Below are 52,442 nucleotides of genomic sequence, written 5' to 3'. Positions count from 1 at the left end.
TCGACATGACTCCATTGTGCTTGCCATGGTTAGCACGTGCAAGCCCTGGACAGCACAGGTGAGCGACCTCACCTCCCACCTGGACTCGCATTCCCCTAGGGCAATGCGGGTTCAGGTCTGCATTCCCCTAGGGCAATGCGGGTTCAGGTCGGGCGCGAAGGGGGATCCCCCGCGTCAGCGGGGGACGATCTCGGTCTGCGCCGCGGCGATGTCGGGCGCGACGAGCAGCTCGGCCTCGGCGTCGGTGTTGCGCTTGAGCACGGCGAGGGCGATGGGGCCGTCGTCGTGGTGGCGCGCGCGGGAGGTGATGCGGCCGACGACCTTGTCCCCCGACGAGATCTCCGCGCCGATCTCGGGGAGCGTGTGGCCGGACCCGTCGAGGTGGAGGAAGGCCAGACGACGGGGCGGCCGACCGAGGTTGTGCACCCGGGCGATCGTCTCCTGGCCGCGGTAGCAGCCCTTGTGCAGGTGCACCGCGGTGCGCAACCAGTCGACCTCGTGGGCGATGGTCCGGTGGTCGGTCTCCGCACCGAGGCGCGGGCGCCAGGCGGCGACGCGCAGGGCCTCGGCGGCCCAGGTCCCTGCGAGCTCGCGGTCGCCGACCGCGGTGGACAGCTCGCCGGCGGGCACGATCACCTCGCGCCAGCGGCGGTCCCGCCCCGGGTGCTCCTCCGCCGGCGGGCCGTAGGTCGCGGTGTCCCCGACGACCCGGGGCCACGGGTCCACCCACGTGGGGGGCTCCCCTTCGTCGCCCTCGCGGTCGACGGTCTCGCCGAGCACGGCGTACTGGCCGGACACGTCGGCGACCTCGACCCGGAGCATGAATCGCATCCCGTCGAGCCACGCCGCGAGCGCCGGCGCGGTGCCGGGCTCGACGGTGACCCACGTCGTCTCGCCGTCGTCGACGAGGTGCAGTGCGTGCTCGACGTGGCCCTTGGGGGTCAGGACGAGCGACTCGGCAGAGGTGCGCGGCGGCAGCCCGGTCAGCTGCTGCGAGGTGAGGGAGTGCAGCCACGAGAGGCGGTCGGGGCCGGTCACCGTGATGACCCCGCGGTGGGAGAGGTCGACGACGCCGAGCCCCTCGGCGAGGAGACGTTGCTCGCGCATCGGGTCGCCGTAGTGGGCCGCGACGCCGGCGTCGATGCCGTCGCCGGGGACGGCGCCGGGTGCCTGGAGCAGAGGTGAGGTGGTCATGCCCCTCCTTCGGGGGTTCGTGCGCACTCGGCGCACCGGCCGTGGATGGCCATGTGGGTCGGGTCGGCCACGAAGCCGACCTCGGTACGGAGCTGCTCGACCATGGACGCAGCGAGTCCCGGGGAGACCTCGACGACCCGCGCGCACGACCGGCAGACGAGGTGGAGGTGCCCGTGGTGCCCGGCGAGGTGGTAGGTCGGGGCCCGGTGGTCCAAGTGGGTGTGGTCGACGAGGCCGACGCCCTCGAGCGCGTCGAGGGTGCGGTAGATGGTCGAAGGGGGCAGGGCCGGGCCCCCGTCCTCGGCCACCACCTGCGCGATCACCTCGGGCGTGAGGTGCGAGCGCACGGTGAGCACGTCGAGGACCCGCCGACGCTGGTCGGTCATCCGCAGGCCCGCGCGGCGCAGCACCTCGCCCGGATCGTCCATGGGACCAATCTACGGCCCGGCCGCACCGCCGACGTCGGGCCCGTACGATGACGCCATGCTCGAAGAGTTCGACGACGGCCAGGACGAGACCGCCGACGAGACCAGGGGGGAGCACCGCAGGCGTCACCGCCGTCTGGGACCCGGCAGGCGCATCGCCGTGTCGGTGCTGGCCCTCCTGCTGCTCGTCGTCGTCGGCGTCGGCGGGTACGGCTGGTTCCTCTCGAGCAAGGTCGACCGCAACCTCAAGCACGAGGCGCTCCTCGGCAGCGCGGCGGGGCAGACCAAGACGAGCAAGGGCAAGAAGCTGGTCGCCGACCAGGGCACCAACTACCTGCTCATCGGGTCCGACGCGCGCCCCGGCGAGACCGCGAGCCGCGCCGACGTGATCCAGCTGGTCCACGTGGACCAGGACCGCGGCAAGGTCTGGATCATCCACTTCCCCCGCGACCTCTACGTGCCGATCCCCGGGCGCGGCGAGGACAAGATCAACGCGGCCTACGCCTACGGCCAGTCCCCGCTGCTCGTCAGCACGATCCAGGACCTCGTCGGCGTGAAGGTCGACCACGTCGCCAAGACCGACTTCGAGGGGTTCAAGAACCTCACCGACGCCCTCGGGGGCGTGACGGTGAACAACTCGCAGCCCAGTCCGCAGTTCCCCCAGGGCTCGGTGGACCTGGACGGCGAGCGCGCCCTGCTCTACGTGCGTGAGCGCAAGACCCTCGCCGAGGGGGACATCTCCCGCGGCCAGCGCCAGCAGGCCTGGCTCAAGGGGATCATGGCCAAGACGCTCACCCCGGGCGTGCTGCTCAACCCGAGCAAGCTCAACGCGGTGATCGACGCCGGCACGTCCAACACGATCGTCGACAACTCGCTCACCGGCGACAAGATCCGCAGCGAGGCCGTCAAGATGCGCTCGGTGCGCGGGAGCGACATCCACTTCCTCACCGCGCCCTTCAGCGGCTACGGCACGGCCCCCAACGGCGGGTCGATCGACGTCCTCGACGAGCAGGGCATGAGCGAGCTCAGCGATGCGCTGCGCACCGACCGCATGGAGAGCTACCAGCCCTAGCCAGCGGGACGCCAGGACCCTGCATTGCCCTAGGGGAATGCAGGGTCCTGGCGCATTGCCCTAGGGGAATGCAGGGTCCTGGCGCATTGCCCTCGGGGAATGCAGGGTCCTGGCGCATTGCCCTCGGGGAATGCAGGGTCCTGGCGCATTGCCCGAGGGGAATGCAGCGTCCTGGCGCATGGCCCTAGGGGAATGCAGGGTCCTGGCGCATTGCCCTAGGGGAATGCAGCGTCCTGGCGCATTGCCCTAGGGGAATGCAGGGTCACGGCGGTCACTCGATGCGCTTGAGCTCCGCCGAGAGGTGGCTCGTCAGGGGCTGGCCCATGGCGGCCATGTCCATGACCCACATGAGGTTGGACTGCACGAGGCCGTACATGCGCTTGGCCGCGGAGTACTCCTTGGCGTGGGGGCTGCGGATGACCCCGTCGGTCTGCAGGTGGATGCGGCCGGGCTCCACGGTCCCGTAGTACATCTCGACGATGCCCGTGGGGTGCACGAGGAGCAGCTCCGCCTCCCCTTCGCCCCCGGGACGCCAGAAGCCGAGCTCGGTGCCGGAGGGGCGCAGCTTGTTGCCCTCCTCGTCGAGGATCCACGACTGGCTCTCCCACCTCAGGAAGGGCCGCCCGTCGTGGGTGACGACGACCTCCTGGCCGAAGTGGGCCGACTCGATCGTCGGGTAGCCGAGGACACCGGCGCCCTCCCAGCGGCCGACGAGCCAGGCGAGGGGGGCGATGTCCGGGTGGATCGTGGGGTCGAGGGTGAACACGCGCCCATCGTAGAGGGGTCAGCCGAGGGGCAGGCGGGCCACGAGGTGGACCAGGGGCGCGACGACGAGGACCGAGCTGACGCCGGCCGCGGCCGCACCGGGCAGGGTGTCGATGGCCGGCTGCTGCGCGAGCACCCGCCGCAGGGCGACCGCCGTGCCGCTGGCCGTCACACCGAGCAGCGCCGGCCAGGCGGCGACCTCGCCCGCGAGCACGAGGTGGGCGAGCACGCCGACGACCGCGCCGACGAGCATCGCGACCGGGAGCATCCAGGCGCTCGTGCGGCGGCGCTCGAGCGCCAGGTCCGCCAGCGCGGCGACCGCCACGCTGATGCCGACGACGACGGGCGGACCCGAGTCACCGGCGAAGGTCGTGCTGAGCATCAGGCCCGAGCCACCGATGATGAGCACGCCCAGCCCCGTCCCCGTGAGCGCGCGCGCGAGGTCCACCCGGGCAGAAGCCTGCACGAGCGGGTGCAGGCACATGGCGATGATGCCGGTGGCCAGCGCGGCGGGCACGTGCTCGAGGAAGGGCTCGGCGTCCCGCAGGCCGAGCGCGACACCGAGCGCGAGGGCGGTGACGGCCAGGACGACCGCGGCACCCCCGGGGCTGCGCGACCCGACCAGCCGCGGCCAGCCGACCGCTACGACCAGACCGGCGACGACGAGGACCCCGACCCACAGGAGGTGCTCCCCCGACGCGGCAGCCGCTGACAGGACGAGCCCGGTGACGACGGTGGCGGCCGCCACGACGGGACGGGGACGGGCGACCGGTGCTCCTGCGTCCGCGGGGCGGGTCCCGGCGCGCAGCGTCTGCCGGCGCGCGGCGCGGGTCTGTGGCTCGGCGGGCACGGGGGTGGTCACGTGGCGAGGGTATCGGCCCCCGCCGCATATTCTGAGGCCGATGGCCCGACTCCTGCTCCTCACGGACGACCTGGCGCCGAGCGCCGAGGTGCTGCCGGCGCTGGGCCTGCTCGGGCACCAGGTGCGCACGCTGCCGGCGCAGGCCTCCGCGGTCATCGACGCCCCGAGCGTCGACGTCGTCCTCGTCGACGCGCGCACCGAGCTCGCCCAGGCGCGCTCCCTGTGCCGGGTGCTGCAGGCAAGCGGGACGACGATGCCGGTCATCGCGATCCTCACCGAGGGCGGGCTCACCGCGGTCAACGCCGAGTGGGCGGTCGACGACATCCTCCTCGACCGCGCCGGCCCGGCCGAGGTCGAGGCCCGGTTGCGCCTGGCGATGACGCGCACCGAGGACGAGGACGAGGCGGACGAGCGGATCGTCGCCGGCGACCTGGTCATCGACGAGGCGAGCTACTCCGCCCGGCTCGGGTCGCGCCTGCTCGATCTCACGTACAAGGAGTTCGAGCTGCTCAAGCACCTCGCCCAGCACCCGGGCCGGGTCTTCACCCGCGCCCAGCTGCTGCAGGAGGTCTGGGGCTACGACTACTACGGCGGCACGCGCACGGTCGACGTGCACGTGCGCCGGCTGCGGGCCAAGCTCGGCGCCGAGCACGAGCAACTCATCGGTACCGTGCGCAATGTCGGCTACCGCTTCGTCCCCACCCGGGAGCCGGACGACGACGCAGAGGCAGAGGTGATCTCGTGAAGGTGACGGTGACTCCCTTCGTCCGGCTCGAGCCGGACCACGTGGAGCAGGTCCGGGCCCTCGCCCGGTCCGCGACGACCGCCGACGGCACGGCCCCGCTGAGCGAGGCCTTCCTCCTCGGCCTGCTGCGGGAGGGCGAGCACCTCCTCGCGACCGACGGGGAACGGGTGCTCGGGTACGCGGCGATCGCCGCGGACGGGTCCGTCGAGGCCTTCGTGGCCCCGAAGGAGCGGGCGAAGGGGGTCGGGACCGCCCTCCTGACCGCCGCCCTCGAGCGTCGCCCGGACGCGCGCCCGTGGGCGCACGGCAACCTGCCCGGCGCCGCTGCTCTCGCCGCCTCGCTCGGCCTGGCCGTCGTGCGCGAGCTGCTCGTCCTCGCCCGGCCCGTGCAGCCCGGCGACGAGCAGGACCCGCCACTGCCCGACGGCGTCCGGCACCGCGCCTTCGTGCCCGGGGCCGACGACGAGGAGCTGCTCGCCGTCAACGCCGCCGCCTTCGCCGACCACCCCGAGCAGGGGGCGCTCGACACCGCCGGCCTGCAGGAGCGCATGGCCCAGCCGTGGTTCGACGCCGACGGGCTCGTCCTGCTCGAGGAGGCGGGCGAGATCATCGGCTTCCACTGGACCAAGGTCGACCCGCCCGACGGCGACGTCGGCGAGGTCTACGTCGTCGGCATCCGCCCCGACCACCACGGCCGCGGGCTCGCCGGACCGCTCACCCGCCTGGGCCTGGCGCACCTCGCGCGACGGGGCGTGCGCGAGGTCGAGCTGTACGTCGAGGGCGACAACGCACCCGCCCTGGCGACCTACGAACGGGCCGGTTTCACCCGCAGCGCCCTGCACGTCATGTATTCACGTGAGGTTCACACCGCAGTGGCAGGATGACGGCCATGCCGGACTCCTCCCCCCAACCCCGCCCCGCGGTCGCCCCGCGGCCGACGACCGGCGACGTCTCGATCACCTCGTCCTCCCCCGGCGCCACCCCGGAGCTGCGGCCCCGGGGCTCCAACGGCCGGTTCGTCCGGGTGGTCAACGATGAGGACCCGGACACCGTCGACGCCCTCGACCTGCCCGTCGACCGGTACCTCGACCGGGAGATCAGCTGGCTGCAGTTCAACGAGCGGGTGCTCCAGCTCGCGGCGGACGAGCAGGTCCCGCTGCTCGAGCGCGCCCGCTTCCTCGCGATCTTCACGAGCAACCTCGACGAGTTCTTCATGGTCCGCGTGGCCGGGCTCAAGCGCCGCATCGCCACCGGCATCGCGGTGCGCAGCCCCTCCGGCCTCGAGCCGCGCGAGGTGCTCGAGCAGATCTCGCGGATCGCGCACGACCTGACACGCATGCAGACCCGCATCTTCGACGAGAGCGTGCGCCCGGCCCTCGTGGAGGAGGGCATCAGCATCGTGCGCTGGAGCGAGGTCGAGTCGTCCGAGCAGGAGCGCCTGGGCGAGCTCTTCAGCGACGAGATCTACCCCGTGCTCACGCCGCTCGCGGTCGACCCGGCGCACCCCTTCCCGTACATCTCGGGGCTCTCGCTCAACCTCGCCGTGATCCTCATCAACCCCAAGACGGGCAAGGAGCACTTCGCGCGCATCAAGATGCCGCCCTCGCTCCCCCGCTTCCTCAAGGTGCGCCGCGCCCGGGCGTCGGTGACCGCTGACCTCTTCGAGGCCCGCTTCGTCCCGCTCGAGGACGTCATCGCCGCCCACCTCGACCAGCTCTTCCCGGGCATGGAGGTCCACGAGCACTACTCCTTCCGGGTCACCCGCAACGAGGACCTCGAGGTCGAGGAGGACGACGCCGAGAACCTGCTCGCCGCCCTCGAGAGGGAGCTGACCCGACGCCGCTTCGGTCCGCCGGTGCGCCTGGAGGTCGAGGAGGACCTCGACGACCACGTCATGGAGCTGCTCTCCCGCGAGCTCGGGGTCACCGAGGACGAGGTCTACCGCCTCCCCGCCCCGCTCGACCTGCGCGGTCTCAACGAGATCGCCGACATCGACCGGACCGACCTGCACTACCCCCCCTTCGTCGCCCGGACCAACGCCGACCTCGCCCCCGCCGAGTCCTCCAAGGCCGCCAACCTCATCGGCCGCATCGCCAAGCAGGACGTGCTGCTGCAGCACCCCTACGACTCCTTCTCGACGTCGGTGCAGGCCTTTATCGAGCAGGCCGCCGCCGACCCGCAGGTCCTCGCGATCAAGCAGACGCTCTACCGCACGAGCGGTGACAGCCCCGTCGTCGACGCGCTGATCGACGCCGCCGAGGCCGGCAAGCAGGTGCTCGCCGTCGTCGAGATCAAGGCGCGCTTCGACGAGCAGAACAACATCGAGTGGGCGCGCAAGCTCGAGCACGCCGGCGTGCACGTCGTGTACGGCATCGTCGGGCTGAAGACCCACTGCAAGCTGGCGCTCGTCGTCCGGCAGGAGTCCGACGGCCTCAAGAGGTACTGCCACGTCGGCACCGGCAACTACAACCCCAAGACCGCGCGGCTCTACGAGGACTTCGGCCTGCTCACCTCCGACCCGGAGGTCGGCCAGGACCTCACCCGGTTGTTCAACCAGCTGTCCGGGCTCGCGCCGCGCAGCAAGTTCAAGCGGCTGCTCGTCGCGCCGCGCAGCATCCGCGACGGGCTGCTCGAGCGGGTCGAGCGGGAGATCGAGCGCCAGGCCCGCACCGGTGACGGCTACGTCGCCTTCAAGGTCAACTCGCTCGTCGACGAGAAGACGATCGACGCGCTCTACCGGGCGAGCGGTGCCGGCGTGCGCGTCGACATCTGGGTCCGCGGGATCTGCGCGATCCGACCCGGCGTCGTCGGCCTCAGCGAGAACATCACCGTGCACTCCGTGCTCGGCCGGTTCCTCGAGCACTCCCGGATCTTCCTCTTCGGCACGGGCGCGGATCGCGAGGCGTGGATCGGCTCGGCCGACCTCATGCACCGCAACCTCGACCGCCGCGTCGAGGCGCTCGTGCGGATCAAGGAGGCGCGCCACGTCGAGCAGGTCTTCGACCTCGTCGAGCGCGGCATGTCCGGCGACTACGCGCACTGGTCCCTCGACGGCGACGGTCGCTGGCGGCGCGTGCACCTCGCCACCGACGGCACCCCGCTGCCCGACATCCAGGCCGCCCTGATCGCCCAGCACGCCCGGCGTCGCCGCAAGGCGCGGCGCTGAGGATGGCCACCGTCCTGGCCGCGGGGACCCTGCCGTGGCGGCGTCGTCGTGGGCGGCTGGAGCTGGCCCTCGTCCACCGACCGCGCTACGACGACTGGTCGTGGGCCAAGGGCAAGCTCGACCCGGGCGAGACCTTCCCCGTCGCCGCGGCGCGGGAGACGCTCGAGGAGACCGGCCTGCGCGTCCGGCTCGGCCACCCGCTGCCGACGACGACGTACACGGTCGTCTCCGGGAGCGCACCCGCGGTCAAGGAGGTGCGCTACTGGGCCGCCGAGGTCACCGGGGGCGACGGCGGGCTCGTCCACGAGGTCGACGAGGTCGCCTGGCTCGAGGCCACCGGGGCCCGGGACCGGCTGACCTATGGCCGCGACCGTGCGCAGGTCGAGGCCATCATCGCCGCGGACGCCGCGGGCAACCTCTCGACGTGGCCGCTCGCGCTGCTCCGGCATGCCAAGGCCCGCCCCCGGTCCTCCTGGGACGACAGCGACTGGCTGCGCCCGCTCGACGACCACGGGCGCGAGCAGGCCGCAGACCTCGTGCCGCTGCTCGCCGGGTTCGGCATCGAGCGGCTCGTGAGCAGCCCCTCGACCCGGGCGAGCGAGACCCTCGCCCCCTACGCCACCGCGACGGGCGGCAGGCTGCGGCTCAAGCCCGGCCTCTCCGAGGAGGGGCACGCGCAGGACCCGAGCCGCGCGGCGCACCACCTGGACCGCCTCCTCGAGCGCGGGGTGCCGGCGGCGCTGTGCAGCCACGGGCCGGTGCTCCCGGACCTCGTGGGCCTGCTGCGCGAGCGGGTCGACCCCACCTTCGCCCCGGGACTCGTCGCCCGCTCCGTCATCGACGACGTCCTCGCGCGGGGACTGGCCAAGGGCGAGGCGCTCGTCGCGCACGTCGTCGGCACCGGGCCGCAGGCCCGGATCATCGCCGCGGAGCGGCACCACCCGCTCGACCGCGGCTGAGCCCCCTTCGTCCCGCTCGGGAACACGAGGGCGCCCGTCGCGGTTACCCTTGGGCAGTGCACCGGGTCGCGGTAGCCCCGGGTCCCAAAATTCGCCGCCACGAGCGGCCGTGCGCCGTGAGGCGCTTCCCGGCCCGGTGCACTCCTCGTCTGTCTGGATGAACGGCCGATGACGCGCACGTGGCCGGTCGGTCCTACGCTAGGGGCGACCTTTTTCCACCCCCCATGAACCGGAGTCTGACGCCCGTGGGCTTCTTCCGACCGTCCTCCCGCGACGACGCCTTCTTCCAGCTCCTCGCCGACAGTGCCCACCAGGCCGTCGCCGCCGCAGAGGTCCTCACCGAGCTGCTGGCCTCCGACGCCGCCGGGCGCGAGGTGATCCTCCCTCGGCTCAAGGACATCGAGCACGAGGCGGACGAGGCGACCCACGCCATCATCCACAAGGTCAACTCGAGCTTCGTCACCCCCTTCGACCACGGTGACATCGTCGAGCTCGCAGCCTCCCTCGACGACTGCACCGACGCCCTGGAGCAGGTCGGTCAGATGGTCGTGCTCTACCGCATGGACGGCCTCATGCCCGACGTCACGCGGCAGCTCGAGGTCATCACGCGGATGGCCGCGCTCACGGCCGAGACCATGCCGCGGCTGGCCACGATGAAGGAACTGCCCGAGTACTGGGTGGAGATCAACCGCCTGGAGAACGAGGGCGATGTCATCCACCGCACGCTGCTGCGCGACCTCTTCGGCGGCGCGGTCACCGATCCCATCGAGGTGATCAAGCACAAGGACATCATCGAGCGGCTCGAGCAGGCGGCCGACGCCTTCGAGACCGTCGCCCACCGGGTCGAGACCATCGCCATCAAGGAGTCCTGACCCTCGTGGAGTGGCTCCCCGTCGCGCTCGTCACCCTCCTGGCGATGGGCTTCAACTACACCAACGGCTTCCACGACGCCGCCAACGCGATCGCGACGTCGGTCTCGACGCGGGCCCTCACGCCGCGGGCCGCGCTCGCCATGGCGGCCGTGGCCAACCTCTTCGGCGCCTTCTTCGGCGCCAAGGTCGCCGAGACGGTCGGCAACGGCATCATCGACGCCCCCGACGGGCACCTCGGTCTCGTCCTGTGCGGTGCGGCGCTGCTCGGCGCCATCGGCTGGAACCTGCTCACCTGGTGGTTCGGACTCCCCTCGTCCTCGTCGCATGCCCTCATCGGCGGCCTCGGCGGCGCGGCGCTGGCAGCCGGTGCCACGGTGAAGTGGGCCGGCATCCTCGAGAAGGTCATCATCCCGATGCTCATCTCACCCGTCGTCGGCGTCATCCTCGGCTTCTGCGTCATGAAGGTGATCCTGCGGATCTTCCACGACGCGCACCCCGGGCGCACCAAGCGCGGCTTCCGCATGGCCCAGACCGCCTCGGCGGCCGCGATGGCCTTCGGCCACGGCATGCAGGACGCGGCCAAGACGGCCGGAGTCGTCGTCCTCGCCCTCACCGTCGCCGGCTACCAGCCGGGCGGCGACCACAGCATCCCCCTGTGGGTCCTCGTCATGTCGGCCGTCGTCATCTCCCTCGGCACCTACGCCGGCGGGTGGCGCATCATGCGCACGCTCGGGCGCGGCATCATCCACCTCGACCCGCCGCAGGGCTTCGCCGCCGAGGTCACCGCGGCGTCGATCCTCTACGTCGCGACGATGCTCCGGGCACCGATCTCGACGACCCACGCGATCACCTCGGCCATCATGGGCGTCGGGGCGACGAAGTCCCTCAAGGCCGTCCGGTGGGGGGTCGCCAAGAACATCGTCGGCGCCTGGATCTTCACCTTCCCGGGCGCGGGAGCCCTGGCCGCCGTGTGCATGTGGGTGCTCAGCCGCGCGTTCGGCGTCTGAGCCCGCCACCCGGGCGAGGAGACGACGAACGGCCGGCGGATCCCCCCTGTCGGGTCCGCCGGCCGTCGCCGTTCCCCCTCGTGACGAAGGGGAGGTCGCTCACCCGAAGCGGCCGGAGATGTAGTCCTCGGTCGCCTTCTGGCCCGGGTTGTTGAAGATCTTCTGCGTGTCGTCGAACTCGACGAGCTGCCCCGGCTTGCCGGTGCCCTCGATGTTGAAGAAGCCGGTCCGGTCGGACACGCGCGCGGCCTGCTGCATGTTGTGCGTCACGATGACGATCGTGTAGTTCTCCTTGAGCTCGGTGATCAGGTCCTCGATCGCGAGCGTGGAGATGGGGTCGAGCGCCGAGCAGGGCTCGTCCATGAGGACGACCTCGGGCCGGACCGCGATGGTGCGGGCGATGCACAGTCGCTGCTGCTGACCGCCGGACAGGCCGGAGCCGGGCTTGTCGAGGCGGTCCTTGACCTCGTTCCACAGGTTGGCGCCGCGCAGGCTGGACTCCACGAGCGCATCGGCGTCCGACCGCTTGATGAGCTTGTTGTTGAGCTTGACGCCCGCGAGGACGTTCTCCTTGATCGACATCGTCGGGAAGGGGTTGGGCTTCTGGAAGACCATGCCGACCTTGCGGCGGACCATGACCGGGTCGACGCCCTTGGCATAGAGGTTCTCCCCGTCGACGATGACCTCGCCGTCGACGTGGGCACCCGGGATGACCTCGTGCATCCGGTTGAGCGAGCGGAGGAAGGTCGACTTGCCACAGCCCGAGGGACCGATGAGGGCGGTCACCGAGCGGGGCTCGATGGTGACGGACACGTCCTTCACGGCGAGGAAGTCGCCGTAGTAGATGTCGAGGTTCTTGACGTCGATGCGCTTGGACACGGTGGGATCCTTATCTGGTGGCCGTCAGCGACCGGTCTTGGGGGCGAAGAACTTGGAGATGAGGCGGGCCACGACGTTGAGCAGCATGACGATCGCCATGAGGACCAGGGCCGCGGTCCACGCGGCGGCCAGGCTGTCCTCCTTGTTGGTGCCGGGGTTCGCGTACGAGCTGTAGGCGAAGAGCGGCAGCGCGGACATCGACCCCTCGAAGGGATTGAAGTTCACGGCCTTGGCCGCGCCCATGGTGATGAGGAGCGGGGCGGTCTCGCCCATGACGCGGGCGATGGCCAGGGTGATGCCCGTGGCCAGGCCGGCGACGGCCGTCGGCAGGACGACCTTGACGATCGTCAGCCACTTCGAGACGCCCAGGGCGTAGCTCGCCTCGCGCAGCTCGTTGGGGACCAGGCGCAGCATCTCCTCGCTCGAGCGCACGACGGTCGGGATCATCAGCACGGAGAGCGCGACGGCACCGACGATGCCGGCCTGGTAGGCGACGTCCTGGAGCAGCCAGGTGAACAGGCCGATCGCGAACAGTCCGGCGACGATCGACGGGATGCCCGTCATGACGTCGACGAAGAAGGTCAGGCCCCGGGAGATGAGGCTCTTGTTGCCGTACTCGGTGAGGTAGATCGCGGCGAACAGCCCGATCGGCACCGAGATGAGGGTCGCGATGCCCGTGGTGATGAGCGTGCCGATGATCGCGTGGTACGCACCACCGATCTCGCCGGAACCGACGCCACGCATGGAGAAGGTGAAGAACTCGACGTCGAGACGGTCGAGGCCCTTGGACAGGATCGTCCAGATCACCGACAGCAGCGGGATCATCGCCAGCAGGAAGGTCGTCGTCACGACGCCGGTGACGAGCCGGTCGGTCGCGTGCCGCGGACCCTCGACGGCCCGGGCCGCGACGTAGATGACGACGCAGTAGACGAGCGCGCCGACGAGGACGACGCTCAGCGGGTTGAGCGCCCCGAGGACCGCCATGAGCGCGATGGCCGCGACGGCCGAGCCGCCGAGGATCGCCCAGCGCACGGGCTGCTCCAGGCGCCCCTCTGCGTGGACGTCGTCGTGGGTCGTCGTGGTCATCAGTTGGCTCCTGAGAACTCGGAACGGCGGGAGATGATCCACCGGGCGAACATGTTGACGAGGAAGGTGACGACGAAGAGGGCGAGACCCGAGACGAAGAGGGTGCTGCGCTCGACACCGAAGGACTCGGGGAAGTTCAGCGCGATGTCACCGGCGATGGTGCCCGGCGTGTTCGACGTGAGCAGCTCCCAGGAGTAACCGCCGCCGCTCGCCGAGAGGATGATCGCGACGGCCATCGTCTCGCCGAGCGCGCGGCCGAGGCCGAGCATGGCGCCGGAGATGACGCCGGACTTGCCGAAGGGGATGACCGTCTGGCGGATCATCTCCCAGCGGGTGGCACCCAGGGCCAACGAGGCCTCCTCGTGCAGGCGCGGGGTCTGGAGGAAGACCTCGCGGTTCACGGCCGTCATGATCGGCAGGATCATGATCGCCAGGACGATGCCGATCATGAGCATCGTGCGGCCGGTGGTGGTGACGGACTCACCGGAGAAGAGCGGGATGAACCCCAGCTGGTCGAAGAGGAACTCGAAGACCGGCACGGCGCTGCCGGCGATCTGCATGCCCCACAGGCCGAAGATGATCGAGGGCACGGCCGCGAGGAGGTCGACGACGTAGCCCAGGCCCGCGGCGAGCCGCCGCGGCGCGTAGTGGCTGATGAAGAGCGCGATGCCGACCGACAGCGGCAGCGCGATGAGCAGGGCGATGACCGATGAGAGCAGGGTGCCGAAGATCAGTGGCCCGACGTAGCTGATCAGGCCGTTGCCACCGCGGACCTCGCTCGGGTCGGCGACGATCGCGTCCTTGGCGCCGAAGAACAGGAAGGCCGTGACGCCGACGAGGACGGCGAGGATCACGATGCCGGCGGAGAAGGACAGCGCACTGAAGATGCTGTCCCCATAGCGCCGGCCTGACGTCAGGCTGGACGAGTTCTGGTCCACGGAGGTGCTGGTCACGAGCTCCTGCTGCTTCCTTCAGGGGGAGGGTGAGACGTGGGGGCGACAGACCGATCGGCCCTGTGACTGCTCAGCAGCCACAGGGCCGATCGGAGACGACCCTGGGGTCACGCTAGTCAGTCGGTCTTGATCTGGCCCAGCGCGTCGGTGGCGTTCTTGGACGCGGTCTCGCTCAGCGGGGCCGAACCGGCCGCCTCGGAGGCGGCCGCCTGGCCGTCCTCGGACACGGCGTACTCGAGGTAGGACTTGACGGTGCCCGCGACCTCGGGGTCCTCGTAGTCCGTGCAGGCGACGGCGTAGGAGACCAGGACGACCGGGTAGACGCCCTCGCCCGCGTTGCCGCGGTCGAGCTTGACGGCGTAGTTGGTCTTGCTCGCCTCGTCGACGCGCTTGGCGCTCTCGAGGATCTTGGCGGCGGCCTCGGGGCTGTACTCGATGTACTCCTCGCCGGCCTTGATCTTGGCGGCCTTGAGGTCACCGATCTGCGAGGCGTCGGCGTAGCCGATGTTGCCCTCGCCCGCGCCGATGGTGTCGACGACACCGGACGTGCCCTTGGCGGCCTCGCCACCCTTGATGGGCCAGACGTCCTCGGGCTCGTGCTTCCAGTTCTCCGGGGCGGCCTCGGCCAGGTACGAGGAGAAGTTCTTCGAGGTGCCGGACTCGTCCGAGCGGTTGACCGGGGTGATCTTGGTGTCGGGGAGCTCGACGCCCTCGTTCTCCTTCGCGATCGCCGGGTCGTCCCACGTCTTGATCTTGCCGGAGAAGATGTCGGCGATGACGTCGGCGCTGAGGTTGAGGCTGTCGACGCCCTTGAGGTTGTAGGCGACGGCGATCGGCGAGACGTAGACCGGGAACTGGATGGTCTCGCCGGTGCAGCCCTTGTCCTTGGCGGAGGCCATCTCCTCGTCGTCCATGGCCGAGTCGGTGCCGGCGAAGTCCACGGCGCCGTTGATGAACTTCTCACGGCCGGTGCCGGAGCCGTCGGGGGCGTACTCGACGGTGGCGTCGGGGGCCTCCTCGGTGAACTTGGCGATCCACTCGTTCTGGGCCTTCTCCATGGAGCTGGCGCCGGCGCCCTTGATCGAGCCGGCGGCGGAGGAGCCTTCGCCCTCGCTGGAGCCGGAGGAGTCGTTGCCGCCCTCGTTGCCCGCGCCACACGCGGCCATCGAGAACGAGAGTGCAAGAGCAGCGGTGGCGGTCAGGACCTTGCGGCTGCGGGTGGAGCGAATCACGTCTGTCGAACCTCTCTGGAGGGGTGGGACACGGACGCGCGACGAGGGCAGCCCGCCGCGACCGCCGTGGTCGTACGTCCCGAAGGTAGGTAGCCCCGGTGTCCGGTCGGCTCGCAAACGGTGAACAGTTGGTGAACCACATCTGCACAGTGCCCGCTGGAGTCGCGCGCCGGCCGATCTCGGGATAGGCAGCCGATCAGTGCAGCGCGTCGCGCCGCCACAACCGCGCGCACGCCTCGAGGTCCTCGGCGGTCGTCACCATCGACGCGGCCGCGACGAGGTCGCCGTCCTCGAGGTGGGCCCTGCCGGTCGCGACCACCCGGCAGAAGGCCGCGGCGCGCTCCAGCGCCACGGCGAGGTCGCCGTCGAACACGCCGGAGAGGATGCGGTCGGACAGCTCGCGCACCTCGCCCGCACGCGGCGGGTCGACCACACCGGCGATCGCGTGGCTCACCTCCGCGACCGCCAGCCCGGCCCCGTACTCGCGGGCAGCGACCTCGGGGGCGCGCTGGATCCAGGTGCGCAGGACGTAGACCCGCCACAGCGCGCCCGGCAGGCTGCGGGCGGGACGGCCGGCCCACAGCTGGGCGAGGGTGTCGATGCCCAGGTCGTCGACGAGGCGCACGAGCCGGTCGGTCGTGGCCGGGGAGGCATCGCCACGACCGGCGTCGACCACGGTGCGCGCGGCGGCGTGCGCGGCCTCGGCCGTCTCGGCGGGGTCGGGCAGGGTGCCGCCGTGCGCCTCCATGGCGTCCGGCCCGAAGTGGAGCGGACGCCGGGGCTTGCCCGGCTCGGACACGCTCAGCCCTTGTTGCGCATGAGCAGGGCGCGCACGAGGGTCACGGCCTCGGACTGCGAGAGCTCGGTGCGCGAGGTCTCCCACGACGCGTGCAGCAGACGCCGCATCTCCGAGTTGGCCCACAGGTGCTTGCCGCCGAGGTTGTCGGCGGCGTCCTTCAGCGCCGCGGGCACGTCCCCGTCCGGGGCGATCTCGGCGATGCCCCAGTCGTCGGCCGTCGACGCGTCGAGCGTGCGACCGCCGAGCCCGAAGGCGAGGGCGCGCTGCTGCCCGATGGCGCGGGGCAGCAGCCAGGCCAGCCCCGGGTCGGGTGCCCCGGTGCCGCCCTGCGGCGAGACCCGGAAGCTCGCGTCGTTGCTGCAGAAGGCGAGGTCGCCGGCGAGCACGAGGCCGAGGCCGGAGCCCATGGCCCGACCGTGGACGCCGACGAGGACGAGCTTGCTCGAGGAGTTGAGCATCGCGAAGAGCTCCTCGAGGGCCGCCGCCAGCTCGAAGACCGCGGTGGTCGGGTCGTCGGCCTGCTCGGCCTCGGTCGTGTCGGAGCCGACGCAGAAGTCGGGCCCGTTGGCGGTCAGGACGATGATGTCGACATAGGGGTCGCCGAGGGCGCGCTCGAGCCGGTCGCGCAGCTGCCGGGCCATCGCCAGGTCGAGGGCGTTGCCGGCCTCGGGCCGGTCGAGGACGATGCGTGCCAGACGCTCTGATGCCGTGTACGTGACTCCCACGCGATCCACCATAGTCACCGCACCGCCAGGTCGTGCTCGGGCTCGATGGGGCTCGCCGGCACGAGGTCGTGCTCCTCGAGCCCGCGCCGCAGCGACTCCGCCGCGTCGATGTTGAGCGGGCTGCTCGTCCACGCCGAGATCGGCAGGTTGAGGTAGCGCTCCTCCGTGACGGCGGGCAGGTCGCGGGTGGCCGGGTTGGACTCGAGGACCCGCACCTTGTCCTCGTAGCTCTGCCCGGCGTAGTCGACGAAGGCGATGTAGTCCGGGCGCGAGCTGACCAGCTCCTCCCACGACACCTCGGTCCACGTGTCCTTGACGCCCGCGGTGGCATTGCGCCCCCCGGCGGCCTCGATGATCGCCTGCGGTGCCCCGTAGGCGCCGGAGGTGAAGATCTGCTGGGTGCCGGAGTCGAAGAGGAAGACCGTCGGTGCCTCCGTCGCCTGCGGGGCCTCCTCGAGCGCGGCCAGCCGGCGGGAGATGTCGGCGGTGACCCCCTTCGCCTCGTCCTCGCGACCGGTGATCGCGCCGAGGTTGTCGAGGTCGGCCTCGAGCGCCTCCCACGGGGGCATCGTCCCGCGGCGGCCGTCCGTCCGGCGGCAGCTCTCCGACAAGACGTACCCGGCGACGCCCCGCTCACGCAGGAGGTCGGGGGTGAGCCGGCTGTCCTCGGAGTAGCCGTAGCTCCAGCCGGCGAGCATGACGTCGGGCCGTCTGGCGATGACGTTCTCCATGCTCGGGTAGTCCTTGGTCGCGACCGGCAGCCCGTCCACGACGTCGGCACCGTAGGCCGTCGACAGCGCCCGCCGCGAACCGTCGAGGCCGCTCACCCCGGCGACCTGGTCCTGCGCGCCGAGGGAGAGCACCATCGCGAGCAGGTTGCCGTCGCCCGCGACGTACATCCGCTGCGCCGGCGAGGGGAAGCTCGCCTCCGTGCCGCAGTTGTCGAGCGTCACCTCGGCCGGGCGCGGGACGTCACGGGTCTCGGAGCTCCCGCAGGCGGCGAGCAGGGTCCCGGCGAGGAGGACGCCCGCGGCGGCGCGGGCCGGACGAAGGGAGGTCATGCGAGCGCCTTCCGGTCGGCGGCCACGGGCAGGGCGCCCGGGCCGAGGGAGAGGTGGACCCGACCGGTCGCCGGGTCGGTGAGCTGGACGGCCTCGACCCCGAAGACCTCACGGACCAGCTGCGGGGTGAGCACCTCGGTCGGCTCCCCCACCGCGTGCAGCCGACCCTCGTGGAGCACGGCCACCCGGTCGAAGTGCGAGACCGCGAGGGACAGGTCGTGCACGGCCGCGAGGACCGTGCGCCCGAGCCCACGGACGGTGTCGAGCAGCTGGATCTGGTGGTGGATGTCGAGGTGGTTGGTCGGCTCGTCGAGGACCAGCAGGTCGGTGCCCTGGGCGAGCCCGCGGGCGAGCATCGCGCGGCGGCGCTCGCCGCCGGACAGGTGCTGGCAGGGCCGGTCGACCTCGTGCGCCAGCCCGACGGCGGTGAGGGCATCGAGGACGAGGTGGTGCTCCCCCTTCGCCCCGACCGACCACGGTGCACGGTGCGGGACGCGACCCAGGGCGACCATCTCACCGACGAGCAGGTCCTCGGGCGGGCCCTCCTCCTGGCCGACGTACGCGAGGCGGCCGGCGCGCCGGCGCGGGGTGAGGCCACGCAGGTCGGTGCCGTCGACGTGGACGGTCCCGGCGACCGCGGGGAGCAGCCCGACGAGGGTGCGGACGAGCGTGGACTTGCCGCTGCCGTTGCGGCCGACGAGGGCGAGCATCTCCCCCTTCGCGACGCTCAGGTCGACGTCCGTGACGACCGTGCGGCCGCCGACCGCGCAGGCGAGGCCGTGGCAGGTGAGGTGGCTCATGCGCCGCCCCCGGAGTGGGTGTAGTGACGACGGCCGAGGAGGAGCAGGAAGATCGGCGCCCCGACGAGGCCCGTGACGACGCTCAGCGGGATCTCCTGCGGGCGCACGACGACCCGGGCGGCGACGTCGACCCAGAGCATGAGGAGCGCGCCCCCCACCGCGGCGACCGGCAGGACGTTGCGGTGAAGCGCGCCGACGAGGAGGCGCGCCAGGTGCGGCACGACGAGACCGACGAACCCGATACCGCCGGAGACCGCGACGAGGACGCCGACGAGCACGGAGGTCAGGACGAAGAGCCCGGTCCGCAGGGCCCGCACCGGCACCCCGAGCGCGGCGGCGACGTCGCCCCCGGCGGCGAGCGCGTCGAGCCAGGCGTGCAGCGCCAGGAGCACGACCAGCCCGATGGCCACGACGAGCAGGGACGGCAGCACCTGGTCCCACACGGCCCCGGACAGGCTGCCGAGCAGCCAGAAGAGCACCGACTGCGTCGCCCGCGGGTCGGCGCTGAAGAAGACGAGGAAGCTCGAGACCGAGGAGAAGGCGGCAGACATCACCACGCCCGTCAGCACGAGGCGAAGGGGGGTGATCCCGCCCTGCCACAGCGAGACCCCGAGGACGAGGGCCGTCGCCACCAACGCGCCCGCGAGGGCGCCGAGCGAGAGCGCCCACACCCCGAACCCGCTGAGCACCCCGAGCACGATGACGAGGGTCGCGCCGACGCCCGCACCCGAGGAGACACCGAGGAGGTAGGGGTCGGCGAGCGGGTTGCGCACGAGGGTCTGCATGCACGCGCCGGCCACGGCCAGGCCCGCGCCCACGACCATGCCCAGGACGATGCGCGGGGCGCGCAGCTCCCAGACGATCGTGTCGTACGTGGGGTCGGGTCCGTGGACCCCCGTGAGCCGGGCCCGCAGGACGTCGACGACACCACCGACGCGCAGCGGCTCCGAGCCCAGGGCGAGCGAGACCACGGCGCTGACGAGGGTCAGGCCGGTGAGGGTGGCGAGCAGCGGCACGACAGGGACGCGGCGGCCGCCGGGGCGGTCATGGGACACGAGGGCTCCAGGTGCATCGGGGGCCCAGATCGCGAGGCCCGGTCGGATGACGAGCGAGCCAGCAGGTTTTCGGACTCGGGTTCGTCCCGACGGGGCTCCTTCCCGGACCACGTGGGTCCAGTGGACGTGCCTCGTCAGTCACCCTCACCGCTGCGCGACAGCTCCGGATTTGCACCGGATTCCCTCTGCACGGATGTGCGTCTGACTCGGGGCCGACCCTACGCCACGCACGGTGGGCCGTGACGACGCCTCTGACAGACTGCTGCCTCCGGCAGGGACGAAGGGGGACGACGTGCAGCGACGCAGGTGGACGGCCATGGCGGCGGGCGCCGCGACGCTGGCCCTGGCGGCGAGCGGCTGCTCGCTCCTCGAGGGCTCCTCCGACGACGGCGACCCCACGAGCAGCTCCAGCACGCCGTCGAGCACGCCGTCGAGCACGCGGGCGCAGTCCTCCTTCGAGCTCTTCGACCCACCGGCGCAGGGCCGTGACTGGGTCGTCCTCGTCGACGAGCCCGGCGACACCACGCAGGTCGCCGACGCGCTCGAGGCCGACGGCTTCGACCTCACCTCGACCAACTCCGCGGTCGGCATGATCACGCTGCGCAGCGAGGACGACGACGTCGCCGAGCGCGCCGAGGCGATCGAGGGGGTCGGTGCGGCCGTCACCGACCGACAGGCCGGGTGGACGCCCGAGCCGCCCGCCGAGCCGACGCCCGGCGACACCACACCCGCGCGGGACCTCCCTTCGCCCCCCGCGGCGCCGGAGGGCGGCGACCCGCTCGACGGGTTCCTCTGGGGCATGGAGACGATCGACGCGAGCGGTGCGCACCAGGTGACGCAGGGGCGGCGCGAGGTGCGCGTCGGCGTCATGGACACCGGCGTCGACGCCACGCACCCCGACCTCGCACCGGTGCTCGACACGCAGCTGTCCGAGAGCTTCGTCGCCGACATCGTCGACCTCGACGGGCGGTGCGAGAGCAAGGGCTGCGTCGATCCCGTCGGCACCGACGACAACGGCCACGGCACACACGTCGCGGGGACCATCGCCGCCGCGGCCAACGACCTCGGCGTCATCGGCGTCGCGCCCGGCGCCACCCTCGTCGACCTGCGCGCCGGTCAGGACTCGGGGATGTTCTTCCTCGGCCCCACGGTCAACGCGCTCACGCACGCGGCCGACCAGCGCCTGGACGTGGTCAACATGAGCTTCTACCTCGACCCGTGGCTGCTCGCCTGCCGGGGCGGCGCCCCCGGCGACACCCCGGAGCAGGCCGACGCCCAGGACGTGGCGATCGAGCTCATGCACCGTGCCCACGACCTCACCCACGAGGCCGGCGTGACGCTCATCAGCTCGGCCGGCAACGAGTCCAGCGACGTCGGCGCCGCCCGCCGCGACGACACGAGCCCCAACTACGGCGGCGAGACCCGCTCCCGGCGCGTCGACCCGCAGCGCTGCGAGCGCCTCCCCCTCGACGGAGAGCACGTCATCGGTGTCGCCTCGGTCGACGAGGACGGGCAGCGCTCGACCTTCTCCAACTGGACCTCCGTGCTCGACCGCGACCAGGTCGACGTGGCGGCACCCGGTGGCGAGGAGACCGACGGCATGGGCGGCGTGCTGTCCGCGATGCCGCGCGACCTCGCCCTCGCGGAGGGCGCGATCGACGACCGGGGGCGGGTGACCGAGGAGGGTGCGCGGCGCGTCGTGCGCGGCTGCCCGACCGGCATCGGCGACACCGATCCCGACCCCGACGGCCGCTGTGGTCTCTACACCTGGCTGCAGGGCACGTCGATGGCCTCCCCGCACGCCTCGGGCGTCGCCGCGCTGGTCATCAGCGCCCACGGCGACCGGATGGCCCCTGCCGACGTCGCGGCGAAGCTGGAGCAGAGCGCCACCGATGCGCCGTGCCCCCCGGACGAAGGGAGCGTCCGCTGCGTCGGCACGACCGAGCGCAACGGCATCTTCGGCGAGGGCGTCGTCAACGCGGCACGGGCGGTGCGCTGACCCCCTTCGCCCACAGCAGGACGGGGACGAGCAGGAGCGCGAGCAGGCCGCCGGCGAGGGCGAGGGCGGCGTAGCTCGTCGAGGCCATGACGACACCCGACATGACGCCGCTGCCGGCGCCGGAGAGGGCGATCGTCACGTCGATCGTGCCCTGGGTGCCCGGCCGATTGGCGGGGACGGTCGCGTCGACGACGAGCGCGGTGCCGGAGATCAGGCCGAAGTTCCAACCCAGCCCGAGGAGCACGAGCGCCAGGACGAGCAGCCCGAGCGAGTCGGTCGGCGCGACGGCGGCGACGAGGCCGGCGGCGAGCAGGGTCACGCCGGCCGCGACCGCCATCTGGGTGCGGCCGACGCGGTCGACGAGCGCCCCCGTGACGAGCGAAGGGAGGAACATCGCCGCGACGTGCAGGCTGATGACGAGCCCGACGGCGCCCATCCCGTGGTCGTGGGCGCGCATGTGCACCGGGGTCATCGTCATGATCGCGACCATGGCGACCTGGGTGAGGACCATGACCGCGGCCCCGACCCACGCCCCGACGCCCGGCCGCGGCACGACCACCGGCCCGGCCGCGTCGTCCACCGCGCTCGCCGCCTCGATGCGCCGGGCGAGGAGATAGGGGTCGGGGCGCAGGAGGAGCAGCAGGACCGCGCCGGCGGCGAGGTAGGCGACCGCCGACAGCAGGAAGGGCCCGGCGAGCACGGGGATCCCGATGCCGGCGGCGAGGCTGCCCATGGGTTCGATGAGGTTGGGCTCGGCGACGGCGCCGAAGGTCGTCGAGACCATGGCGACGCTGACAGCGCGCCCGCGACCCTCGGGAGGGGCGAGGTCGGTCCCGGCGTAGCGGGCCTGCAGGTTGGTCGCCGTGCCCGCGCCGTAGACGAAGAGGGTGACGAAGAGCAGGGGCACGCTGTCGATGACCGCGGCGAGGACGACCCCGGCGGCGCCGAGCCCTCCGGCGGCGAAGCCGAGACCGAGCCCGACCCGGCGGCCGAGCCGCTGGCTCGAGCGCCCGACGAGGAAGGCGGCGAGCGCGGACCCGAGGGTGAACAGGGCCGTCGGCAGGCCGGACAGTCCCTCCGACCCGAGCATGTCCTCGGCGAGCAGCGCCCCGACCGCGATGCCGGCGGCCAGGCCGGCGCCGCCGAGCACCTGGCTCGCGACGACGACGCGCAGCGTGCGGCGCTGGACCCGCTCCCGCTCGAGGTGGAGGTCGAGGTCGGTCACGACACGCACGCCCCGGTCGGGACCGCTGTGGTCGACCGCGTGCCCTGCGCGATGACCGATCGGGTCTCGTCGAGGGTGAGGACGTAGCCGGTGCGGTCATGCGTCCGGGACGTGGCGAAGACCGTCCCGACGACCTGCCCGGCAGGCGTGAGCAGGGGGCCGCCCGAGTTGCCGTGCTCGACCAGGACGTTGACGGAGTAGATGTCACGGACGACACCGGTGCTGCCGTCGATGCCGGCGCCGCGCGCCTCGAGGGAGGAGCGCACCCGGCCGGGCTCGAGGTCGTAGGGGCCGCCGAGCGGGAACCCGGCGACGACGACGTCGTCCCCGCGCGACGGCGCCGGGCCGGTCGGCAGCGCGGGGGCGTCCAGTCCCGGGACGGCGAGGACCGCGACATCGCGTCGGGGGTCGAAGGCCACGACGGTCGCGTCATGGGCCGGGCCGGTACCGCCGACCTGCACGGAGGGGTGGTCGACTCCGGCGACGACGTGCGCGTTGGTGACGATGCGGCCCGGCGCGGCGACCCAGCCGCTGCCCGTCTGCCCGCGGCCGCACTCGGCCTGCCCGGCGACCCTGACCACGGAGGCCGCCGCCGCCTCGATCCCCCGCCCCCGGACGACGTCCGCCGACGGCGGGTCGACCGGCATGATCGGCTCGGCGCCGACGCCGGTGAAGACCCGGGGGAGGCCGTCCGGCCCGAGCGAGCGGTAGGCGTTGCTCATGACCTTGTCGGCGCCGGCGGGCATGACCCGGTCGATGCCCTGGACGACCCGCGAGGAGGTGATCGCCTCCGGTGGCGCGGGCAGGGCAGCGACCACGGCGCCGGCCGCGAGCCAGACGAGGACCGCGCCCACGACGAGCGCACCGGCCGCGCCGAGCACCGAGTCGAGATGGCGGGCGAGGCGCAGCCGGACGAGCCCTCGCAGGCTCACGCCGAGCAGCCCGCCGAGCTGCTGCCCGAGGCCGGCCACGACGACGACCCCGACGACCATGGCCAGGGTGCGCAGCAGGGGGTCGTCGGCCACGGGGCCCAGCCGGTCGATGACACCGGGCAGCCCCCACAGGGCGAGCAGGCCCCCGGCGAGCAACCCGAGGACGGACAAGGCGCTGGTGACCAGCCCGACCCGGTACATCGCGACGGCGTGCAGGGCGAGCGCCAGGACGAGGACGAGGTCCAGGGCGACGCCTGCCGTCACGTCTCACGCTCCTGTCGTGGTGGGTGGGCCCCGTGGGATTCGAACCCACAACCTACGGATTAAAAGTCCGCAGCTCTGACCGTTGAGCTAGAGGCCCGAGGGATGGGGAGTTTAGTTGGAACTTCCCTGGGGAAAACCCTGGGAAGAATCAACACAGAAACCCCAGAGGGGAGGTTACAGGTCGAGCCGGGCCGTTCAGGCCGGGCTCGGGAGTCGAGGAGCTCGAAGGGGTGAGCGGGGTCGGGGCGCGTATTGGGGTTCATACCTTGCACGGTGCGGAGGTTCGAGGCGTCGCGCAATCAAGGCCTTGCCTCGTGACCCAACCGTTGCAACCGACTGAAGCCGCTACTCAGCCACATCGTCTGCTCCACTCGGCAACGCTCGTCCGTTGGCCCGTATGGTGACCACCACATGCCCAGGGCAAGGGAGAGAGATGGCGCCGGTCGGGTTCGCGGACAAGGTCGCGTTCGTGTGGAAGGTCGCGGACAAGCTTCGGGGGACGTTCAAGCAGCACGAGTACGGGTCGGTGATGCTGCCCCTGCTGGTCTTGCGCCGCATGGATGCGGTGCTGGCCCCGACGAAAGAGGCCGTGCTCGACCAGGCCGTCCGCCTGGGCGCTCTCGAAAGCGACCGCAAGTCCGCCGCGAAGAGCGTGGACGAGGGCATGGACTACGTGCTCAAGCACGTAGCGGGACAACGCTTCTACAGCCTCTCGCCGCTGACCTTCACCTCCATGCTCCAGAACGACAAGGAGCTCGCCGAGCAGCTGGCCAGCTACATCCGCCGCCTGTCCGCGGATGCCTACGGCGTGATCGAGGCCTACAACTTCGACGCAAAGATCGCCCGCATGGACCGCGCGGGCATCCTCTACCCGGTGTTGGCCGACTTCGCCGACCTCGACCTGCGTCCGAACGCCGTGAGCAACGAGGCGATGGGCTACATCTTCGAGGAGCTGCTGCGGAAGTTCTCCGAGATGTCCAACGAGACCGCGGGTGAGCACTACACCCCGCGCGAGGTCATCGACCTCATGGTCCATCTGCTCCTCCACGGGGAGACCTCGCAGGAGCTCGCCGCCAACCCCAAGCCGGTGCGCACCGTCTACGACCCCGCAGCTGGCACGGGCGGGATGCTCATGGGTGCCGCGCACGGCATCACCGAAGCCAACCCCGCGGCGCGAGTGCAGGTGTACGGACAAGAGCTGAACCCGGAGACCTGGGCGATTGCGCAGTCGGACCTGATGATGCAGGACACCGACCCGGGTCAGATGGCCTTCGGCAACTCCCTGACCCAGGACGCCTTCCCCGGCGAGCGGTTCGACTTCATCCTCGCCAACCCGCCATACGGGGTGGACTGGAAGTCCTACGCCCAGCCGATCAAGGACGAGCACGAGAACCAAGGTTTCCACGGGCGCTTCGGGGCAGGCATCCCGAGAGTCTCGGACGGGTCGCTGCTGTTCCTGCAGCACATGCTGGCCAAGATGAAGCCCTCCGGCTCCCGTGTGGGCATCGTCCTGTCCGGATCGCCGTTGTTCTCCGGGGCGGCAGGCTCGGGCGAGTCGGAGATCCGTCGGTGGATCCTCGAGCAGGACTACCTCGAGGGGATCGTCGCGCTGCCGGACCAGATGTTCTACAACACCGGCATCTCCACCTACGTGTGGATCCTGACCAACAGCAAGGACGAGCAGGACCGCGGCCTCGTTCGGCTCGTCGACGGTCGGGGGTTGGGCACCAAGATGCGCAAGTCCCTCGGGGACAAGCGAAAGGAGCTCACAGCGGATGCGATCGCCGAGATCACCCGGTTGTACGGCGGGGCGCGGGATGAGTTCGCGGATGACCCGCGGGTGCGGGTGCTCGTCCGGGAGGAGTTCGGCTTCCAGCGCATCACCGTCGAGCGGCCCCTGCGGCGCAGGTGGCAAGTCACCCCGGAGGCCGTCGCCACTGAGCCCTTCGCGGCCTTCGCGGACTTGGTGGGGCGCCGGTTCGAGACCGAGAAGGCTCTGCTCGCCGAGGTAGCTGAGTTGTCGACGAAGGACAAGAAGATCTTCGCGAAGGCCTGTGCTACCGCTGACCCGGACGCGCCTGCGATCGAGAAGAAGGGCAAGCCGGACCCGGACCCGGACCTGCGCGACCAGGAGAACGTGCCCCTGCCAGAGGGCTTCTTCGACCTCGACGAAGGAAGTCGCCCGGCTGTCTTGGAGAAGGAGGCCGAACGCCACCTCACCGACGAGATCCACCCCTACGTCCCCGACGCGTGGCTCGACCACAGCAAGACCAAGGTTGGCGTCGAGATCCCCTTCACCAGGCAGTTCTACGTCTATGAACCGCCACGGCCGGTCAGCGAGATCGCGGCCGAGATCAAGGATCTCGAGACTCAGATTCAAGGCTGGATGAAGGGCCTCGGGCTGTGAAGACCGTCCCGATTCGTCACGTAGCCGATGTGTGGACAAGCAGCGTCGACAAGCACGCGATCGAAGGCGAGCTACCAGTCCAACTGTGCAACTACACGGACGCATACAAGAAGGATCGGGTCCGCCCCGGACCAGACCTGATGCGCGCGACCGCGACTGCCGAGGAGATCCGGAAGAACCGTCTGCAGGTGGGCGACTCAGTCTTCACGAAAGACTCCGAGGACCCGAAGGACATTGGGGTCTCAGCGTTCGTTGACGGAGAAGCTGATGACTTCGTGTGCGGCTACCACCTCGCCATCGCACGACCATTCTCCGTGACCCACGGGCGATTCCTGAACTGGGCGTTGCGGAGCCGGCCGGTACTCGAGCACTTCAGCAACCACGCTGCTGGCATATCCAGATACGGCATCGGTCTCAGTGGCCTGCGTTCCGCCCCGATCCCACTCGTGACACAGAACGAGCAGCGGCGGATCGCGGACTTCCTCGACGACCGGGTCTCCCGGATCGACCGGATCATCGCCGCCCGCCGCGAGCAGATGGAGCTCGCGGTTGAAGAGGCCGCCGCGAGCTTGGACGACCTCGTGGGACAGTCACCAGCACAGAGCCGCCGTCCCCTACAAGCACTCACGAACCCGGCCCGTCCGATCCAGTATGGGATCGTCCTGCCAGGACCTCACTATCCCGGGGGCGTCCCCATCATCAAGGGTGGCGACATAGGCTCGGGGCGGCTCGCGCGTCTTGAGTTGAATCAGACTGACCCCAAGATCGAGGCTGCCTACGCACGGAGCCGGGTCCAACCCGGCGATTTCGTTATCGCCATACGTGGGAGTGTCGGGGAAGTTGCTTCTGTGCCAAAGGAATTGCGCCAGGCAAATTTGACTCAAGACTCGGCGCGCATTGCCACGTGGAACTGTGACCGCGACTGGCTTCGAGCGGCTCTCGAAGCGCCTTCAGTGCAGAGTGAAATCGCGCAACGGGTCACGGGTGCCACGATCAGAGGCATAAACATCGGCGACCTGAGGCGAGTCCCGCTCCCCGTTCCCAGCGGTGCCGAGCAGCGACGCATCGGACAAGCTGCCCGAACGGTCAAGGAACGTTCGAAAGGACACCAGTCTGCGCTTAGGCAGTCTCTCGTTCTGCTGACCGAGTACAAGTCGTCGTTGATCACGGCGGCGGTGACGGGTGAGTTGGACGTGTCGACTGCTGGTTCGAGCATTCCGGGGTGAGCTGATGGGCAACACGACCGAGGCGGTCTTCGAGGGGAACATCGAGACGCACCTGACGTCGCATGGGTGGGGGGCGGTGCCCCCTTCGTCGTACGACCGGGACCTGGGGTTGTTCCCGGAGGAGGTCATCGCCTTCGTCCAGGAGTCGCAGCCCAGAGCGTGGCAGCAGCTTGTGACCCGCCACGGCGGGGAGGCGACGGCGCGGCAGCGGCTGGTCAAGGTCGTCGCGGACGCGATCGATCACCGAGGCACGGTCAGCGTGCTGCGTGGGACGGTCAAGGACTCCGGTGTGACGGTGCGGATGTGCTGGTTCAAGCCGGCCAACACCCTCGCTCCCGAGCTCCAGGAGCGGTACGAGGCGAACCGGTGCGCGGTCGTGCGTCAGCTGCACCACTCGGAGTCCCGACCCGCGGACTCGCTCGATCTGGTGCTAGTGGTCAATGGCGTGCCGGTGGCCACAGCGGAGCTGAAGAACCCGCTGACCGGGCAGGGGCTGGAGCAGGCGATGAACCAGTACCGCACCGACCGGAACCCGCACGATCGGATCTTCGCCAAGCGCACGCTGGTGCACTTCGCGGTCGACCCGCATCAGGTCGCGATGACGACGACGCTCGCGGGTGAGGCGACGCGGTTCCTGCCGTTCAACCAGGGCACCGCCGGGCCGGGGAATCCGGGTGCGGCAGGCAATCCGCCGAGCGAGGGCTACCAGTCGGCGTACCTGTGGGAGCAGGTCTGGGACAAGGACGCGTGGCTGGACCTGATCGCGACGTTCATCCACGTCGAGGGCGATCGGGTGTTGTTCCCGCGGTTCCACCAGTGGCACGCGGTCCGCTCGCTCCTGGCGGCGACGTACGAGGACGGTGCGGGTGTGGATCGGTTGATCCAGCACTCGGCCGGGTCGGGCAAGTCCAACACCATCGCCTGGACAGCGCACTCCCTCTCCCGGTTGCACGACGCGGGTGACCAGCCGATCTTCGACAAGGTCATCGTCATCACCGACCGGCGCGTGCTCGATCGGCAGTTGCAGGACACCGTGGCGGGGCTCGATCACACGCCGGGCACGATCGTGCGGATCGACGGCAAGTCCGACCAGTTGCGCGACGCGTTGGCCGGGCACGGGGCGCGGGTCATCATCACGACGCTGCAGAAGTTCCCTGTCGTCGCCAAGCTCGCCGCCGAGGAGGCCGTCGAGGGTGAGGCGAAGGGTGTCGCGGGCCGCCGGTTTGCGGTGATCGTGGACGAGGCGCATTCCTCGACCACGGGTGACTCGATGAAGAAGCTGAAGCAGGTGCTGGCCTCCAACGACGACGCGTTGGCGGCGGCTGAAGCCGCGGAGGCCGAGGCCGAGGCGGGCGAGGCCCCGGATGATGCGCTAATCGAGTCGGCCCGCAACCGGGGCAAGCAGTCGAACCTGTCCTACTTCGCGTTCACCGCGACCCCGAAGCCGAAGACCCTCGAGACCTTCGGGCAGACCAACGCCGACGGGGTGAGAGTTCCCTTCCACACGTACTCGATGCGTCAGGCGATCGACGAGGGGTTCATCCTCGACGTGCTGGCGAACTACACGACCTACTCCACGTACTACAAGCTCGCCACGGCCACTCCGCGGGAGGACCCCGAGGTTGATTCGGCCAAGGGCCGGGCGGCGTTGGCGCGGTTCGCGTCACTGCACCCGTACATGATGGACGCCAAGGCCGAGGTGATCGTCGAGCACTTCCGGCAGAAGTCCGCGCACAAGATCGACGGTCAGGCCAAGGCGATGGTGGTCACCCGCTCCCGGCTGCATGCGGTGCGCACCAAGGAAGCGATCGACAAGTACATCGAGCGCAAGGGTTACGACAAGGGCAGCCACCCCCTTCGCGCGCTGGTGGCGTTTAGTGGGACGGTCACGGACCCCGACGCCCCGGAGATCGCCTACACCGAGGCGATGCTCAACGGGTTCCCCGAGACCCAGCTGCCCAAACGGTTCCAGGAGGAGTACCAGGTCTTGGTCGTCGCGGAGAAGTACCAGACCGGGTTCGATCAGCCGCTGCTGCACACGATGTACGTCGACAAGAAGCTCGCGGGGGTCAAGGCCGTGCAGACCCTCTCCCGCCTGAACCGGATGCACCCGGGCAAGGAGGACACCTTCGTCCTGGACTTCGCCAACACCGCCGAGGAGATCCAGGAGGCGTTCGAGCCGTTCTACGAGCAGTCCCTGGCGCAGCCGACCGACCCGAACCTGCTCTACACGATGGAGCACGACCTGATGTCCGCTGGCGTGCTGTCGCTGGACGAGATGGATGCGGCCACCACGGCGCTGCTGTCGGACGAGCCGAAGCAGCAGCCGATCATCTACAGCAATGTCGGCACCGCCGTCGGGCGGTTCCTCACCCTGGACGAGGATGCGCAGGAGTCGTTCCGCACGACGTTGACGCACTTCGTGCGCGCGTACGCCTTCGTCGCCCAGGTCATGCCTTGGGCCGACGCGTCACTGGAACGGCTCTTCCTCTACGGCAAGCTGCTGCTCACTGACCTGCCCGCGGCTGAGTCGGACCCGATGCCGCAGCTGAGCAAGAGCGTCCAGCTGACCCACCTGCGTCTGTCGGTGACCAGTGAAGGCGCGATAGCCCTTGAAGGGGCCGATGAGGCGGGCGTGGCGTTGCCGGGTGAGGGCAAGGGCTCGGCGAGTGAGGCGATGCTCGACAAGCTCTCGGCGCTCATCGCGGTGATGAACGAGAAGTACGGCGCCGACTTGGGCGAGGCCGACAAGGTCTGGGTCGACCAGCAGTGGACCGTCGTCATGGAGGACGACGAGATGCAAGCGGTCGCCCTGCACAACGACCGCTCCCAGTTCGAGCTCGTCCTGGAGGAGAAGATCAAGGGCCTGCTGCTGGAACGCCACGACAAGAACAGCGACCTGTTGTTCAACCAGTTCTTCGCCAACCTCGACTTCAGGCAGATGCTGCTGGGTTATCTCGGGGGCACCTACGACGAGTTCAGAGGACGCGCTGGCTGAAGGGCGCGCAGCACCTTTCTACGACAGCGTTAACATTCCTTCCCTTTAGGGGGCGGCAGGGAGTAGAACTCGCTCGTGAGCCGGTCGGAGTGGAGTCGTGGGTTGCTGAGTCTTGTGCCTCCGGCGGGCCTGCAGAGCCTGACCCTTGGTGGCTCCTTCGCGTCATGAACGTCCCACGAGGGCGGCAGGTCGTGCACATGCGCCTCCCACCATCAGCCGGCGAGAGGTCGACCTGGCAGGGCCCCCAAGACGGTGAACTCGTTGTCATCGGCGCTGGCGATGTGCACCGCCTGCTGAGATTCGCCCCGCCCGATCCGGACGGTCCCGCGCGGACCTTCGTACGTCACCCCGGCGTCCGCCACCCTCGCCAGCATCGCCTTCGCGTTCGGGCTGGCGGCCGCATCGGCGCAGGCAGCCAGCGCGAGAATGCCTTCGTAGCAGGATTCCCCGGCGTTGTTCAGTGCTGGCGCGGCCGAGCCGAAGCGAGCGGCGTACGAACCCCCGAAGTTGAGTGCGGAAGCGGTTGCGAGCGTGTTGAAGTACGCGGCCGCGACGAAGAGGTTGCGGGTGGCGGTCGCCCCGGACGCGAGGAGCATGTTTTCCTCCATCAGCGGCGTGAACCGCAGCAGCCGCTCGTGCAGTCCTTGGGTCCCGAACTGACGGTTGAAGAGCACCGCGTCTCGTCCGACGAGGAGCATGACCACCCCCTCCGCGTGTGTTTCGGCTATGCGGCCCAAGACTGCCCGGAAGTCACGGTTGCCGTAGGCCACCGTCTCCTCGTGGACGATCTCGATGCCAGCAAGAGAGGCGAAGTGCCGGATGGCGCCCATGGTGCGGCGGGGCCACACGTAGTCGGCGCCCACGACGGCCCACCGCCGGATACCCATCTGTTCCCTCAGCCATCGCAGGCCGGGCAGGACCTGCAGGGCTGGTGTCTCGCCCGAGCACAGAACCTCTTCTTGGCCAGCCCCTTCATGCAGGGAGGTGTAAACGTAGGGGACGTCATGGTGAGCGAGGACCGGGGCAATGTGCTGACGAACCGACGAGATGTGCCAGCCCACAACGGCGTGCAGCTCCCCCGAACGGACCTTCTTCGTCGTGAGGTCGCAGAAGGTTTCTATCGGAGCTCCGGCGTCCACCACGTCGAGCTCAACGTGCCTGCCAAGGATCCCGGAACGCTCGTTGAGCTGGGCGACCGCCAGTGCAGCTGCAGCCTCGCATGATGGGCCAAAAATGCCCGCTGGCCCCTGAAGGGGGATGGCAAGACCGATCCGGAGGGGCTCCATGCGGCCTCCGTAGGGGTCGACGAGGGGGGAGACGCTCTCATATGGAATAGTTGGGGAGTATGCAGGGGAAGCGCGATGCCGTCAAGGGCAGTTCGTCGGGAGGCCGCCTGCTGCCTCCCGACGAACTGGCCAGTCGTGTCCTGAGCCTCTCGGGAACGCTCCAGAGGTCAATAGCCTCCGCCCTGACTGAGAAGGGCCTGGGCGTGCCGCAGTGGCAGGTCGTCAATGCCTTGGCGCGAGGGAGCGAGGGGCGCACGATGAGTGAACTCAGTTCGTCATTGGGGATACCTGCGGCGAGTCTGACAAGGATCATTGATGGCTTGGTTGACCGTGCGTTGGTCCACCGGACCCTCGATGGCATGGACCGTCGCCGAGTTCTGGTCGGCGTGACCGAGCGCGGGCGCGTCTGGCACGGTCAGGCTGCATCTCGGATCTCGGAGGCCTTGGACCCCAAGTTAGGCGCACTCGCGGACTGGGAGGCCGCGACCCTGGCGGCGCTCCTTGAAAAGATCTCTTGACTTATTTCCATGTGGAAGTACTTTGGTGCCACCTACTCGACAAGGAGGCACGTCATGACTGACGACACGGACTTCACTCGTTCGGGCGTCTCCCGCTTCAAGACGCGGGATCTGGGAGTCAAGAGGTTCAGCTGCGAGGTCGGTGTCCCGCTGGCTGAGCAGAAGCACCTCGGTCACAACAGGTGGCATCCGGACATTCCGCCACTGGTGGAGGTCGGCATCGGTGACGAGCTGATCCTCGAGACAGGGGGCTACGACGACTACCAGTTGCAGGACGTCGATGACGATGGCGACATCCACAGCTTCGACCTGACGCGCACACACCCACTGACCGGTCCGGTGCGCGTCGACGGTGTCAAGGCCGGCGACCTGCTGGTCGTCGACGTCCTCGACGTACAACCGCTGTCGGGGGTCGGTTACTCGAACATCCTCCCCGGCATGGGCGGGCCGCTCGCGTCCTCGTTCCCGGAGGGGTACAAGACGGTCTGGGATCTGCACGGCACCTATGCCACGAGCCGCCAGATCCCAGGAGTCGAGATCCCGGCCATCAGCCACCCCGGGATCATGGGCGTCGCGCCGTCCCACGAGTTGCTCAAGATCTGGAATGACCGCGAGGACCCGCTCATTGCCGACGGGCTCGCCGGGCCCCGGGCGGACGCGATCGACCAAGCGGTGCTCAGAGATCTCGAGGGTGACGACTGGCGCCGGGTCGCCGAAACAGCCGCGCGGACCATCCCGCCTCGTGAGAACGGCGGGAACATGGACATCAAGAACCTCTCGAGAGGATCACGCGTTTACTACCCGGTCTTCGTGGACGGAGCACTCTTCTCCTCCGGCGACTTCCACTTCGCCGAAGGGGACGGGGAGGTCACCTGGAACGCCATTGAGATGGATGGCGTCGGCTGGTACCGGTTCGGCGTCGTCAAGGACGGCATGGCCCGCTACGGCGTCCGCACGCCCATGTTCCGACCGTCTCCCTTCGACCCGCAGTTCGGGACCCGGTACCTCTCGTTCACCGGTCTCTCGGCCAACGGATCGGACCAGAAGTACCTCGACACCACGATGGCCGCGGTCCAGGCCCTCGAGCAGGCGATCGAGTACCTCGGGAAGTTCGGGTACACCCCGGAGCAGGCGTACACGATCATCTCGGTCGCTCCTTGCGAGATGCACGTCGGTGGGATCGTCGACATCCCGAACGCGGCTGTCGTCCTCAAGGTCCCGCTGGACATCTTCGACAAAGACATCCTGCCCAAGCCCGAGTGATCTCGTTTGTCCCGGTGGCCCATCGCCAGTCGCGATCGGCCACCGGGACACCAGGAGGTGAATTTCAATGTCCAACGTCGGACTCTTCTACGTCGGCGCCGTCCTCATCGTCAATGGCGTCATGCTGTTGGGCGGGGTCTCGCCACGAGGGGCCGCCCCACTCAACCTGTTCGTCGGAGCGATGCAGATCTTCACCCCGACCTACCTCATCGTGACATCGGGCGGCGACGAGTCCGTCGTCGCGGCTGCGGCTGGACTGTACCTGTTCGGCTTCACCTACCTCTGGGTGGGCATCAATGCCCTAGCTGACCTCCCCGGTCATGGCCTCGGGTGGTTCTCGCTCTTCGTCGCGGTCGCGGCCGTGGGGTACGCGATCCTCAACTTCAGAGACAACGCTCCCGTGTTCGGGGTCATCTGGATGGCGTGGGCTGGACTCTGGTTGCTCTTCTTCCTTCTGCTGGGCCTCGACCGGTCGCGCCTCGGGGCCCTCACCGGGGCCGTCGCCCTGGTCGAAGGGATCTTGACGGCGGCCGTGCCTGCTTGGGCGCTGATGCACGGGTCGTTCTCGGAAAGTTGGAGGAGCGCCGCGGGTGGACTGCTGGTCGGGGGCTTTCTGGTCCTCGCAACACTCGCCCTGCACGCAAGAGTTCAGCCGCCGACCTCCCCGTCGGCCCCGGTAGGTCGCTCCGTCCGGTTCGACTGAAGCGCTCGGGCAGGGCGTGCCGCTCTCTCATAGGGGCTCGGCGCCTGGCTGAGGGGCATGGTCAGTGCGTTCACATGCCCAGGCACTCCCCTTCGCCCCTCTTTGCCACGCACCTGTGACGTGGGGCACAGTGGGCTGGAGCCCGCGGAGACCCTGCGGCGACCAGCACGAGAGGACGTCATGAGCCCCACCCCAGCCCCCCGCAAGGTCGCCGTCGTCGGCGCCGGCATGGTCGGCCTGTCGACCGCGTGGTTCCTGCAGGAGCACGGGGTCGAGGTCGAGGTCCTCGACCGCACCGGCGTCGCCGCCGGCTCGTCGTGGGGCAACGCCGGCTGGATCACCCCGGGCATCTCGACGCCGCTGCCCGACCCGGCCGTCCTCTCCTACGGCATCAAGGCCGTGATCTCCCCCGCCTCGCCCGTCTACGTGCCGGTGACGACGGACCCGCGGCTGCTGAAGTTCCTCGCCGCCTTCACCCGCAACAGCACGATGCGCCGGTGGTCGCTCTCGATGCGGGCGCTCGTGCCGATCAACGGCCGCGCCCTGCCGGCCTTCGACGTGCTGGCCGCCGGCGGGGTGACCGCCCCCGCGCACGAGGCGAAGTCCTTCATCGCCGGCTACGAGACCAAGGCCGAGACCGAGTTCCTCCTCACCGAGCTGCAGCACATCGCCGCGTCCGGCCAGGAGGTCGGCTTCGAGGAGCTCACCGGCGACGAGGTCCGCGCGGCCGAGCCGACCTTCTCCGACCGCATCGGCGCCGGCATCCGCCTCCTCGGGCAGCGCTACCTCAACCCCGGCGAGTTCGTCGACTCCCTCGCCGACTCCGTGCGCGCCCGCGGGGGCAAGATCCGCGAGGGCGCCGAGGTCACCGCGATCACGGAGGAGGCGAAGGGGGTCCGCCTCACGATCTCGGGCGCCGGCGACGAGCGCTTCGACCGGGTCGTCGTCGCGACCGGCACCTGGCTCGACGCGCTCGCCAAGCCCTTCGGCGTGCGCGAGCACGTGCAGGCCGGGCGCGGGTACAGCTTCTCCGTGCCGATCGAGCACGAGCCGCGCGGCCCGGTGTACCTGCCGGTCCAGCGCGTCGCCTGCACGCCGCTCGGCGGCCGGCTGCGCGTCGCCGGGATGATGGAGTTCCGCAAGCCCGAGGCCGCGCTCGACCCGCGGCGCATCGACGCGATCGTCGACGCCAGCCGCCCGTACCTCACCGGCGTCGACCTCGACGACCGGCAGGACGAGTGGGTCGGCTCGCGGCCCTGCACCGCCGACGGCCTCCCCCTCATCGGGGCGACGGGGTCCCCCTTCGTCCACGTGGCCGGAGGCCATGGCATGTGGGGCATGACGCTCGGCCCCGCGACCGGGCAGCTCCTCGCGGAGACGATGGTGACCGGACGTCCCGCCCCCGAGCTCACCCCCTTCGACCCCCTGCGCTGACCCCACGACGTCTGCATTCCCCTAGGGCAATGCAGACGAGCGGTCCGGGTGAGGGAGGCCACGCCACCCCGAGGTGACGGGCCGTTACCTCTTCGTTACCGTCGAGGTGATGCCCTCCTCTGTCGGTGCCGCCCTGTCCACCCGCGACAACTCGCTGGGCGCGGTGCGCCTCCTGCTCGCCGCGGCGGTGATCCTCGCCCACGCGTGGCCGCTCGGCGGCTACGGGCCCAGCGCGATGGAGCGGCTCGGGGCGATCGGCGTGGGCGGGTTCTTCGCGCTGTCCGGCTACCTCATCGCCGGCAGCCGGCTGCGCAACGGCTTCGGGACGTACATCCGGCGCCGGGCACAGCGGATCTTCCCCGGGTTCTGGGCCTGCCTGGCCGTCACCGCCTTCGTCCTCGCGCCGCTCGGCGGCCTCCTCGGCGGCCACGGGTGGGACCCCGCCCAGTCGCTCGCCTACGTGCTCGACAACGCGATGCTCCTGATGACCAACCCGACGATCGGCGGGACGCTCGCCGGCGCGCCCAACCCCGGCATGTGGAACGGCTCGCTGTGGACGCTCGTGCACGAGTTCGCCGCGTACCTGCTGTGCGGCGCCGCCCTCGGCATCGGCTGGGTCCGCCGCCACCTCGCGCTCAGCGCGGGCATCGCGGCCGTCGCCCTCCCGGTGCTGTCGTGGCTGGTCGGCGACCTCTCCGGCCCCGCGCACATGATCACGAGCGCGCTGCGGCTCTTCTCCTTCTTCGCCGTCGGCGTGCTCGCGTACGCGCTGCGCGACCGGCTGCGCACGAGCACCCCGGTCGCGGTGCTCGCCGCCCTCACGGTCGCCGGGCTGGCTGCCACCTCGGAGACGGCGCTCAACCTGCTCGCCCCGATCCCGCTCGCCTACGCGCTGCTCCATGCCGGCGCGACCTGGCGCACCCGGATCGCCGCGCGGGAAGACGTCTCCTACGGCCTCTACGTCTACGGCTGGCCGGTGCAGCAGCTGCTCGGCATGCTCGGCCTCGGCGCGCTCGTCCCCGCGCCGGTCTTCGGGCTCGTCTCCTTCGCGTGCACGCTCCCCTTCGCGATCGCCTCGTGGCGGCTCGTCGAGCGCCCGGCGATGCGGCTGGGCCTTGCTCCCCGCCCGAGCGGCGACCTCCACCCCGCCGACCTGCCGGTGCACACCCCGGCGCACCTCGAGCGGCGGGCGATCTTCGCCGCCCACCGCTGAGCCCGGTGGAGGGTCACGTCGTGCACCATCGCCCCCGGTGTAGTGCATGACGTGACCCACCGCGGGCGAAGGGGAGGTCCCCCCTTCGTCCTCGTCGTCAGGAGAGGAGGACGGCGACCGTGTGGATCGCCAGGCCGGCGAGCGCGCCGACGACGGTGCCGTTGATCCGGATGAACTGCAGGTCGCGGCCGACGAAGAGCTCGATCCGCTCGCTCGCCTCGTCGGCGTCCCAGCGCTCGACGGTCACCGAGATGACCTCGGCGAGCTCGTCGCCGTAGGTGTTGACGAAGAAGGCGACGACCTCGCCCAGATGGGTCTCCAGGCGCTGCTGCCAGGCCTCGTCCTCGACGAGGTGCGTACCCAGGTGGGTGAGCAGCTCGTCGCCGCGGCTCCAGAAGTAGGACTCCCGCTCGGCCATCGCGCCGAGCAACGAGGTGCGCAGCGACTGCCACACGGCGACCGCGCTCGTCGGCACCTGGGGGTGCGCCAGCAGCCGCTCCTTGAGCGCCTCGGCGCTCGCCATGACGTCGGAGTCGTGCTGCAGGTCGGAGGCCAGGCGCTGGAGCAGGTCGTCGAGCGCGACCCGGGCGGGGTGATGCGCGTCGCGACGCATCTCGTCGAGCCAGCCGAGGGCCTGCCGGTAGGTCCAGTCGATGACCTTGTCGTCGACCCACTCGGGGGTCCACCAGGGAGCCTTGTCCCCGACGACCTGCTTGAAGAGGTGCGGGTTGTCGCCGAGCCACTGCCGCACCTCGTCGATGCCCAGGTCGACCAGGCCCGTGTGGTTGCCGCCGTCGACGACGCCCTCGAGGAGCGAGCCGAGGATCGGGCTGACCGGCTCCTGCGCGAGGCGCGGGAGCAGCAGCTCGGCGAGGAAGTCGTGGACGTCCTGGTCCTCCACCCGCTCCAGCGCCCGCGTCCCGCCCCGGGCGATCTCCTCGAGCACCCGTCGACGGTGCCGCGGCACGAGGAGCCAGGCGCCGAGCCGCTCGGCCACGCGGGCGGTGGCGAGCCGGTCCCGCGCGATCTCCTCGGTGAGGAAGTTCTCCGTGACGAACTCCTGCAGGTTGCGCCCCAGTTCGTCCTTCCGCTTCTTGACCAGGGCCGTGTGCGGCACGGGGATGCCGAGCGGGTGCCGGAAGAGCGCGGTGACCGCGAACCAGTCCGCGAGCGCGCCCACCATCGCGGCCTCGGCGGCGGTGTTGACGAAGCCCCACACCCCGTCGTGGTCGAGCCGGAGCGTAGCGAGGAAGACGACGGCGGCGAGGACGAGCAGGCCGGTGGCCACCGTCCGCATGCGGCGCAGGGCGGCGCGGCGACGGGCGTCCGCGGGGGTCTCGTGCAGGAAGCTCACGCCCAGATCCTCCCCCACCGACGCACCTAGACTCGTCATCGTGGACTTCCTCAACGGCCTGATGCCCCAGCTCGACCTGACCTACGACGACGTCTTCATGGTGCCGCGGCGCAGCGACGTGGCGAGCCGCCACGAGGTCGACCTGCGCACGGGCGACGGTACGGGCACGACGATCCCGCTCGTCGTCGCCAACATGACGGCCATCGCCGGGCGCCGCATGGCCGAGACGACCGCCCGTCGCGGCGGCCTCACCGTCATCCCGCAGGACATCCCGGTGGACGTCGTCGCCGAGGTCATCGCCTTCGTCAAGAGCCGCGACCTCGTGCACGACACCCCGATCACCCTCGCGCCGACGGCGACGGCCGGCGAGGCGCTCGCGCTGATCCACAAGCGCGCCCACGGTGCGGGCATCGTCGTCGAAGGGGGGCGGCCCATCGGTGTCGTCACCGAGCGCGACCTCGACCAGGTCGACCGCTTCGCCCAGGTGCAGGACGTCATGTCCCCCGACCTCATGACGCTGCCGGCCGACGCGGACCCGCGAGCGGCCTTCGAGGAGCTGGACCGCGCGCGCCGCCGGGTGGCCCCCGTCGTCGACGCCGACGGCAAGCTCGTCGGCATCCAGACCCGGCAGGGCGCGGTGCGCGCCAGCATGTACAGCCCCGCCGTCGACGCGGACGGGCGGCTGCGGGTCGCCGCCGCCGTCGGGATCAACGGCGACGTGGGCGGCAAGGCCGCGGCCCTGCTCGCGGCGGGCGCCGACGTCCTCGTCGTCGACACCGCGCACGGGCACCAGACCAAGATGCTCGAGGCACTCGCTGCCGTGCGCGCCCTCGACCCGCAGGTGCCGGTCGTCGCCGGCAACGTCGTCTCGGCCGCGGGCACCCGCGAGCTCATCGAGGCCGGCGCCGACATCGTCAAGGTCGGCGTGGGGCCGGGGGCGATGTGCACGACCCGCATGATGACCGCGGTGGGACGGCCCCAGTTCTCGGCGGTGCTCGAGTGCGCGGCAGCGGCCCGCGAGCTCGGCAAGCACGTGTGGGCCGACGGCGGGGTGCGCCACCCGCGCGACGTCGCGCTGGCCCTGGCCGCCGGGGCGAGCAATGTCATGATCGGCTCGTGGTTCGCGGGGACCCTCGAGTCCCCGGGCGACCTCGTGACCGACGCCGACGGTCGCAGCTACAAGGAGTCCTTCGGCATGGCCTCCGCGCGGGCGGTGCAGAACCGCACGGCGACGGACTCCCCCTTCGACCGGGCGCGCAAGTCGCTCTTCGAGGAGGGCATCTCCAACTCGCGGATGTACATCGACCCCGCCGGGCCGGGCGTCGAGGACGTCATCGACGAGATCATCGGCGGGGTGCGCAGCTCGTGCACGTACTCAGGGGCGACGACGCTCGAGGAGTTCCACGAGCGCGCCCTCGTCGGCCTCCAGTCCACCGCCGGGTTCGCCGAGGGCCGGCCCCTGCACACCTCGTGGTGACGCGATGAGGTCCCTCGAGCCCCTGCAGGCCCCGGTCGACCCGGTCGAGGCACTCCGGCGCGTCGGCTTCCTCCTCGAGCGCGCGCGCCAGCACACCCGGCGCGTCGAGGCCTTCCGCGGCGCGGTCAAGGTCCTGCGCGGCCTGGCCGAAGGGGAGGTCGCGCAGCGGGTCGAGGACGGCACCATCACCGACCTCGCCGGCATCGGGAAGTCCACGGCCGGCGTCATCGAGCAGGCCGTGCGCGGCGAGATGCCCGACTACCTCGCCCGCCAGCAGGAGGAGCACGGCGGCCCGCTCGTCGAGGGCGGCGAGGCGTACGCCGAGGCGATCATCGGCGACTGCCACCTGCACTCGGACTGGTCCGACGGCGGCAGCCCGATCGACGAGATGGTGCTCACGGCCTACGAGCTCGGGCAGGAGTGGATGGTCCTCACCGACCACTCCCCCCGCCTGCGGATCGCCAACGGGCTGACGGCACAACGCCTCTCGCAGCAGCTGGACCTGCTCGCCAAGATCGACGCCTCGCTCGGCGACAGCTTCCGGGTCATGTCCGGCATCGAGGTCGACATCCTCGACGACGGCGAGCTGGACCAGACGCCGGAGATGCTCGCCCGCCTCGACCTCGTCACCGCGTCCGTGCACTCCAAGCTCAGGATGGCCAAGGGCCCGATGACCCGGCGCATGGTCGCGGCCGTGAGCAACCCCCGGGTCAACGTCCTCGGGCACTGCACCGGCCGGCTCGTCACGGGCGGTCGCGGGACGCGGCCGCAGAGCGAGTTCGACGCACGGGCGGTCTTCGAGGCCTGCGCCGAGCACGACGTCGCCGTGGAGATCAACTCCCGCCCCGAGCGCTGCGACCCACCCGACGAGCTCGTCGAGCTGGCCCTGGAGATCGGCTGCCTCTTCGCCGTCGACTCCGACGCGCACGCCCCCGGCCAGCTGGAGATGAAGGCCTACGGCGCCGAGCGCGCGGAGCGTCTCGGGGTGCCGCTGGAGCGCATCGTCACGACGTGGGACGCCGACCGTCTGGCCGCCTGGGCACGGCCGGAATGACTCGTTTTGGCGATCCGGCGAGTGTCTGCGTATGCTTTCCGAGTCCTCGACGGATTCGGGTGCTGCCTGCTGCGTAGCGAGGGGTTCTCGGAGACGGGTCCCCATCGTCTAGCGGCCTAGGACCCCGCCCTTTCACGGCGGTAGCACGGGTTCGAATCCCGTTGGGGATACGCAAGAAGCCTTGCACCATCAAGGCCCTGTAGCGCAGTTGGTTAGCGCGCCGCCCTGTCACGGCGGAGGTCGCGGGTTCGAGTCCCGTCAGGGTCGCTCGCTGGTCCGGTTCGGACCGGCTCGGCCAGGTAGCTCAGTTGGTACGAGCGTCCGACTGAAAATCGGAAGGTCGGCGGTTCGACCCCGCCCCTGGCCACCGGAGCCACACTCGAAGGGCGTCACCGTCACGGTGACGCCCTTCGTCGTCCCCCTCCCGGCGACCGGGGTGCCGACGTGGAAGGATGACCCGTCGTGAGCCGATCGACGAACCCCGCCGCCCTCACCGACAGGTTGCGACGGGCTGCCCGTGCCGCGGTCGGCGAGCTGCGGCCGAGCACTCCCGCAGCCCCCGCCGCGCCCGTCGCACCCGCGACCGCCGGGCCGGCACCGCAGGAGCAGCCGACCGCGCAGCCCGAGCTGGCGTCGCCCCCTTCGCCCACCACCACCGCCCCGCACTCGCCGGTCCCCGCGCTCGACCTCACGGTCGCCGTCGCCGCCGGCCCGCACCTCGGCGGCCTGCTCGCCCCGGAGTGGACCCAGCGTGACCTCGACCGCCGCAGCTGGCGCGAGGCGCTCACGCGCGCCGACCTGCTCGTCCTCGAGGGACGCGGCGGCTCCGTCCCCGGGTGGGGTGACGGCAGCGCGCTCGGCGAGCTGCTCACGAACGCGAAGGGGGCCGACCTGCCCGTCGTCCTCTGGGTCACCGACGACACCGCGCCCGGGGCCTGGGCGCAGGACGTCACCGTCGTCGGTGCCTCCTCGCAGGCCGCGATCGACGCCATCTCCGCGAGCGGCCGCGAGGCGCAGCGGTGGGCCCCCGCGGCCCAGCCGCGCACCGTGGGCGACGACCGCGAGGACCCGACGACCGGGCGGCGCTCCGGCGCGCTCGCCGTCGTCGACGGCCTCTCCCGCCTCGCCGACGACTCCTCCCTCCGCCTCGTCGAGGAGGCGCTCACCCCGATGCCGCGCTCGCAGACGCGTCTCGTGCGCCGCCCGGGCAAGTCCGCCGTCGTGACCCTGCCCGCGGGCCTCGCCGAGCGCGTGGGCGACGCCGTCACCGCGAGTGACGCGAGCGTCCTGCTCGACCTGTCGGCCACCTCCCCCGACGCGGCCTGGACGACGGTCGCCGCCGCAGCCGCCCGCACGCCGGTCGTCGGCACCGAGGCGCACGCCGACCTGCCCGCGGAGGTCGACGCCCTCGTCCCTCGCGTCACCGACAGCAGGTCCCTGCGCAGCGAGCTCGTCGCCAGGGTCAACCAGGAGGAGCTCGTCGCCCGCGAGGGGCTGCGGCTGCAGCGCGCGGTCCTCGCCGGGCACACCGGCGCCCACCGCGCCCGCGAGCTCGCCACGGCCGCCGGGCTCGAGGTCCCCGCGATCACGCCCGCGACGATCTCGGCCGTCGTGCCGACCAACCGCACCCACGAGCTGGACAATGTCTTCGCCAACCTCGGCCGGCAGGACCACCCCGCCGTCGAGCTCGTCCTCGTCCTGCACGGCCTCGACACCGACGACGCCGACCTGCGCCGCCGCGCCACCGAGGCGGGCGTCACGGACCTGCAGATCGTCCACGCCGATGCCTCGCTCACCCTCGGGGCGTGCATGAACCTCGGCGTCGACGCGGCCGGTGGCCGGTACATCGCCAAGATGGACGACGACAACATCTACGGGCCGCGCTACCTGTCGGACCTGCTCGGCGCCTTCGCGCACACCGACGCCGGGATCGTCGGCAAGTGGGCCCACTACGTGTGGCTGCGCTCCACCGGCGCCGTCGTGCTGCGCTACCCCGACTCCGAGCACCGCTACGAGCGGCGGATCCAGGGCGGCTCGATGCTCTTCGCCGGGGACGTCGTGCGCGAGGTCCGCTTCAGCGACATCCCGCGCGCCGTCGACTCCGACATCCTCGACCGCTCGATGGCCCAGGGCGTGCGCGTGTGGTCCGGCGACCGCTACAACTACGTCTCCGTGCGCGGCGACGACCGCCTCTCGCACACCTGGACGGTCACCGACTCGACCTTCCTCACCGCGACCGGGCGCCTGCTCTTCTACGGTGACCCGACGACCCACGTGAGCCTCTGACCCGCGGCGACCCCGCGACCGACGACGACAAGGACCCCCATTGGCCTCCATCGACAAGAACTCCGCGAAGACCCAGGGCAAGCGCGCCGCGCGCGCCGTCGTCCGCCGCGTGCCGCTCGAGCCCCTGGCCGCCCTGCCGAGCCACGGCGGCTCGGTCGGGATGCGCGCGATCTTCGCCCAGGCCCGCCTGCTCGTCCTCGGCGGCAAGCAGTACGAGCAGGGCCTGCGCCTCCTCGGACGCCTGCCGGAGTCCGCCCTGGGCGCCACCGGTCACGGCCTGCGGGCCTGGTCCTACATGTCCCTGGGCCGGCTCGACGAGGCGCTCGTGGAGGCCCGCACCGCCCTCGACCTGGGGCCCGACGCCGAGGCGCTCGGCCTGTCGATGGCCGTCGCCCAGCGCGCCCGCAACCGCGAGCTCGTCACCCGCGCCAACGCCCTCGCCGCGACGACCCAGCCCCGCACGACCAAGGACGCCGAGCGGCTCCTCGGCTGGTTCGCGGCCGACGACGTCACCGAGGCCGAGGCCTTCCTCGCCAACGCCGCGACGTGGCGGGTCAGCCACAGCCAGCACTCCCTCGAGCTCGTGCGCACCGAGACCAAGATCCGCGGCGCCGGCGACGACGACGCCCAGCGCGCGACCGCACTCGAGGTGGGCCTGACCTCACCCGAGGGCTTCCGCTCCGCCACGCGCGCCCTCGGTGACCTCAGGGGCTGGGACGAGCTGCGCGAGCTCTACCGCGCGAGCAGCCTCGAGACGATCGGCAACGTCCCGAAGAAGACCTCCCTCGCCCTCGCCCAGCGTGCCGCCCGGGCGGGCTGGCTCGACACGGCCCAGGTCATCACCGGGCGCCTGGTCGAGGGCGGGCTCAAGAAGGCTCGCCCCACCCACGACCAGGTCAGCGACCAGATCCACATCGGCCGCACCGGCTGGCCCGTCGACGAGGCCCGGGAGCGGGCCTACGAGCCGCGCCCCCGCGCCGTGCTGTCCGTCCTCGCGCAGTCCCTGCCGCACCGCTCGGGCGGCTACGCCACGCGCAGCCACGGCATCCTCACCGGCCTGCAGGGCCTGGGCTGGGAAATGCTCGCCGCGACCCGCCTCGGCTTCCCGTACGACTTCTGGGGGCAGGGCGACCGCCGCGTGGTCGAGCCCACGAGCACCGTCGACACCATGACCTACGTGCGGCTGCTCGAGCCCGGCGAGCGGGAGTACCCGACGACCCCGATGGCCGGCTACATCGAGCGCTTCGCCAGCCGCGTCGAGGAGGTCGCCCGCGAGCACCGCGCCGGCCTGATCCACGCGAGCAGCTTCCAGAACAACGGCCTCGCCGGCCTGCGCGCCGCCCGGCGGCTGGGCATCCCCTTCGTCTACGAGATGCGCGGTCTCGAGGACCTGATGAAGATCTCGCGCAACCCGGCCTTCGGCACGACCGACGCCTACCGGTACATGACCGGGCTCGAGCTGCACATCGTCCAGAACGCCGACCTCACCTTCGTCATCACCGAGGCGCTGCGCGAGGAGATGATCCGCCGCGGCGGCCCCGCCGACCGGATCGCGGTGCTGCCCAACGGTGTCCACACCGCGCAGTTCGAGCCCCGCCAGCCCGACGAGGCGCTGCTCGACGAGCTCGGGCTGCGCGGCAAGACCGTCATCGGCTACGCCGGCGGCCTCGTCGACTACGAGGGCCTGGACCTGCTCCTCGAGGCCGCGGCACAGCTGAAGGCGACCCGCGACGACTTCGCCGTCATCATCGTCGGCGACGGCCACTACGAGGGTCACCTGCACCGCCTGGCGCGCGACCTCGACGTCCTCGACGTCGTCACCTTCACCGGGCGCGTGCCGCACGAGGAGGTCGCCCGCTACCTGTCGATCTTCCAGGTGACCCCCTTCCCCCGACTGCCGCTGCCGGTGTGCGAGCTGATCAGCCCGATCAAGCCCTTCGAGTCCATGGCGATGGGCAAGGCGTGCATCTCCAGCTCGGTCGCGGCGCTCACCGAGATCGTCGAGCCCGACGTGCGTGGCCTCGTCTTCGACAAGGGCGACGCGAGCGACCTGGCCCGCCAGATCGCTCGCTACCTCGACGACCCGCAGCTGCGCGAGCGCATGGGCCGCCAGGCCCGCGAGTGGGTCCTCGCCGAGCGGGACTGGAGCGATGTCACCCGGATCGCCGACGAGGCCTACCACCGCCTGCTCGGCTGAGTCCGCCGACGACGAAGCGGGGGGCCGCACCGGTGATCCGGTGCGGCCCCCCTTCGTCGTGCCCTTGGCTTGGCTACGGGACGTCGTCGACGGTGATCTCGCTGGAGTTCTTCGTCGTGAGGTCCTCCGCGGCGAGCGCCCGGTAGAGCATGGGCGTCAGGCTGCGGATGTAGCTGGCCGTCACGTGGCTGCCCTGGCGGTAGACGAGCGTGTCGCCGATGACCGGCGGGCACTCGTCACCGGGCGGGCAGATCCACTCGTTGAGATCGACGAAGGGCGCCGTGGTCTCGTCGGCGGCGGCCTTGAGGGCCTTGGTACCGGTGCCCTTGCGGCCCTTGTCCGCGGCGGGGAAGCTGCACGCCGAGAAGTCGTCCGGGTGCTCCTCCACGCAGGTGTAGACGGCGCCCTGGTCGGGGCGCGGGGAGTCGGAGACGATGACGACCTCGGTGCCCTTGGCCTGCAGCTCCTTGACCGCCTCGGCGATCCCGGCGCGCAGGTCCTTCGAGCTGGGCGCACCCTGGGAGACGAGCGCGATGTCGGGCGCCCCCTCCTCGTCGAAGTGCTTGTTGGCGTTCTTGGAGAACTCCTCGCAGTCGGACTTGGCGCCGTCGTAGGTGAAGGCGCAGGCCGACTTGAGGTAGAGCTCCAGGCGCCAGCTCTCGCTACCCGCGATCGACTCCACGGCCGGGAACCACTGGCCCATCTTGGAGTCGCCGAGCATGGCGATCGTCTTGTCGCCGTCCTCGGCGCCGTAGACGCAGGACGTGTCGACCGCGGAGTCGCCGGGCTGCACCTGGCAGTCGTCGTCGTAGTAGCTCGGCACGTCCTCGGGGGCCACCGCCGGGTCCGGCGTGACCGCCCCCGAGTTCGTGACGACCTGGTCGAGGTCCTCGCGGATGGTCCAGTCGTCGCTCTCGGGGTTGGCGACGAGACTCGTCGCGCCCGTCACCTTCGCGTTCTCGTCGAGCTTGGGCACCGTCGCCCAGACCGCGGTGCCGACGAGCGCGGTGACGATCATCGACGCCAGGCCGAAGAGCAGGCCGCGGGAGGCCTTGGCGCTCAGGCCGGGGTGGAAGCGGATCGGGTCCTCGACGAGGTGCTTCGTCAGCCAGGCGAGGACGATCGAGACGATGCCGAGCACCACGAGGTGGCGGATGCGCACCTCGGGGTAGGCCGACTGCGCGAGCGTGATGAGCGGCCAGTGCCACAGGTAGATCGCGTAGGACAGGCCACCGATCCACACCATCGGCTTCAGGCTCAGCAGGCGCGCGGTGGCCGTGGCCTGCGTCGAGCAGCCCGCGGCGATGATGCAGGCGGCGCCGAGGGTCGGCACGAGCGCCCAGGACCCCGGCCACGGGGTCTTGGAGGTCAGGAAGAAGGCCGACCACAGGATCATGAGCAGCCCGACCCCGCCGAGGAGCTCGGCCGCGAGCCGCGGCAGCGCGGTGAGGCGCAGCACGAGGAAGGCGAGCAGCGCGCCGATCGCCAGCTCCCACACGCGCGTCGTCGTGTAGAAGTACGCGGTCGCCGGGTCTGACCTCGTGTGCAGCACCGAGTAGACGAGCGAGGCCGCCGCGATGATCCCGAGGATGCCGAAGAGCAAGGGCTTGGGCCGCATCCTCGTGCGGCGGGCCAGGAAGAGCCCGGCGATGATGATGAGCGGCCAGACGACGTAGAACTGCTCCTCGACGGACAGCGACCAGTAGTGCTGCAGCGCCGAGGGGGCCGCGTCCTCCGCGAGGTAGTCCACCGACCGCAGCGCGAGCGCCCAGTTGATGACGTAGAAGGTCGCGGCGATGACGTCGGTGCCGAGGTTGAGCCGGTCCGGCCCGGGCAGCACGAGCCACCCCGCGACGGCGGTGAACAGCAGCACGACCGACGCGGCCGGCAGCAGTCGGCGGGCCCGTCGGGCGTAGAAGTCGCCGATCGAGATCCCGCCGGTGCGCACCGCCTCGCGCAGCAGCAGCGAGGTGATGAGGAACCCGGAGATGACGAAGAAGATGTCGACGCCGACGAAGCCGCCCGGGATGAACGGGATGCCGACGTGGTAGAGCAGGACGGTGCCGACGGCGACCGCCCGCAGCCCCTCGATGTCGCCACGGAGGTTCTTCTTCCCCTTCGCCCCGTGGTGCGCCTCGGCGGCTGACTCCTTGGCGTCCGCGGTCAGCGTGGTGTCCCCCGGCCCGGCGGTCACGCCTGCCCTCGTCGGGGAGCGCCCACGGACCCGGCGAGCACCTTGGCGATGCGCTCACCGGCGTGCCCGTCCCAGAGGGGCGGGGTGTCCCAGGCCTGCAGCGGACCGGTGGCGAGCACCTCGCGCACGCGGTCGGAGAGGGTCTCCCGGGTGACGAGCTGGTTGGTGCCGTGGGTGATGGTCACCGGGCGCTCGGTGTTGGGACGAAGGGTGAGGCACGGGACCCCGAGGATCGTCGTCTCCTCCTGCACGCCCCCGGAGTCGGTGACGACCGCGGCGGCGCCGCGGACGAGGCCCATGAACTCGAGGTAGCCGAGCGGGTCGATGACGCGCATCCGGTCGTGGTCGAGGAAGCCGGCCTCTTCGAGGCGGGCCCGGCCGCGCGGGTGCAGCGGGATGACGACCTGCGCCTGGTCGGCGACGGCGTGCATCGCGGCGACGAGCGCCCGGACGTCCTCCGGGTCGTCGACGTTGCCGGGGCGGTGCAGCGTGGCGACGATGTAGTCGCCCTCGAGGCCGACCTCGCGGCGGGCGGCCTCGACGTCGAAGCGGTCCTTGTTCTTCAGGAGCGTGTCGATCATCGGGTTGCCGACGAAGTGGATCTTGTCGGGGTCGGTGCCCTCGTTGCCGAGGTGCCCGATGGCGTCGGTGCTCGTCGTGAGCAGCAGGTCGGACAGCTTGTCCGTGACGAGCCGGTTGATCTCCTCGGGCATCGTCATGTCGAAGGAGCGCAGGCCCGCCTCGACGTGGGCGAAGGTGATGCCCATCTTCGACGCGACGAGCGCGGCGGCCACGGTGGAGTTGACGTCGCCGTAGACGACCACGAGGTCGGGGCGGCGCTCGGTGAAGAGCTGCTCGAGCGCCTCCATGACCTTGGCGGTCTGCGCGCCGTGCGGGCCGGAGCCGACACCGAGGTTGACGTCGGGCTTGGGGATGCCCAGCTGGCGGAAGAAGATGTCGGACATCTTGTCGTCGTAGTGCTGGCCCGTGTGCACGAGCAGCTGCTCCACGTCGTAGGTGCCGAGCGCCTCGAGGACGGGCGCTGCCTTGGGGAAGTTCGGGCGGGCACCGGTGACGTGCACAACCAGGGGAGCCATCGTGGTCCTTTGCCGTATCGGGGGCGTGGTACGGCTGATCAGTCTGGCACGCACCCCTGCGAGGCTCCGAAACGCGGACCCGGCGTGCCCTCAGGTACCGAAGTCCGGGTGGCGCAGCAACCCGAGCCACTGCTCGCGCGCGTTGGCGAGGAAGTGACCGGCGTCCGCGGACCACGTGTGCCCCTCGCCGGCGTGCCGCACGTAGACGTAGCCGATGTCGTGCGGTCGGTAGATCGCCGCGCCGGCGGCGGTCGCGGCCCGCATGAGGGCACTGTCCACGGCCCGGGGCACGTCGGCCCACCCGCCGAGGGCGCGCAGCTCGTCGGCGCCGACGAGGATCGTGCCGCCCGCGACCCGGTGCACCAGCGACTCGGGGGTCCCGATGACTCGCCGCACGGTGGTGTCCAGCGACTCGACGTGGACGACGGTGCTGCTCTTGCCGACGACCGGAGCCCCCGAGACGTGGCGGGCGATGACGAGGTCGAGGACGTGGTCGGGCCCGTAGTGGTCGTCGTCGTCGACCTTGGTGAGCAGCTCGCCGCTCGCCGCCTCGGCCGCGAGCGCGAGGGCGTGCCCGAGGCTGCGGTCGGCCGGCGTGGCGATGACGCGCACGTCGAGGTCGCCGAGGTCGGGCCGGGGCAGGTCGTCGGGGTCGCCGCCGTGGACGGCGACGACGACCTCGAGCCGGCGGTAGGTCTGGGCGCGCAGCATCGCGGCGATCGCGTCGAGCAGGTGCGGCCGGCGGGTGGCGAGGAGCACCGAGACCGTCGGGGCCAGGGAGTGCCCGACGCGGGGCGCGAGCACCTGCCGCCGCTGGCGCACCGACGCGACGTCGAAGGCGAGGTCGCCGGGCCGGCCGTGGGCGGCGCCCGGCACGTCGGCGTGCACCCGGCGGGAGACGACGGCGGGCAGGTCGCCCACGACGAAGGTGCCCCGGGCGATCGCCCGGGTGACGAAGGTGGCCAGGGCCGCGGTCGTCGCGGCGTCGGGCGAGGGGCCGGTCGGCTCGGCGTCGACCACCAGGGCGTGGACGTGGTCGAGGCGCTCGAGCCCGTCGTCGAGCGCGCCGGGCTGCTGCCAGGTGCCGCCGGTGCCCCGGCGCCACGGGCTCCTCAGGGTCCAGCCCGTGCCGGTGAGGTCGAGCCGGGCCCGGCGGTCGCTGTCCGGCCCGGGCACCCGGCCGAGCGGGGTGTCCCCCGCCGCGGGGTCCGTGGTCAGCGCGCGCATGGGGCCACGCTATCCACCGCGCCCGCCCCTAGGGTGGGGCCATGCCTGCCGGACACGCCGCGCCCGTCCGCGTCGACGCCGATGCGCCGGGCGCCCCCGAGGCCCTCGCCGCGGCCGTCGCCTCGTCCGAGCTCGTGCTCGTGCACCGGGAGGGCACCGTCTTCGTCGACGGTGCGGTCGAGCGCCTCGTGCGCCACCTGCACCGTCCGCACCGCCGGCTCGTGCGCGTCCACAGCGCGGCCGGTCCCTGCTACCTCGCCCGCAGCGAGCTGCTCGCGACCGCCCTGCGGCACGGTGTCGGTGCCGCCGACCTCGTCGCCGACGCGCCGGGCCTGGACCGGCGCATCGCGGAGGCGGCCGACCTGCTCCACGTCGACGGCCCGACCCCCGTCGAGGACCCGGCGGCCGGACGTTGGCGCACCTGGGTCGACGGCGCCGTCGTCGGCGTCGGTGCGGTCGGCGACGAGGCGTGGTCGCGCCGCGTCGCCCGCGAGCACTCGGCACCGGTGGCGCTGCTGCGGCTGGCCCGCCGTCGGGTGGGCCGGGCGCGCCGAGAGGTCGCCCGCCGCCGTCAGCGCCCGGACCGGTAGATCCAGCGCGCGACGTCCATCCGCACCCGGCGGTACTCGTCCGAGGACCCCTCGACGAGGTGCTCGAGCGGGTCCTCGCCGACCCGGTGCGCCGGCAGGTCCTGCGTGACGCGAAGGGGGCGGGCCCCCCTTCGCACCGCATCGTCGGCACCGCCCTCGGAGACGATCTCGACGGGGGTGCGCGGGTCGGGCAGCGCGCGGCGCCAGGCCGGAGGTCCCCACGGCCCGCCCTCCGTCAGGCTCGCCGGGACGGGAGCGCCCGCGGCGAGCTCGACGAGGAGGTCGGCGGTCTCGGCGCCGCCCGTGGCGCGCGGCAGCTCGCGGCAGGCGGCGCGCAGGTCGTCCGCGGCGGACGGGTCGACGACCCGGGCGACCGCGGTCCGCATCGCGTCCGGGTCGTCCGGCGCGACGGCGAGGCAGGCGCCCGACGAGGCGAGCTCCGCGGCGCGACCGGGCTGGTCGTCGGTGCCCAGGGCCTGGCCGGGCACGAGCACGGTCGGGACCGCGGCACCGAGCAGCTCGTGGACCGAGTTGTAGCCGGCCGCGCTCACCGCCGCGTCGAAGGCCGCGAGCGAGCGCGCGAGCGGGTAGGTGTCGGTGAGGAGCACGACGTCGTCGCCGGCGATCCCGTGCCGGGCGAGGGCGGGGCTGGTCACCGCGACCTGCCAGTCGGGTGCGGAGCGGCGCAGCGTCTCCAGGGCCACGCGCACCGGGGACCCGACGTCCTCGAGCGCCCCGGTGCCGGGGGTGAGCAGGAGCGCGGGCCGGTCCGGGTCCAGGCCGAGCGCACGCCGGGCCTGCACACGGTCCTGGAGCGTGATCACCTCGCCGATGGAGATCGGGGCGACCCGGGTCGCGTCGCCGCGGCCGGCCGTCGGGCCGCGGTCCGCGGCCTGCGCGAAGTCGCCCGGCTCGACGACGAGGTCGAAGAGGGCGGCGTGCTCGAGGAACTTCTCGCCCGCGCCCGGGCGCCACATCCCCCGGCGCATCCAGACGAAGGGGGTCGACGCGAGCCGCTCGCGGGCGGACCGCAGGCCGGCGTACGGGACGACGCCGTCGAAGAGCACGAGCCGGGCGCCGGTCTCGGCGACGAGCGCGCGGACCCGGTCGGCGAAGTACGGCTCCCAGTTGTACGCGGGGTGGACCTCGCGCAACCGCCGGGCGGGTCCCCCCTTCGGCAGCCATCCGCTCTTGCGGGACGGGCAGTACTCGGTGCGCACGCCGTGCAGCTCCGGCAGGCGCCCCTCGGCGACGGCCGTGCGGACGGTCGGCAGCGCACCCGAGAGCGACATGAGGACGGGATCGAGGGCCTCCGGCGCGCTGAGCGCGACCGTGAGCTGCCGGGTCAGGTGCCCCATGCCGACGCCGTTGCTCGTGGCGAGGACGACGGGAAGGGGGGTTCCGGGCGCGCCTGGCATGGCGCCACTGTAGGCGCGTGCCCTGCGACCCCGCAGGGGCGGCCGGTATGATCGCGCCAGCCACCGGACGCCCGGTGGCTACCCATGCCCTCCGGGGCACGACTACCGAGAAGGATGCACAGTGGCGGACGTCGCGATCATCGGCCAGGGCTATGTCGGACTGCCCTTGGCCCAGGAAGCCTCCAAGGTCGGGGTCAAGGTCCTCGGTTTCGACATCAACCAGGGCGTCGTCGACGCGCTGAACTCCGGGAGGTCGCACGTCGACGACCTGTCGGACGACGACATCCGCGCGATGCTCGACGCGGGCTTCGAGGCCACGACCGACGCCGGTCGCCTCGACGAGGTCACGACGATCGTCATCTGCGTGCCGACCCCCCTCTCCGAGGACGGCGGCCCGGACCTCGGCCCGATCAACTCGGCCGT

Annotated in this window: 43 protein-coding genes, 4 tRNA genes and 1 riboswitch (1 of these 48 running past the window's edge); of the genes, 25 read left to right on the top strand and 22 right to left on the bottom strand. The window is 71.3% G+C overall.

Annotated elements, in window-relative coordinates; translation table 11 throughout:
• Window positions 1-174 precede the first annotated feature (174 nt).
• Window positions 175-1,194 carry a folate-binding protein gene (locus tag ABC138_RS10330; protein ID WP_345913628.1) on the bottom strand — a complete coding sequence of 340 codons (1,020 nt, stop codon included), beginning with the start codon at window positions 1,192-1,194 and terminating at the stop codon, window positions 175-177.
• Window positions 1,191-1,622, bottom strand: coding sequence for a transcriptional repressor (locus ABC138_RS10325; protein ID WP_068326939.1), 432 nt, complete (start codon window positions 1,620-1,622; stop codon window positions 1,191-1,193). The genes ABC138_RS10330 and ABC138_RS10325 overlap by 4 nt, the downstream gene beginning before the upstream one ends.
• A gap of 55 nt (window positions 1,623-1,677) precedes the next feature.
• Between ABC138_RS10325 and ABC138_RS10320 the strand changes: the two genes are divergently transcribed.
• Window positions 1,678-2,691, top strand: coding sequence for an LCP family protein (locus ABC138_RS10320; protein ID WP_345913627.1), 1,014 nt, complete (start codon window positions 1,678-1,680; stop codon window positions 2,689-2,691).
• A gap of 271 nt (window positions 2,692-2,962) precedes the next feature.
• Here ABC138_RS10320 and ABC138_RS10315 read toward each other — a convergent pair whose 3' ends face one another.
• Together ABC138_RS10315 and ABC138_RS10310 are read right to left on the bottom strand one after the other, a co-directional pair.
• Window positions 2,963-3,457, bottom strand: coding sequence for an FABP family protein (locus ABC138_RS10315; protein WP_068326943.1), 495 nt, complete (start codon window positions 3,455-3,457; stop codon window positions 2,963-2,965).
• Window positions 3,458-3,475: 18 nt separating this feature from the next.
• Window positions 3,476-4,318, bottom strand: coding sequence for a hypothetical protein (locus ABC138_RS10310; protein WP_345913626.1), 843 nt, complete (start codon window positions 4,316-4,318; stop codon window positions 3,476-3,478).
• A gap of 40 nt (window positions 4,319-4,358) precedes the next feature.
• Here ABC138_RS10310 and ABC138_RS10305 point away from each other — a divergent pair, with 40 nt between their 5' ends.
• From ABC138_RS10305 to ABC138_RS10280, 6 genes are all read left to right on the top strand, one after another.
• On the top strand, window positions 4,359-5,063 hold the full coding sequence (locus tag ABC138_RS10305; RefSeq protein WP_345913625.1) for a response regulator transcription factor: 705 nt from the start codon (window positions 4,359-4,361) through the stop codon (window positions 5,061-5,063).
• Window positions 5,060-5,947, top strand: a complete 888-nt coding sequence (gene mshD / locus ABC138_RS10300; RefSeq protein WP_345913624.1) for a mycothiol synthase — start codon at window positions 5,060-5,062, stop codon at window positions 5,945-5,947. Before ABC138_RS10305 ends, mshD begins: the two co-directional genes overlap by 4 nt.
• Window positions 5,948-5,952: 5 nt before the next feature.
• Window positions 5,953-8,229, top strand: a complete 2,277-nt coding sequence (locus ABC138_RS10295; protein WP_345913623.1) for an RNA degradosome polyphosphate kinase — start codon at window positions 5,953-5,955, stop codon at window positions 8,227-8,229.
• A 2-nt stretch (window positions 8,230-8,231) separates the two neighbouring features.
• A complete protein-coding gene (locus ABC138_RS10290; RefSeq protein WP_345913622.1) occupies window positions 8,232-9,188 on the top strand; it encodes an NUDIX hydrolase in 957 nt (318 codons plus the stop codon).
• Window positions 9,189-9,433: 245 nt separating this feature from the next.
• On the top strand, window positions 9,434-10,060 hold the full coding sequence (locus ABC138_RS10285; RefSeq protein ID WP_068424363.1) for a DUF47 family protein: 627 nt from the start codon (window positions 9,434-9,436) through the stop codon (window positions 10,058-10,060).
• A 5-nt stretch (window positions 10,061-10,065) separates the two neighbouring features.
• Window positions 10,066-11,067 (top strand): inorganic phosphate transporter, encoded by a 1,002-nt coding sequence (locus ABC138_RS10280; protein WP_345913621.1) that lies wholly within the window; start codon window positions 10,066-10,068, stop codon window positions 11,065-11,067.
• A 99-nt stretch (window positions 11,068-11,166) separates the two neighbouring features.
• Here ABC138_RS10280 and pstB read toward each other — a convergent pair whose 3' ends face one another.
• From pstB to ABC138_RS10235, 9 genes are all read right to left on the bottom strand, one after another.
• A complete protein-coding gene (gene pstB / locus ABC138_RS10275) occupies window positions 11,167-11,946 on the bottom strand; it encodes a phosphate ABC transporter ATP-binding protein PstB (RefSeq protein WP_345913620.1) in 780 nt (259 codons plus the stop codon).
• Window positions 11,947-11,970: 24 nt separating this feature from the next.
• Window positions 11,971-13,032, bottom strand: a complete 1,062-nt coding sequence (gene pstA / locus ABC138_RS10270) for a phosphate ABC transporter permease PstA (RefSeq protein WP_068326967.1) — start codon at window positions 13,030-13,032, stop codon at window positions 11,971-11,973.
• Window positions 13,032-13,985 (bottom strand): phosphate ABC transporter permease subunit PstC, encoded by a 954-nt coding sequence (gene pstC / locus ABC138_RS10265; RefSeq protein WP_068424360.1) that lies wholly within the window; start codon window positions 13,983-13,985, stop codon window positions 13,032-13,034. The genes pstA and pstC overlap by 1 nt, the downstream gene beginning before the upstream one ends.
• Window positions 13,986-14,101: 116 nt before the next feature.
• The gene (gene pstS, locus ABC138_RS10260) at window positions 14,102-15,217 is read right to left on the bottom strand and encodes a phosphate ABC transporter substrate-binding protein PstS (protein ID WP_345913619.1); all 1,116 of its coding nucleotides are present in this window, start codon (window positions 15,215-15,217) and stop codon (window positions 14,102-14,104) included.
• Window positions 15,218-15,413: 196 nt separating this feature from the next.
• On the bottom strand, window positions 15,414-16,016 hold the full coding sequence (locus ABC138_RS10255) for a hypothetical protein (RefSeq protein ID WP_082807650.1): 603 nt from the start codon (window positions 16,014-16,016) through the stop codon (window positions 15,414-15,416).
• A 2-nt stretch (window positions 16,017-16,018) separates the two neighbouring features.
• Window positions 16,019-16,741 (bottom strand): enoyl-CoA hydratase/isomerase family protein, encoded by a 723-nt coding sequence (locus ABC138_RS10250; protein ID WP_169701991.1) that lies wholly within the window; start codon window positions 16,739-16,741, stop codon window positions 16,019-16,021.
• 14 nt (window positions 16,742-16,755) lie between these two features.
• Entirely contained in the window at window positions 16,756-17,802 is a 1,047-nt protein-coding gene (locus ABC138_RS10245) for an ABC transporter substrate-binding protein (protein ID WP_345913618.1), read from the bottom strand.
• Window positions 17,799-18,602, bottom strand: coding sequence for an ABC transporter ATP-binding protein (locus ABC138_RS10240; RefSeq protein WP_345913617.1), 804 nt, complete (start codon window positions 18,600-18,602; stop codon window positions 17,799-17,801). The genes ABC138_RS10245 and ABC138_RS10240 overlap by 4 nt, the downstream gene beginning before the upstream one ends.
• Window positions 18,599-19,657, bottom strand: a complete 1,059-nt coding sequence (locus tag ABC138_RS10235; protein ID WP_345913616.1) for an iron ABC transporter permease — start codon at window positions 19,655-19,657, stop codon at window positions 18,599-18,601. The genes ABC138_RS10240 and ABC138_RS10235 overlap by 4 nt, the downstream gene beginning before the upstream one ends.
• Before the next feature lie 42 nt (window positions 19,658-19,699).
• Window positions 19,700-19,889, bottom strand: a riboswitch (cobalamin riboswitch).
• Between the two features lie 60 nt (window positions 19,890-19,949).
• Between ABC138_RS10235 and ABC138_RS10230 the strand changes: the two genes are divergently transcribed.
• Entirely contained in the window at window positions 19,950-21,656 is a 1,707-nt protein-coding gene (locus ABC138_RS10230; RefSeq protein WP_345913615.1) for a S8 family serine peptidase, read from the top strand.
• On the opposite strand, the gene ABC138_RS10225 is transcribed toward ABC138_RS10230, so the two are convergent.
• The 3 genes from ABC138_RS10225 to ABC138_RS10215 form a co-directional block, all read right to left on the bottom strand.
• Entirely contained in the window at window positions 21,631-22,881 is a 1,251-nt protein-coding gene (locus ABC138_RS10225; RefSeq protein WP_345913614.1) for an MFS transporter, read from the bottom strand. The two genes, ABC138_RS10230 and ABC138_RS10225, sit on opposite strands and share 26 nt — an antisense overlap.
• The gene (locus tag ABC138_RS10220; RefSeq protein WP_338538923.1) at window positions 22,878-24,077 is read right to left on the bottom strand and encodes a MarP family serine protease; all 1,200 of its coding nucleotides are present in this window, start codon (window positions 24,075-24,077) and stop codon (window positions 22,878-22,880) included. The genes ABC138_RS10225 and ABC138_RS10220 overlap by 4 nt, the downstream gene beginning before the upstream one ends.
• Window positions 24,078-24,101: 24 nt before the next feature.
• Window positions 24,102-24,174, bottom strand: a tRNA-Lys gene (locus ABC138_RS10215).
• Between the two features lie 336 nt (window positions 24,175-24,510).
• On the opposite strand from ABC138_RS10215, the gene ABC138_RS10210 reads away from it, so the two are divergent.
• Genes ABC138_RS10210 through ABC138_RS10200 form a run of 3 tightly spaced genes read left to right on the top strand, consistent with a single transcriptional unit; the run spans window position 24,511 to window position 30,708 of the window.
• Window positions 24,511-26,484 carry a class I SAM-dependent DNA methyltransferase gene (locus ABC138_RS10210; RefSeq protein ID WP_345913613.1) on the top strand — a complete coding sequence of 658 codons (1,974 nt, stop codon included), beginning with the start codon at window positions 24,511-24,513 and terminating at the stop codon, window positions 26,482-26,484.
• Window positions 26,481-27,710 carry a hypothetical protein gene (locus tag ABC138_RS10205; RefSeq protein WP_345913612.1) on the top strand — a complete coding sequence of 410 codons (1,230 nt, stop codon included), beginning with the start codon at window positions 26,481-26,483 and terminating at the stop codon, window positions 27,708-27,710. The genes ABC138_RS10210 and ABC138_RS10205 overlap by 4 nt, the downstream gene beginning before the upstream one ends.
• 4 nt (window positions 27,711-27,714) lie before the next feature.
• On the top strand, window positions 27,715-30,708 hold the full coding sequence (locus tag ABC138_RS10200) for a type I restriction endonuclease (RefSeq protein ID WP_345913611.1): 2,994 nt from the start codon (window positions 27,715-27,717) through the stop codon (window positions 30,706-30,708).
• A 212-nt stretch (window positions 30,709-30,920) separates the two neighbouring features.
• Here the strand turns inward: ABC138_RS10200 and ABC138_RS10195 are convergent, their stop codons facing one another.
• Window positions 30,921-31,994, bottom strand: a complete 1,074-nt coding sequence (locus ABC138_RS10195; RefSeq protein WP_068326987.1) for a substrate-binding domain-containing protein — start codon at window positions 31,992-31,994, stop codon at window positions 30,921-30,923.
• Window positions 31,995-32,053: 59 nt separating this feature from the next.
• On the opposite strand from ABC138_RS10195, the gene ABC138_RS10190 reads away from it, so the two are divergent.
• From ABC138_RS10190 to ABC138_RS10170, 5 genes are all read left to right on the top strand, one after another.
• Window positions 32,054-32,512, top strand: a complete 459-nt coding sequence (locus ABC138_RS10190) for a MarR family transcriptional regulator (RefSeq protein ID WP_345913610.1) — start codon at window positions 32,054-32,056, stop codon at window positions 32,510-32,512.
• A gap of 54 nt (window positions 32,513-32,566) precedes the next feature.
• Window positions 32,567-33,775 carry an acetamidase/formamidase family protein gene (locus ABC138_RS10185; protein ID WP_082807654.1) on the top strand — a complete coding sequence of 403 codons (1,209 nt, stop codon included), beginning with the start codon at window positions 32,567-32,569 and terminating at the stop codon, window positions 33,773-33,775.
• Between the two features lie 67 nt (window positions 33,776-33,842).
• Complete coding sequence (locus ABC138_RS10180) at window positions 33,843-34,478, top strand: AmiS/UreI family transporter (RefSeq protein WP_068424921.1); 636 nt, start codon at window positions 33,843-33,845, stop codon at window positions 34,476-34,478.
• A 180-nt stretch (window positions 34,479-34,658) separates the two neighbouring features.
• The gene (locus ABC138_RS10175) at window positions 34,659-35,912 is read left to right on the top strand and encodes an FAD-dependent oxidoreductase (protein ID WP_345913609.1); all 1,254 of its coding nucleotides are present in this window, start codon (window positions 34,659-34,661) and stop codon (window positions 35,910-35,912) included.
• A gap of 109 nt (window positions 35,913-36,021) precedes the next feature.
• The gene (locus tag ABC138_RS10170) at window positions 36,022-37,125 is read left to right on the top strand and encodes an acyltransferase (protein ID WP_345913608.1); all 1,104 of its coding nucleotides are present in this window, start codon (window positions 36,022-36,024) and stop codon (window positions 37,123-37,125) included.
• Between the two features lie 97 nt (window positions 37,126-37,222).
• Here ABC138_RS10170 and ABC138_RS10165 read toward each other — a convergent pair whose 3' ends face one another.
• Complete coding sequence (locus ABC138_RS10165; protein ID WP_068424931.1) at window positions 37,223-38,479, bottom strand: DUF445 domain-containing protein; 1,257 nt, start codon at window positions 38,477-38,479, stop codon at window positions 37,223-37,225.
• Window positions 38,480-38,519: 40 nt separating this feature from the next.
• Here ABC138_RS10165 and ABC138_RS10160 point away from each other — a divergent pair, with 40 nt between their 5' ends.
• From ABC138_RS10160 to ABC138_RS10130, 7 genes are all read left to right on the top strand, one after another.
• Window positions 38,520-39,956: a GuaB1 family IMP dehydrogenase-related protein gene (locus tag ABC138_RS10160; protein WP_218005601.1), complete on the top strand. Its 1,437-nt coding sequence runs from the start codon at window positions 38,520-38,522 to the stop codon at window positions 39,954-39,956.
• A gap of 4 nt (window positions 39,957-39,960) precedes the next feature.
• On the top strand, window positions 39,961-41,010 hold the full coding sequence (locus tag ABC138_RS10155; protein ID WP_068327005.1) for a PHP domain-containing protein: 1,050 nt from the start codon (window positions 39,961-39,963) through the stop codon (window positions 41,008-41,010).
• Between the two features lie 97 nt (window positions 41,011-41,107).
• Window positions 41,108-41,180, top strand: a tRNA-Glu gene (locus tag ABC138_RS10150).
• Between the two features lie 23 nt (window positions 41,181-41,203).
• Window positions 41,204-41,277, top strand: a tRNA-Asp gene (locus ABC138_RS10145).
• Window positions 41,278-41,303: 26 nt separating this feature from the next.
• Window positions 41,304-41,377: transfer RNA gene (locus ABC138_RS10140), tRNA-Phe, on the top strand.
• 95 nt (window positions 41,378-41,472) lie between these two features.
• Entirely contained in the window at window positions 41,473-43,296 is a 1,824-nt protein-coding gene (locus tag ABC138_RS10135; protein WP_345913606.1) for a glycosyltransferase, read from the top strand.
• Window positions 43,297-43,336: 40 nt separating this feature from the next.
• Window positions 43,337-45,493, top strand: a complete 2,157-nt coding sequence (locus ABC138_RS10130; protein ID WP_345913605.1) for a glycosyltransferase family 4 protein — start codon at window positions 43,337-43,339, stop codon at window positions 45,491-45,493.
• A gap of 73 nt (window positions 45,494-45,566) precedes the next feature.
• Here ABC138_RS10130 and ABC138_RS10125 read toward each other — a convergent pair whose 3' ends face one another.
• The 3 genes from ABC138_RS10125 to ABC138_RS10115 form a co-directional block, all read right to left on the bottom strand.
• On the bottom strand, window positions 45,567-47,687 hold the full coding sequence (locus ABC138_RS10125) for an acyltransferase family protein (RefSeq protein ID WP_068327014.1): 2,121 nt from the start codon (window positions 47,685-47,687) through the stop codon (window positions 45,567-45,569).
• Entirely contained in the window at window positions 47,684-48,784 is a 1,101-nt protein-coding gene (wecB, locus tag ABC138_RS10120) for a UDP-N-acetylglucosamine 2-epimerase (non-hydrolyzing) (RefSeq protein ID WP_338538930.1), read from the bottom strand. Before wecB ends, ABC138_RS10125 begins: the two co-directional genes overlap by 4 nt.
• A 90-nt stretch (window positions 48,785-48,874) precedes the next feature.
• A complete protein-coding gene (locus ABC138_RS10115; RefSeq protein ID WP_345913604.1) occupies window positions 48,875-50,011 on the bottom strand; it encodes a glycosyltransferase in 1,137 nt (378 codons plus the stop codon).
• Window positions 50,012-50,052: 41 nt separating this feature from the next.
• On the opposite strand from ABC138_RS10115, the gene ABC138_RS10110 reads away from it, so the two are divergent.
• Entirely contained in the window at window positions 50,053-50,601 is a 549-nt protein-coding gene (locus ABC138_RS10110; protein ID WP_345913603.1) for a hypothetical protein, read from the top strand.
• Here ABC138_RS10110 and ABC138_RS10105 read toward each other — a convergent pair.
• Window positions 50,583-52,019: a hypothetical protein gene (locus tag ABC138_RS10105; RefSeq protein ID WP_345913602.1), complete on the bottom strand. Its 1,437-nt coding sequence runs from the start codon at window positions 52,017-52,019 to the stop codon at window positions 50,583-50,585. The two genes, ABC138_RS10110 and ABC138_RS10105, sit on opposite strands and share 19 nt — an antisense overlap.
• 121 nt (window positions 52,020-52,140) lie before the next feature.
• On the opposite strand from ABC138_RS10105, the gene ABC138_RS10100 reads away from it, so the two are divergent.
• Window positions 52,141-52,442 carry the 5' portion of a nucleotide sugar dehydrogenase gene (locus ABC138_RS10100; RefSeq protein ID WP_338538934.1) on the top strand. The gene runs 955 nt beyond the window's last position, so 302 of the gene's 1,257 nt are visible here — the first part of the coding sequence; the start codon lies at window positions 52,141-52,143; the stop codon falls past the right edge of the window.

It is taken from the genome of Janibacter sp. LM (assembly GCF_039631275.1).
Taxonomy (GTDB): domain Bacteria; phylum Actinomycetota; class Actinomycetes; order Actinomycetales; family Dermatophilaceae; genus Janibacter; species Janibacter terrae.
Note: the sequence above shows the minus strand (reverse complement) of the source record. Positions and strands in the feature narration are given on the sequence as shown.

Coding starts and splice junctions, on each gene's coding strand:
- ABC138_RS10330 (WP_345913628.1), bottom strand. CDS start 1,194: ATGACCACCTCACCTCTGCTCCAGGCACCCGGCGCCGTCCCCGGCGAC.
- ABC138_RS10325 (WP_068326939.1), bottom strand. CDS start 1,622: ATGGACGATCCGGGCGAGGTGCTGCGCCGCGCGGGCCTGCGGATGACC.
- ABC138_RS10320 (WP_345913627.1), top strand. CDS start 1,678: ATGCTCGAAGAGTTCGACGACGGCCAGGACGAGACCGCCGACGAGACC.
- ABC138_RS10305 (WP_345913625.1), top strand. CDS start 4,359: ATGGCCCGACTCCTGCTCCTCACGGACGACCTGGCGCCGAGCGCCGAG.
- ABC138_RS10295 (WP_345913623.1), top strand. CDS start 5,953: ATGCCGGACTCCTCCCCCCAACCCCGCCCCGCGGTCGCCCCGCGGCCG.
- ABC138_RS10290 (WP_345913622.1), top strand. CDS start 8,232: ATGGCCACCGTCCTGGCCGCGGGGACCCTGCCGTGGCGGCGTCGTCGT.
- pstA (WP_068326967.1), bottom strand. CDS start 13,032: ATGACCACGACGACCCACGACGACGTCCACGCAGAGGGGCGCCTGGAG.
- ABC138_RS10245 (WP_345913618.1), bottom strand. CDS start 17,802: ATGACCTCCCTTCGTCCGGCCCGCGCCGCCGCGGGCGTCCTCCTCGCC.
- ABC138_RS10240 (WP_345913617.1), bottom strand. CDS start 18,602: ATGAGCCACCTCACCTGCCACGGCCTCGCCTGCGCGGTCGGCGGCCGC.
- ABC138_RS10210 (WP_345913613.1), top strand. CDS start 24,511: ATGGCGCCGGTCGGGTTCGCGGACAAGGTCGCGTTCGTGTGGAAGGTC.
- ABC138_RS10200 (WP_345913611.1), top strand. CDS start 27,715: ATGGGCAACACGACCGAGGCGGTCTTCGAGGGGAACATCGAGACGCAC.
- ABC138_RS10195 (WP_068326987.1), bottom strand. CDS start 31,994: ATGGAGCCCCTCCGGATCGGTCTTGCCATCCCCCTTCAGGGGCCAGCG.
- ABC138_RS10190 (WP_345913610.1), top strand. CDS start 32,054: ATGCAGGGGAAGCGCGATGCCGTCAAGGGCAGTTCGTCGGGAGGCCGC.
- ABC138_RS10185 (WP_082807654.1), top strand. CDS start 32,567: ATGACTGACGACACGGACTTCACTCGTTCGGGCGTCTCCCGCTTCAAG.
- ABC138_RS10180 (WP_068424921.1), top strand. CDS start 33,843: ATGTCCAACGTCGGACTCTTCTACGTCGGCGCCGTCCTCATCGTCAAT.
- ABC138_RS10175 (WP_345913609.1), top strand. CDS start 34,659: ATGAGCCCCACCCCAGCCCCCCGCAAGGTCGCCGTCGTCGGCGCCGGC.
- ABC138_RS10170 (WP_345913608.1), top strand. CDS start 36,022: ATGCCCTCCTCTGTCGGTGCCGCCCTGTCCACCCGCGACAACTCGCTG.
- ABC138_RS10155 (WP_068327005.1), top strand. CDS start 39,961: ATGAGGTCCCTCGAGCCCCTGCAGGCCCCGGTCGACCCGGTCGAGGCA.
- wecB (WP_338538930.1), bottom strand. CDS start 48,784: ATGGCTCCCCTGGTTGTGCACGTCACCGGTGCCCGCCCGAACTTCCCC.
- ABC138_RS10115 (WP_345913604.1), bottom strand. CDS start 50,011: ATGCGCGCGCTGACCACGGACCCCGCGGCGGGGGACACCCCGCTCGGC.
- ABC138_RS10110 (WP_345913603.1), top strand. CDS start 50,053: ATGCCTGCCGGACACGCCGCGCCCGTCCGCGTCGACGCCGATGCGCCG.
- ABC138_RS10105 (WP_345913602.1), bottom strand. CDS start 52,019: ATGCCAGGCGCGCCCGGAACCCCCCTTCCCGTCGTCCTCGCCACGAGC.